Below are 57,671 nucleotides of genomic sequence, written 5' to 3'. Positions count from 1 at the left end.
TCGTTGGCGAAGGCGATGAGCAGCCCGTAAGCCTGTCCCTCGCTGACGGTGTCGTCGCCCTGGTCGGTGCGGACGACGCGGCCGTCCTGCACGTACCGGTCGAGGAACTCTGTCCGGAGCTCCTCCGGGGAGCGCGCCGCGTCGGGCGCGCTGGTCGAGGTCGGGGTGGCGACCGAGCCGCCGTCGGCCGTCGGGTCCTGTCCCCACGGCCGCACCGCGATGAGTGCGACGCCGACGGCGGCGACCACCGCCGCTGCGGCGGTGACGGGTATCCAGGTCCTGCGGGTCATGCTGGCCTGCCTTTCCGTGGATGGTGACGTGGGCACTGGACGGGGGGGCCCACAACGCCGGTTCCGGGCCGACGCGCCAGCGGCGGACCGGCCGTGCCGGTGGGGAGGCCCGGATCACGTGAGCGTGTCGGCGCACGTGATCCGTGCCTCCCGGCCAGGGCGTCAGCGGTACAGCGAGCGGAGCGCTGCGATGGCCGCGTGGACCGCTTCCGTCATCGGGCGGTCGGCGGCCGCGCCGCCGCCACCCGTCTGCACGCCGCCGGTCGGCGTCGCGGCGGTGGCCGCGGCGTCCGTGACCGGCACGACCGTCAGGTCACCCTTGCTGTCGTCGAGGACGAACAGGGTGGAGACCGTGTTGCCCGCCAGGTCGACACTGGCGGTGCCCTGCTGGCCGCTGCCGGAGACGTCGAGCGTCCACTTGCCCGAGTCGACCGTGGCGTACTTCGTGGCGGTGCCGAACTTCGCGCCCTCGGCGATGGCGGTGCCCTCGGAGGTGCTCACGTCGACCTGCTTCGCGGTGGTGGCGGCCTGGACCAGCCGGAGCTTCGCCTTGCCGTCGCCGGGCTGCTGCAGGTCGTCGGTGAACGCCGTCGTCTTGAGGTCGGTGTTCTTGCCGTAGGCGACGACGGTGCTCGCGTCACCCTTGTCGACCTTGACGTCCGTCGAGATCACGGGGGTGGAGTCCGGGGCGTCCGAGGCCCGCATCGACAGTACGTAGGTGCCGACCGGGAGCTCCTGGTACTTGCTGACCTGGCCGTAGGTGACGTCGTCGAGCTCGAAGACCGTCTTGCCGCCGGACAGGCTGGACAGCTCGACGTCGACGCCCTTCGTGTCGGGCGACAGGTGTCCGACGCGGAGCCAGCCCTCGTCGGCCGTGGCGGCGGAGGCGGTCTGGGGTGCGGCGAGTCCGACGGTCGCGGCGACGAGGGTCGCTGCGAGTGCGCCGACGACGACGGTGCGGCGTCGCTGGGTGTGTGCGGTCATGGTCGTGCTCCTTCGGGTCGTGGTGCTGGTCCGGTGCTGTGCGGTGGTGGTGCGTGCCGGGGTCGTGCGGGCCGCCCCGCGAGCGGGCGAAATGCCGGGGTCGGTGCCCGGAGCACCCGGGCATTTCGCCCGCTCGGCGGCCCGCTCGGCGGTGGGGGAAGCAGCCCGGCGGATCACGAGGCGCTCGTCGCGGTCGTGGTCGGGTCCGCCGGGGTGTACGTGACGGTGAGGCGTTCGCCATCGCGCTCGACCGAGGCCGGGCGGAACGTGTCGGGCATGGCGCGCAGGGTGGCGGCCACACGCTCCGCCGAGGCAGCGTCGCTCGTGTGCAGGACCGCGGTGCGGAACGGCTGGCCGGTCTCGCCCGTCAGCGGGGTGAACCGGTCGACTCGGACGTCCTGGTCGGCGAGCACCTGGCCGAGCGCGATCATCGCCCGAGAGTCGACCTGGCCGGCACGGAACTGGGACTTCGTGCCGTCGTCGGCCCGGAGTGCCGGGTTCGACGCCAGCTCGGTGCCCATCGTCTTGCGGACGTCGCTGGCCCGGGTGATCGCGGCCTGCGCAGCCGTCGAGCCCTCGGCGTGGATCCGTCGGACCTCGACCTGCTGGTCGCCGGTACCGAACGTCGCGACGGCCGTCGAGTTCTCGATCGCCTGACGGATGTCGGACGACGAGTTGCCGCCGGTCCGCATCGAATCCGTCGTGATGACGTAGTCCGAGTCCTTCCAGCCGTTCGGCGACTGGCGCTCCACGGCTCCGTCGGTGTCGAGCTTGTAGTACCAGACCACGTTGTTCCGGGCGAAGCCGTCGTCGACGAGGTCGACCCACATGGCGTCGTCGACGAGCAGACGCGAGGACTTTGACACGTTGTCACCGACCCACTGCTCGGCCTGCTGCATCGGCAGGTCCAGGTTGCCCAGGACGAAGCCGCGGAGCTGCGTACCCCAGAGCGGCACGGCCACCACGAGGGCGACGGCGGTGGTGACGGCCCAGGTGATGCCGAGGCCGCGACGGGTGGCACCACTGAGCCGGGTGCGGGTCCGGGTGCGACCGGCGATCGCCAGGACGGCGCGCTCGGCCGTGTAGGCGACCAGCAGCGCGGCGAACGGGATGAGCATGATCACGTACGGCACCGGCAGGTAGCCGTTCGGACGGAACATCATCGCGAGCAGGAAGACGAGCATCGCGGCGATCGGGCGGACCCGACGCAGGAACAGCCCCACGATCGCGGCGACCGAACCGAGCACGATGAACACCGGGTCGAGCGCCCACCACTGCGAAGCGGCGGCGTTCGCCAGGCTGCCCGCGTCGAACAGCGAACCGGAGGCCGAACGGGAGCCGAGCTGGTAGGTGATGCCCTCGAGCAGGCTGACACGCCCGCTGCTCGGCAGGAGCTCACCCTTCACCGCGGCGAGCAGCAGGTACCCGCCGCCGATGACGACGAGGACGGCCCCGGCGACGCTCAGCGTGTACCGGCGGGTGCTCTTGTCGGCGCGACGGACCGCCATCCAGATGAGGAACGGGAGCGCGAGCAGGTACGTCTCCTTGGAGAGCACGGCGATGCCGAGGCACGCTGCGGCGCCGGCGAACCCGGCGAGCTGCTGCCGACGGCTCAGTACGAGGACGAACGCGGCGAGCAGCCACGGCGTCGCGACGTTGTCGATGTAGACCGTGCGGTGGTACTGCAGGGCCAGCGGCGACAGCGCGAACACGAGCCCGGCGGCGGCGGCCGTGATCCGGCCTGTGCCGAGTCGGCGTGCCAGGACGAACAGCAGGATGCTCGAGACGGCGGAGAAGAAGACCATCGCCTCGCGGCCGGCCTCGACGGCGAACGGGTAGCGCGCGAACGCTCCGGTCAGCCCGGTGTACCCGGCGATCTGGACCCAGCCGAGCGGCGGATGGTCGTACCAGTACGTGTAGTGCGTGATCTCGCCGAGGTGCATGATCGCCCAGGCCTGCGCCGTGTACGTGCCCTCGTCGTCGATCCGCTGGGGCGTGCCGGACATGTTCCAGGCCTGCACGACGACGGTGATCGCGACGACCGGCAGCAGCCAGGTCAGGCTCGCGGCGTGCCTGCGGAACCAGGCGCCGATGCGGCTCCGGTCGCCGGCAACGGCACCGCGGATCGGGATGCCGGTGGTGTTGGTGATGCTGGCGGTCATCGGGTCCCTCCTGTGGTCGTGCCGGCGAGCTCACGCTCGGAAGACGAAGACGAAGACGAAGACGAAGACCCGCCCGCGGACCCGGTCAGCTCGGACGCGAAGCCGACGACCTCGGCCGGCTGCTCCGCGTTGCGGTGCTGTCCGGTGTGCTCGGTCTTCTCCCAGCCGTTCTGGCCCTTGGCGTGGCGCACGACGGCACGGACCGCCGCTGCGGCGAGGAAGATCTGGTACGGCACCAGGCCGAGCACGAGCTTCACGTAGTCACGGAAGCGGACCTTCTCCTTGTAGAGGCGGCCGAACTCGTTCAGTCCGACGACCTCCACCGCGAGCAGCATGAGCGTCGGCGCCACCGGGATGAACGACACGAGCGCGATCGCCGTGGGCACCTTCACGAACAGGATCATCAGGACGCTGAGCGGGATGAGCAGACCGGTCGCTGCCTGGATGAACGGCATGGTCAGCATGTAGCGGGCGAAGAAGCGCTGTCGGAACGACGGCAGCTTCTTCCACTCCCCCTTGCCGAGCACCTGCAGGAAGCCCTGGTTCCAGCGCGTCCGCTGCTTGAGCAGCGACGCGAAGGTCGGCGGGGTCTCCTCGCGGGTGACGGCCTCGGGGCTGTAGGCCACGACGACCTTCGCGCCGTCGGCTGACAGCCGGACACCGAGCTCGCAGTCCTCGGCCAGGCAGTGCGCGTCCCAGCCGTTCGACCAGTCGAGGCGCTCCTTCGTCACGAAGACGGTGTTGCCGCCGAGCGGGATGAACTTCGAGCCGGCGTGGAAGTGCAGGCGCGAGCGGAACCAGAAGTAGTACTCCAGCACGTTCCGGAGCGACCACCAGCTGGACTTGAAGTTCATCAGCTGCACGCCGCCCTGGACGACGTCGGCTCCGGTCTCCTGGAACCGCGAGTCCACCAGGGTGAGCAGGTGCGGGTACACCTCGTCCTCGGCGTCGAACACGCCGACGACGTCGCCGGTCGCGTACTGCAACGCCAGGTTCATCGCCTTCGGCTTGTTCTTCGGCAGCGTGTCGTCGACGACCACTCGGATCAGTTCGGGGTGACGGGCCGCGGCGGCACGCACGACGGCGTCCGTCTCCGGGTCGTCCTCGCCCACGATCGCGATGATCTCGAAGTCCGGGTGGTCCTGCTTCGCGAGCATGTCGAGCGTCTGGCCCATGACCTCCTGCTCGTGCCGTCCGGGCACCAACAGGGTGAAGCGGTGCGCGGCCGGGCGCGGGGTCTGACTGAAGCTGGTCGACTTCAGGGCGTCACGGGAGCGCCATGCGTGCAGCATCCACCAGAGCGTCGTCAGCGCGACGATCGTGAGCAGCACGGAGATGGCGATGAGGGCGGAGTACCCGATCCACTCGCCCAGCGACCAGGCGGCCTGCTGGGCGGCCCCGGAGCCCCCGGTCGGGACGTCGGTGGTCCCTCGGTTCGGGACGCTCGACGGAGCGGTCCCTTCGTTCGGCTGGAGCAGCGGCCCTGCGGCCGTGAGCAGCGTGGCTGAGATGGTCATGCGGCGAGCCCCTTCGTGCGACGAGCTTCGGTGGAACGGAAGACGAGGGCCTTGTACGCGGCGAACCGGAAGGCGGTTCCGAGCACGAGGCCGACGCCGTTGCCGGCGACGTTGTCGGCGAGGGTCGAGGTGAACCCGAGGACGTAGTGCGAGACGAACAGGCAGGCTGCGGCGATGGCGAGCCCGATCAGGTTCGTGGCGGCGAAGAGCAGCCCCTCGCGCACGGTCTCGCGGCGGCCGGTCTGGCGCTCGGCGCGGAACGTGATGAAGCGGTTGCCGATCCACGCCACGGCGGTCGACACGACGGCCGACACGATCTTCGCGGCGATGGGACCGTCGGGCATGACGGTGGCGCGCAGCAGGTTGTAGATGCCCAGATCGATGACGAAGCAGACGGCACCGATCGTGCCGAACGACGCGAGTTGCCTCGCGGTGGCGAGCAGGCGAGCGACCGTGCCGGGTCGCACGGTCGGCTCCGCGCCGGTGTCGGGTGACACCAGAACGGGGGTATCAGTTCGGGTCATGCCCCCGATTCGGGGGTAACCGGATCGTGGTTTGGGAGGGGTACAGACTTACCCAGGTCTCTGCCAGTTCCACGACACGTGCTGTTCACATGGGCTACAGACGGCCGGTCTGCGCAGACCGGACCGGTCTGTGCAGGCACACGACAAAACGGACGGGAGGCCCGTGGCGGCGTCGCCACGGGCCTCCCGTCCGATGGTGGGTCGCGTCTCAGGCGGGACGCTGCGCCGGGGACACGGTCTTGGACGCGTCGCGCTCCGGGAGGTCACCCAGCGCCGCGTCGATGGCGGCGAGCGCGTCGGCGTCGAGCGTGACGCCCGCGGCCTTGACGTTGTCCGTGACCTGCTGGGGACGCGAGGCGCCGACGATGGCGCTGGCCACGTTCTCGTTCTGCAGTGTCCACGCGATCGCGAGCTGTGCGAGCGTGAGTCCGGCCTGGTCGGCGACGGGCTGCAGGCGCTGCACGGCTTCGAGGACCTCGTCGCGCATGAACCGCTTGATCATGTCCGCCCCGCCCTTCTCGTCCGTGGCGCGGGACCCCTCGGGCAGCGGCTGACCGGGCTTGTACTTGCCCGTCAACACGCCCTGCGCGATCGGCGACCAGACGATCTGCGACAGGCCGAGCTGCTTCGAGGCGGGGACGACCTCGCCCTCGATGACCCGCCACAGCATCGAGTACTGCGGCTGGTTCGAGATGAGCTGGAAGCCGAGCTCCTTCGCGAGCGCGGCGCCGGCGCGGATCTGCTCGGCGTTCCACTCGCTGACGCCGATGTAGAGGGCCTTGCCCTGGCGGACCACGTCGGCGAAGGCCTGCATGGTCTCTTCGAGCGGGGTCTCGTGGTCGTAGCGGTGGGCCTGGTAGAGGTCGACGTAGTCGGTCTGGAGCCGCTCGAGCGAGCCGTCGATCGACTCCATGATGTGCTTGCGGCTGAGGCCGGTGTCGTTGTGCCCCTTCGGGCCGGTGGGCCAGTAGACCTTCGTGAAGACCTCGAGACCAGCGCGCCGCTCGCCCTTGAGGGCATCGCCGAGGACCTTCTCGGCCGCCGTGTTGGCGTACGCGTCGGCGGTGTCGAACGTGGTGATCCCGGCGTCGAGCGCTGCCCGCACGCACTGGGTGGCGACGTCGTTCTCGACCTGCGAGCCGTGCGTCAGCCAGTTGCCGTACGTGATCTCGGAGATCTTGAGTCCGGAGTTTCCCAGGTACCTGAATTCCATGGTCCCGACGCTACTGGAGGCCCCCGACAACCGAGGGGCCCCGCCAGTGCCTGCCACCCCGGCCTGGCGCGGGGCCGGGCCGGGCGGGCGGGCGGCGGGCGAGCGGCGGGCGTGCGACGGCGGGGCGGCGCGGCGGGCGGCGGGCGGCGGGCGGGCGTGCGACGGGCGGGCGGCGGGCGGGCGTGCGACGGGCGTGGTGCGCTCGGTCGTCTCCGCGAGCGGGCGAAATGCCCGAGTACTCCGGCCGCAGCACCCGGCCAATAGGCCCGCTCGCGTCGTCATCGCCGACGTCGTGGCCGCGGCAGCGCCTCCCAAGCCCGACGTGCTGACGCTGCCGCCGCGGTCCCGACCGCTCAGCCATTCGCGGCGGCCCACTCGGGTGCCCCCCCGTGAGCGGGCGAAATGCCGCGGTCGGCACGTGCACGTCCCCCGGTGTTTCGCCCGCTCGGCTGCAGCGTGATTCCTCCACAGGGGCGCCAGCACCGCGGTCCGTCCACACGGGAGGCACGACTCACCACCGTCGCGCCCGCCCGGCTCCACGATGTGGACATGACCGCCAGACGCCGACTCCCCTTGATCCTGCGGGACGCCTCGTTCCGCGTCCGGGACGCCCTGCATCGAGGGGTGTCGCGCGGCCGGCTCGACGCACGAGACCTCGTTCGCCCGTTCCACGGGATCCGGTCCGCGACTCCGCCACGATCCGTCGAGGAACGTGCCCGAGCACTCGCTCCCCGGCTGCGGACGGATCAGGTGTTCACACACGTCACGGCCGCCGCGATCCTCGGGATCCCACTCCCCCGGCGGTTCGAGGGCACGCCACGGCTCCACGTCACGACGGTCGGGGTCGACCAAGCACTCCGGGTTCGAGGAGCCGTCGGCCATCGCGCCCGAAAGGGCACGATCCGCACGACGCAGAGTCGAGGAGTGCGGTTGAGCACCCCCGCGGACACGTTCGTCGCGCTGAGCACGATGTTGACGCTGGAGGAACTGATCATCGCCGGTGACGCCCTCGTCGGCTGGCTCGGGTGGGCCACGCTCGACGAACTCGCCCGAGCGGTGGGGCGGCGGCGAGGAAAACGAGGGGTCGTGAAGCTCCGTCTCGCGCTCGAGGAGATCCGGCAGGGATCACGCTCGCCCGGCGAGACCCGGACCCGTCTGGCACTCGTGCGCAGCGGGCTTCCGCAGCCGGCCCTGAACCACGACGTGATCGTGGACGACCGGTGGATCGCCTGTGTGGACCTCGCGTACCCCGAGGCCCGGGTGGCGATCGAGTACGAGAGCGATCTCCACCGCACGGATCCGGCAACGTTCAGGAAGGACCTGACTCGTGGCGAGCACCTGAAGCACGAGGACTGGTGGCTGGTCCGAGCCACGGCAGACGATCTCGGGCGCGGACTCGATCGCTTCGTGCAGCGGATCCGTCGACTCCTCGAAGTCGGGTACAACGCGCGACACGACCACCGCTTCGCGACACTTCGGTGAACAATGGTTGACGCTTCAACCAAAAGGGTGCACACTGGCGTAGTATCAGGTTGATGCAGGCGCATGGATCGCGTCGCACCACAGACTCTCGTTCGGAAGAAGGACCACCATGACGCTCACCTCCGCAACCGTTCCCGGCTACCAGACCGGTACCTGGAAGATCGACCCGACCCACTCCGAGGTCACCTTCTCGGTCCGCCACCTCGCCATCAGCAAGGTCAAGGGCAAGTTCGAGACGTTCGACGCCACCGTCGTCACCGCCGAGAACCCGCTCGAGTCGACCATCGAGGCGGCCATCGACGTCGCGTCGATCAACACCGGCCAGGAGCAGCGCGACCAGCACCTCAAGACGAGCGACTTCTTCCTGACCGAAGAGCACCCGCAGCTCACCTTCCGTTCGACGGGCATCGAGGCCAAGGGCGACGACCTGCACATCTCGGGCGACCTGACCCTGCGCGGTGTCACGAAGCCCGTCGTCCTGAAGGCTGAGCTCGGCGGCTTCACCACCGACGGCTACGGTCAGGTCAAGTTCGGCGCCGAGGCGACCACCAAGATCGACCGCACCGAGTTCGGTGTCAACTGGAACGCAGCGCTCGAGGCCGGCGGCTTCACCCTCGGCAACGACGTGACGATCAACCTCGACGTCCAGTTCGTCCTCCAGGCGGCCTGAGTCCCCTCGGACTCGCCATCTGACTGAGGGCACCGAACAGCAGCACCCGAACCCGAGACACACGCCCCGGCTCCCCACGGAGCCGGGGCGTTCGTCGTCCCAGCCACCGTCCGGCCCCGCGGCCCTGCGGCCCTGCGGCCCGAGCACACTGCCCGACAATGTGCGGCGAGCGGGCGAAACACCCGCCCCCGCCGACGCTCGCCCCAGGCATTTCGCCCGCTCGGCCCGGCAGACGCACATCGACAGGCCGATCCGGAGCCGCCGACTCGTCGCTCCACCAGGCGCAAGAGCGCCCCGCTCCCGCGGCGTGAGCGGGCGTGAGCGGGTGGAAACGCAGGGTGGGCGAGCGCGGGACCCCGGCATTTCGCCCGCTCGGCGCCAACCGCGGCAGCCTGCCAGAACGCCGGAACCGCGGCAGCGCGACCGCAGGCCCCTGGGGTGCTCGGCGGCGTAGCGTTGGGCAGCGGGTGCAGGCTCTCCACGCGCTCGGGAATCCGCACCACGAGCAGCGAGTTGTACCGCCGCACACGAACAAGAACACCAGCACGAGCACCAGCACGAACACCGACACGAACGGGAGCACCACCATGGCCACCGACTGGATCGCGATGCAGGCCCTCGCGGCAGCTGAGTTCGGCCGCCGCGTCGCCGCCGTGACGGACTGGGACGCCGCCACCCCCGACTCCGAGTGGACCACCCGCGACCTCGTCGCCCACGTCGTCGACGAACAGCGTTGGATCCCGAAGCTCCTCACGGGGTGCGACTACGCCCAGGCCGAGGCCGACCTCGAGTCGATCGGCGATGACCTGGTGGCCGAGTGGCAGCGCTTCGCCTCCGCCGCGACCGACGCCTGGCGGAGCGCCCCGAAGGACACCCCCGTGCACCTGAGCACCGACGTGGTGCCGGCCGGCCAGTACCTGACCGAGCAGACCAGCGACATCACCATCCACACGTGGGACCTGGCGCGGGCGACGGGTACCGACGAGACCCTGCCGGACGAGCTCGTGCAGGCGGTGTGGGAGTACTTCGAGCCGCAGATCGAGGACCTCGCCGCCACCGGCCTCTACGCCGCCCCGGTCGACGTCACGGACGACGCCCCGCTGCAGGTGCGCCTGCTCGCCGTCACAGGCCGCGATGCGAAGGTGAGCGCATGAGCAACCCAGCACCGGGCGACGCAGCAACCGGCAACGCGGCAAGCACGAACACCACGCGCCTCGGCGCCTCCGGCCTCGAGATCAGCAGCATCGTCCTCGGCATGATGTCCTACGGCGCCCCCGACCGCGGCTCGCACGCGTGGAGCGTCGGCATCGACGAGGCCCGGCCCTTCGTACGACGCGCCTTCGACGCCGGCATCACCACCTTCGACACGGCGAACGTGTACTCCGACGGCTCCAGCGAGGAGATCACCGGCACGCTCCTCAAGGAGCTCGCCCCGCGCGAGGACGTCCAGGTCCTCACGAAGGTCTTCAACCGCATGCGCCCGGGGCGGAACGGCGCCGGGCTCTCCCGCGTCGCGATCATGCACGAGATCGACGCGTCGTTGACCCGCCTCGGCACCGACTACGTCGACCTGTACCAGATCCACCGCTTCGACCCGGTGACCCCGATCGAGGAGACGATGGAGGCCCTGCACGACGTCGTCAAGGCCGGCAAGGCCCGCTACCTCGGTGCGAGCAGCATGTGGACGTGGCAGTTCGCGCAGATGCAGCACGTCGCCGATCTGCACGGTTGGACCCGCTTCGTCAGCATGCAGGACCAGTACAACCTGCTCGAACGCGAGGAAGAGCGCGAGATGCACCCCTTCGCGCACGCGACGGGCGTCGGCGTGATCCCGTGGAGCCCCCTCGCCCGCGGCAAGGTCACGCGGCCGTGGGACGCCGACGGCTCCGGTTCGCGCGCGAGCACCGACGAGTTCGGCAAGACGCTGTACCGCCAGGACGAGGACGCGAACCGCGCGATCGTGGGAGCCGTCGAGTCCGTCGCGAGCGACCGCGGCGTGAGCATGGCGCAGATCGCCCTGGCGTGGGTGGCGGGCAAGCCCGCGGTGAGCGCGCCGATCGTCGGTGCGACGAAGGAGCACCACATCGACGACGCGGTCGCGGCCGCCGCGATCACGCTGACCGACGACGAGGTGACGCGACTCGAGTCCGCGTACACGCCGCGGGTGCCGTCCGGTTTCTGACGCTCCCACGAGCGGACGGGAGGCGCGGGTCGACCCCGCCCCGCGCCTCCCGTCCGCGCTCAGATGCGTCTCCTGCAGGTGACACGCCGTCGTGTCAGCAACACGCCGTCGTGTCCGCAACACGCCGTCGTGTCCGCACGACGCCGTCGTGTCCGCAACACGCCGCCGTGTCCGCACGACGCCGCCGTGTCCGCGCGACGCCGCTCCGGCGTCGAGACGCCGCCGGATTCGGCGGCGTCTCGCCGTGACGACGGCGTCTTCCGTCCCTGACGGGCCGGGTCGGTCAGGCGACGGCGCCGCGCTCGCGCTCGAGGCGTGCGATGCGGACGAGCGCTGCGCGCTCAGTCCCCGTCTGGTTGCCGAGCACACCGCCGATGCCGTCGAGCACGAGACCGGTCGCCCGGCCGACGGGCAGCTCGACGGGGCCGATCGCCGGCGCCCGCAGGCCGAGCATCGACCGGTGGCGGGGATCGAGTGTCGACACCGCGCCCTGGAACAGTGCCTGGTACCCGGGCCGCAGCATCAGCGCGAGCGGCGGGTTCTTGATGAACTTGACGACGTCGCGGGTGCGGGCCGTGACCGCGAGTTCGCCGCGGTCCAGGTAGCCGTCCATCTGGGCGCGGAGTTCCGCCTCGGACTCCGGGGCGTCCTCGACGCGCATGAGCCGGCCGGCGGTCGCCCACTCCCGGACGTAGGCGTCGGCACCGCCGGGGATCGGGCCGCCCCAGCGCTGCGCGGCCCGGAGGAACGCGTCGGTGAAGGCGAGGTGCACCCAGCGGGCCAGGTCGGGGTCGTTCGCCGCGTAGTCGCGCGCGATGCCGTGGCCGTCGACGTACTGGCCGCGCACCCGCTCGTGCAGGCGCAGCACCCACTCACTCGCACCTCGAGCGGTCGCGGTGTCGCCGTGCGAGACCGTGTAGATCCACCGGATGGTGCCGGCGAGCCGTCCGAACGGGTCCTCGCGGTAACGGGAGTGGTCGGCGACGCCGGCGAGGGCACCGGGGTGCAGGGCCTGGACGAGCAGCGCGCGGACACCGGCGACGATCGTCTGCTTGCCGCCGTGCACCGCCCACGTCGCGGAACCGGGGCCGAAGAAGCCGGCATCGGTCCCCTGCTCGAGTTCGTCGATCCACTCCGGCTTGCTCGTCGCCCCACCGGTGAACGTGTCGTTGAGGCGGGAGCGGAAGGCATCGGAGACGGAGGGCATGGCGTCATCGTCCGTCCGCCCCCTGGGAACGCGCTCGGCTTCGTGCACCCCGGTCGTGACGGACGCCTCCCAGCGGGCCCGGGGGTGGCCCGCTAGGTTTGGTCGCGTGAGCATCGACACGCCTCGTCCCTGGCTTGCCTCGTACGCCCCGGGGGTCCCGCACGACATCGAGGAACAACACGGTTCCCTGTTCGACCTGGTCGAGGAATCCGCACGCCGGTTCCCGGGCCGGGTCGCGCTCGAGTTCTTCAAGCGGACCACGAGCTACGCAGACCTGCAGGAGCAGATCCTCCGCGCGGCGAACGGGCTGCGCAAGCTCGGTGTCGGTGCCGGCGACCGCGTGGCCATCGTGCTGCCGAACTGCCCGCAGCACATCGTGGCGTTCTACGCCGTCCTGCGTCTCGGCGGGATCGTGGTCGAGCACAACCCGCTCTACACGCCGCGCGAGCTCCGGCACCAGTTCGAGGACCACGGCGCGAAGGTCGCGATCGCCTGGGACAAGTCCGTCGCGACGCTGCAGGACTTCCCCGCCGACGTGGCGCTCGACGCGATCGTGTCCGTCGACCTGACCCGCGCGATGCCCCGCACCACCCGGATCGCCCTGGCCCTGCCGGTGGCGAAGGCCCGCGAATCGCGCGCGAAGCTCACCACCCCGGTGCGCGGCACGACGAAGTGGGACGACCTCGTCGGCACCCGCAAGCTGTCGAAGCGGCACCCGCGCCCGTCCACGGACGACATCGCCCTGATCCAGTACACCTCGGGCACGACCGGCACGCCGAAGGGCGCCGTGCTCACGCACCGGAACCTGTTGGCGAACGCCGCACAGGCCCGGGCTTGGGTGCCGCAGATCCGACGCGGCGACAACGTCGTGTACGCGGTGCTGCCGATGTTCCACGCCTACGGCCTCACGCTGTGCCTGACCTTCGCGATGAGCATGGCCTCGCGGCTCGTGCTGTTCCCGACGTTCGACCCGGCGCTCGTGCTCACCGCGATCAAGAAGCACCCGCCGACGTTCCTGCCGGCCGTGCCGCCGATCTACGCCCGACTGCAGCACGCAGCCGACTCGGCGAAGGTGTCGCTCGAGGGCATCGAGATCGGCATCTCGGGCGCCATGCCGCTGTCGCAGGACATCGTCGAACCGTGGGAGGCCCGGACCGGCGGGTACCTGGTCGAGGGCTACGGGCTGTCGGAGTGCTCCCCGGTGCTGATGGCCAACCCGGTGTCCCCGGAGCGTCGCCTCGGCTCGATCGGTCTGCCGTTGTCCTCCACCGAGGCCCGTGTGGTCGACCCCGACGACAGCACGAAGGTGCTCGGCGTCGACGAGTCCGGCGAGCTGCAGGTGCGCGGCCCGCAGGTGTTCCGCGGCTACTGGGGCAAGGCCGAGGCCACGGACGAGGTCTTCACGCCCGACGGCTGGTTCCGGACCGGCGACATCGTGGCGATCGGCGCCGACGGGTACGTCCGGATCGTCGACCGCCTCAAGGAGCTCATCATCACGGGTGGCTTCAACGTCTCGCCGTCCGAGGTCGAGGACGCCCTGCTCAAGCACCCCAGCGTCAAGGAGGTCGCGGTCGTCGGCATCACGCAAGCCGGCAACGAGCAGGTCGTCGCCGCGGTCGTGCCGAAGGACCCGTCGTCCTTCGACGCCGCAGCACTCCGGGCGTGGGCGCGCGACCAGCTGGCGGCCTACAAGGTGCCGCGCCGGGTCGTGGTGGTCGAGGACCTGCCGCGCTCGATGATCGGCAAGGTGCTGCGGCGGAAGGTGCGGGACCAGATCCTCGCCGACGACTGACCGACGGCGTGCCCGGGCACGGGCACGGGCACGGGGCAGCCCAGACCCACGTCAGCGCCGGCGTCGCCCCGGGAGCGCCAGCACGGCGAGCCCGACCACCACGAGCGTGATGCCACCCCACCCCGCCGCTCCGAGGTGCTCCCCCACCACCAGGACCGCCAGCACCGCGGCGATCACCGGCTCGAGCAACGACACCAGCGTCGCGACCGAGGCCCCGACCGACCGTAGGCCGACGGCGTACAGCGAGTGGCCGAGCACGGTCGGCACCACGGCCAGGTACAGGAACACCGGCCAGTTGCCCGCGTCGCCGAGGAACGGCGCTCCGGCGACGAACACGAGCACGACGAGCGGCACTGCAGCGAGCCCGAACACGGCGCCGACCAGCCCGCGGCCGTTCGGTAGCCCGGCTGCCACGGCTTCCGCACCCGGGCCGCCCGGCTCCGACACCGTCCCGGCCGCCGCGTGCAGCCCCCGTGCCACCGCCCACGAGTACAGCGCGTAGGTCAGCCCGGCGAGCAGGGCACTGGCGATCCCGAGCGCGAGTGCTCCCCCACCACCGCCGTGCTCCGAGCGCGCCAGCGTCACGACGACCATGCCGGCCACGCTCACCAGGGTGGCGACGACCCACCTGCTCGTGACGGGCCTCCTGTCCGACACCCACTCGACCAGTCCGGCGAACACGGGCGACGACCCGATGGCGATGGTGGTGCCGAGCGAGACACCGGCGTCGGCGAGGGCGGCGTAGAAGGCGACCGCGTAGACCACGAGTGCGGCGGCACCGAGGAGCGCCCAGCCCCGGGTGCGCCGTTCGGCGACGGCTCGGACGGTCCCGCGGCCGGCCACGGCGGCGAGCACCAGGCCGCCGATCCCGAAGGTGACCGCGCCGAACACGAACGCGGGTACCCCCGGGGCGAAGTGCGTCGCGGTGCCCGTGGTCCCCCACACAGCCGCGGCGACCACGACGGCGGCGAGTCCGCCGACCGGGGCCGGTGTGCCGCGGGGGCCCGCGGACACCGTCACGAGACGTGGATGGACGGGCGGCGGTGGACGTCGGGTTCGGCTTCGCGCAGGACCTCGCGCGTCACGGGTGCGACGTCGCCGACACCGGTGAACACGAACCGCAGGGCGTTCCGGATCGGGCTGCCCTCGTTCCACTCGAAGTAGATGCTCGGGACGACGCCCGCGGTGTCACGGATCGCGAGCAGCGTCGAGGCGATGGTGTTCGGCACGTTGCCCGACCGCACCCGGAGCACGCGGTGCCCGTGCACGACGTGCCCCTCGACCAGCAGGTCCTCCTCGAAGTCGGACGAGTCGGCGGGCAGGACCTCGAGGAACATCGTCGGGACCCGTGCCGGGATGCCGGAGTCACGGCGTTCCTCGCGGCCCTTCGCCCGGTACGCCTCGGCGGTGCCGGCACCCGGTTCGTTCGCGATGATGCACACCGAGCTGAACTGGTCGGCATCGGCCTCGACGAACTGCCGGGCTGTGGCGTCCAGCTCGATCGACGACGCCCGCAGTTCGAACGACCGGCGAACGCGCGAGACGAGCGACACCACGACGATGGCGATGATGAAGATCGCGGCGATCCGGACGCCGTCCGGCCGTTCGATGACGTTCGCGACGGTGGTGTAGACGAACACGACGGAGATGATGCCGAACGCGACGGTGCGCTTCTTCTGCTGCTTGCGCCGGGCCGACAGGGTGACGGCGACCGCGGCGCTGGTGATCAGGACGAGCACGCCGGTGGCGTAGGCCCCACCCTGCGCGTCGACGTTGGCCCGGAAGACGATCGTGATCAGGAAGGCGATGAGCGTGAAGATGATGACGAGCGGCCGGGTCGCCCGCGCCCACTGCGGGGCCATGCCGTACCGGGGCAGGAAGCGCGGCACCAGGTTGAGCAGGCCGGCCATCGCGCTCGCACCGGCGAACCACAGGATCGCGACGGTCGAGAAGTCGTAGATCGAGCCGAACACGCCACCGAGGTACTGGTGCGCCAGGAACGCCAGGGCCCGGCCGTTCGCACCGCCGCCCGGCTGGAACTCGTGCTGCGGGATGAGGAACGTCGTCGCGATCGACGAGGTGATGAGGAACGAGCTCATGATCACGGCCGCGACGGTCAGGAGCCGCTTCGTGCCGCGGATCCGTCCCTCGGGTCGGGCACTGGTGTCGTCGGACGCGTCGCCCCGCACCTGCGGCATCACCGCGACGCCGGTCTCGAACCCGGACAGGCCGAGCGCGAGCTTCGGGAACACCACGAGTGCGATGCCGATCATCACGAGCGGGTTGCTGTGCTGCGCGGTCAGCCCGGACCACCAGTCGCTGGCGACCATCGGGTGCTCGAAGACGTGCCAGAGCGCGACCACGACGACGACGGCGTTCAGCGCGAGGAACACCGCGACGAGCCCCACGGCGATGCCGATCGCCTCCTTGAACCCGCGGAGGAACACCAGGCCGAGCAACAGGAGCAGCGCGAGCGTGAGGGGCACCGGGATCTCGGTGAACCAGTGCGGCGTGTACGGGTTCTCGGCGATGTGCGCCGTGGCGTCCGCCGCCGACAGGGTCATCGTGATCATGAAGTCGGTGACGGCGAACCCGAGCAGGACGAGCACCAGGAGCTTGCCGGCCCACCACGGCAGCAGTTTCTCGAGCATCATGATCGAGCCGGCGCCCCGGAAGCTGTCGCTCGCGACCCGGCGGTACACGGGCAGCGCCCCGAAGAGCGTGACGAGCACGAGCACGATGGTCGCGATCGGTGACAGCAGCCCGGCTGCGAGCGCGGCGATCGCCGGCTGGTACCCGAGGGTCGAGAAGTAGTCGACACCGGTCAGGCACATGACCCGCCACCACGAGTGGGTCTTCTCGACCTCGACCTGGTGCGGTCCCTGGTGGGACGCCCCTTGGTGGGCGCCCTGCAGCATCCAGCGACGCAGTCGGGTGCTGCGGTCGAGGGCTGGCTCCGTGGCGTCGCGCTGGGCGGCCCGCTCGGCGTCTGTCGCGGTCACGAGGACTCTGTCGTGGTCACGAGGACGATGCTAAGCGGTCCGGGTGTCGCCCGCGCGCACCCTGGCGGCACCTGTGGACGACTGCTACTTCGCGCTGATGCGTGTGTACTTGTTCACGGCCCAGGGCACGAACACCACGAGCATCACGGCGATCCCGATCAGCACCGTCACGATCGGGTGCTGCATCGTCCAGATGTCCGGCACCGGGGCGGACCCGACGTTGCCGAACAGCTCGCGCGCCGCCTGCACCAGCGACGACACCGGGTTCCACTCGGCGAAGACCCGCAGCACCAGCGGCAGCGTGTCGCTCGGGACGAAGGCGTTCGAGATGAACGTCAGCGGGAACAGGATCATGAACGACGCGTTGTTGATCACCTCCGGCGTCTTCACGCTCATGCCGAGCAGCGCCATCACCCAGCTGAACGCGTAGCTGAACAGCAACAGCAGGGCGATGCCAGCCAGGAACTCGAGCGGCGACGAGTTGACCCGCCACCCGACGGCCAGTCCGGTGAGCATCATGATCGCCATCGAGATCGAGTTGAGCACGAGGTCGGAGTTGGTCCGGCCGACGAGGACCGCTGACGCCGACATCGGCAGCGTGCGGAACCGGTCGATCAGGCCTTCCTTCAGGTCCTGCGCCATCGCGGATCCGGAGAACGTGGCGCCGAACACGACGGTCTGCGCGAAGATGCCCGCCATCAGGAACTGCGTGTAATCGGTGCCCGCGACCGCGATCGCGCCGCCGTAGACCTGGCTGAAGAGCAGGACGAACATGATCGGCTGCAGCACCGCGAACACGAGCATGTCCGGTGACCGCTTGATCTTGATGAGGTTCCGCTTGGTGACGGTCCAGCCGTCCTCGAACCAGATCGCCAGGGGCGAGGTGACGACGACGGGCAGCTGCCGGCCCGGTGCGACGGTCGTGGCGGTCATCGGGCCGCCTCCTTCTGCTTGGTGGTGGCGGCTCCGTCGGTCTCGTCCTCGGTCGCGGCGTGGCCGGTGAGCCGCAGGAACACGTCGTCCAGGGTTGGTCGGCGCATGCCGGCGTCGTGGAGCTCGACACCCGCGTCACCCAGGTCGGCGAGCACCCGCTGCAGGGCGGTGGGCCCGGCCTCGACCGCGATGGCGTGGGTCCGGCCGTCACCGGACACCTCGACGTCACCGACGCCGTAGCGCCGCAGGACGGTCGTCGCGGCGTCGCCGTCGGTCTCGTGCACCAGGGTCACGACGACCCGGTGGCCGCCGACCTGTGCCTTGAGGTGGTCGGCGGTGCCCTCGGCGATGACCCGGCCGTCGTCGATGACCGCGATGTCATCGGCGAGCCGGTCGGCCTCTTCCAGGTACTGGGTGGTGAGCAGGACGGTCGCGCCCTCGGCCACCAGGCTCTCGATGATGCCCCAGAGCGCGAGCCGGCTGCGCGGGTCGAGGCCCGTGGTCGGTTCGTCGAGGAAGAGCACGCGCGGGTTCATCACGAGCGCGCCGGCGAGGTCGATCCGGCGTCGCATGCCGCCGGAGAAGCCCTTCACTGGGCGGTCGCCGGCCTCGGCCAGGTCGAACACCTCGATGAGCTCACGGGCGCGATCACGCGAGGTCTTCCGGCCCAGGTGGTAGAGCCGTCCGATCATCTCGAGGTTCTCGAACCCGGTCAGGTTCTCGTCGACCGCGGCGTACTGCCCGGACACCCCGATGGACCGCCGGGTGGCCTGCGGATCGGCGATCACGTCGATGCCGTCGATCGTGGCCGTCCCCTCGTCCGGGGTGATGAGGGTGGTCAGCACCTTCACGGTCGTGGTCTTGCCCGAGCCGTTCGGGCCGAGCAGCGCCTTCACGGTGCCCTGCGGGACGGACAGGTCGAGTCCGGCCAGCGCGTGCACCGGCCCGGACTTCGACTTGTAGGTCTTGGTCAGCCCGGAGGCTTCGATGATGGCCATGTCGCTCCTTCGTCGGACGCGGTGGGTACCCGGGTCCGGTGGAGCGACGGACGTCACTCAGACGTCGAAGTCACCACCACCGAAGTCGCTGAAGCCACCGCCGAAGTCGGATCCGCTGTCGCCCCAGCCCGCACTCTCGACCCCGCCGCCATCGGACGCGCCACCGTCGGCCGCACCGCCGTCACCGGAATCGCTCCCAGTGTCCTCCGAACCGCCGTCACCCGCAGCGTCTGTACCGCCATCGAACGATCCGGGGTCCGGCAGGAAGGCGCTCATGATCGCCGATCCGATGACGTAGCCGGCCAAGGTGCCGAGGATCGAGGCGCCGATCATGCTGCCGAACGACGGACCGCCGCGCTGGCCACCACCACCGCCGAAGCCGCCGCGACCGCCACCGACGCCACCGAGCGACCGCTCCATGAAGCCGGGCTGGCGGATCTCGGAGCGGGTCGCCGACTGTGCGAGCGAGCGCGGGTCGTCGCCACGAGGGGCCTCGCCGGGAGGCGCCGTGCGGGTGAACTCGTCGTAGACCATGCGGCGCTGCTCGTCGGTCAGCTTCGCGAACGCCTCGGCGTGCACCTCTTCGATGCGCTCCGGCGGGGCCGTGCGGAGCAGGTAGCGGTACCGCTCGACTGCGCGCTCGTCGTCGGTCGTCGCGGCGGGTCCGGAGGACGCGGACCCGGAGGACGCCGGCACCGGCACGGGCTGCTGGTACGACTGCTGGCCGTACTGGTAGCCCTGCTGCTGCGGCCGCTGCGGCTGCCCCCACTGGTTCTGCTGCGCGTCGTACTGCTGCACGCCATCGGTGCGGTCGCGGTCCGGACGTCCGAGCAGGCGGTCGAGGAATCCCATGGTCGATGCTCCTTCGAGGGCACGGTCGATCCGGTCGGACCAGCCGTGGACTGTCACCCTAGGGAGCCACGTCGGCCGCTGACTGAACGCCCGCTCAGAGTCAGCCGAGCGCCGTCGCGCCCGCGCCGACCCCGCCTCGCGCCTCCAGTCCGCACCGTGCGCACCTGCACAACCCGTGCCGGGTTGGCAGCACCGTGCGCGCCCACAGCGCCGCACCCAGCGGACAACGCCGCACCAGATCGCAGACCACGCACCGTGCGCGGCCGCGCCAGCGTCCCGCCGCCACTCACCCCGCGCCGAGCGCCGCCGTCCACACCGCGTGCAGCTCGTCGGCCGCGCCGGGGTGCGCCACGAGGAACGGCTCGCCCACCGGCGGGAAGCCCTCGACCGGACCGGAACGGGTCAGCACGACCCCGCCCGCCTCGTGCACGAGCAACACGGCTGCCCCGTGGTCGACCGGGTTGAACGCCGACACACACCCGCCGATCCCTCGTCCGGCCGCGACCTGCGCGATGGTCAACGTGCCGGATCCCTGCACCCGCAGTGTGCACGACCGGTCGGCCAGGGCGTCGAGGAACGCACCGAACCCGGGCCACGGCCGGTGCCCGTCGAGCTCCGTGCCGACGACGGCACCGGCGAGCGGACGAGGAGTGTCGTCCAACCGGAGCGGACGGTCGCGCAGGGTGGCACCGCGTCCGCGCCGGGCCTCGAGGACCTCGCCCCGCCACGGGTCGGCGACGACCCCGACGAGCGGACGGCCACCGCGGGTCAGGCAGAGCGACATCGAGGTCCAGGGGACGCCGTTCGCCAGGTTCGTGGTGCCGTCGACGGGGTCCAGGTACCAGCGGTGCCGGTCGCCGGGGGCGTCGCCGTACTCCTCGCCGGTGAAGCCGTGCGTCGGGAACGCCATCCGGACGCGGGACCGGACGTGCTGTTCGACCAGACGGTCCACGTCGGTGACGAGGTCCGCGGGGTTCGCCTTCGTGTGCACCTCGCTGACGGGGTGCTCGCGGGTGAACGCGATGACCTCGTGCGCGATGCGGTGCGCCAGGGCCTGGGCGCGCGAGGCGACCTCGGTCTCGGTCGGTTCGCGGTCCCGTTCCGGCCAGCCGTCCCGCTCCGCCGACGACAGCGCGGCACCGATCGCGCCGACGTCGTTCGTGGTGATCGAGTCGACGCCGAGCCGTGCCGCCCACAGGGCCGGTTCGGCTTCGTCGACGGTCCAGACGGAGACCCGCAGCCCGAGCGCGTGTGCGGCATCGATGGTGCGCGGGGTGAGGAACGCGATGTCGAGGTTCAGGGTCGACGGGGTCAGTTCCTCGAGGTCCGCCGGCGTGGGCGGGTCGAGCGACTCCCACGCGAGCCACACGTCGGCGTCAGGCAGCACCGAGCGGACCGCGAGCATCGCTGCCGGCGCCCCGCACCAGGCGACCGTGGTGGACGCGGTGGACCCCGCAACGGTCCGGGCCGCGACGAGCGCGTCGGCCGCGTCCGTCAGGTCCACGAGCAACACCGAGCGGCAGCCGTCGAGCCGTTCGAGCGCGGCGTCGAGTCGCGGGATCCGGTCGAGGCCGTTGCCGAGCCGGGCGACGTCGCACCAGTCGACGTCGGCCACCCGCCGGGCGTCGCCCCACATCCGGCCGAGCGTCTCGTCGTGCAGCAGCACGGCGACCCCGTCGGCCGTGCGACGCACGTCGACCTCGATCGCCTCGGCGCCGAGCGCCTCGGCGACCGCGATGGCGGGCAGGGTGTTCTCGCGCCGGACGCGCGGCGCACCGCGGTGGGCGACGAGACGTGGCGGACGCACGCCGGGCCTCCCGGTCGGGCTGGTGGTGACCACGTGGTCGGCGGGCGCCGACACCGGGGCGCTCATCGGGTGCTCTCGAGCAGCGCACCGTCACGGTAGACCAGCACCTCGCCGAGGCGGACCCCGGTCTCGGTGCCGACCGTCGGGGGCGCTCCGGTGACGAACGCGCGCAGCTCGGCGCCGTCGGCGGCCAGCACCACCTCGGCGAAGTGCCCGCGCATCAGCACGCGGGCGACGGTCGCGCGGAGCGGCGCGTCGGCGGCGAGCACGACCTGCTCGGGACGGATGAGCACCGTGTCCGCCACGGTCGGGCTGACCGATGTGCCGGCCAGGAACCGACCGGTGACGGGGCTCGTCGACCCGATGAACGACGCGACGAACCCGGTGGCGGGGCGGGCGTACAGCTCGGTCGGTGTCGCGATCTGCTCGATGCGGCCGTCGTGCATGACCGCGATCCGGTCGGAGACACTGAGCGCCTCGTCCTGGTCGTGCGTCACGATCACGGTCGTGATCCCGAGGCGCTGCTGGATGCGCCGGATATCGTCGCGGACGCTCACGCGGAGCTTCGCGTCGAGGTTGGACAGCGGTTCGTCGAGGAGCAGCACGTCGGGCTCCTGCACGATCGCCCGGGCCAGGGCGACACGCTGCTGCTCACCGCCCGAGATCGCGGTCGGCTTGGAGCCGGCGTGGTGCGTGAGCCCGACGAGTTCGAGCGCGTCCCGCACCCGCTCGGCGACCCGCTGCTTCGGCACACGCCGGGTCCGCAGCGGGAAGGCCACGTTCTGCGTCACGGTCATGTGCGGCCACAACGCGTAGTTCTGGAACACCATCGCGCTCGGCCGACGCTCCGGGCCGAGCGACGTGACGTCGCGGTCCCCCATCGTCACGACGCCGCCGTCGGCCGGCAGGAACCCCGCCACCATCCGGAGCGTGGTCGTCTTGCCGCACCCGGACGGGCCGAGCAGCGAGACGAGCTCGCCCTTCGCGACGTCGAGGTCGATGCCCGCGACGACGTCGCGTCCGCCGAGCGTCTTGCGCAGTCCGCGGATGGTGAGTCCGCCGGCGCGGGCAGAGTCGGTCGTACTGCCGTCGGCCGGGAGGCCCGTGGTGCGTTCCGCGACGAGGGTTGCGTCCGTCATCTGGTCGCCTTTCGTGCTGGTGGTGGTCATCGGATCTGGAAGCCGTCCGCCAGGCGGCCGCCCATGATGTGCTTCCGGGCGAGCAGCAGCAGGACCACGGACGGGATGCTCAACGCGATCGCGAAGACCGCGGAGACCTGGCGCGGGGAGTTGAGGACGAGTGAGTACATCGCCGTCGGCATGGTCATGTAGGTGGGGGCGCCGACCAGGTAGGTGCCCTGTGCCTCGTCGAACGAGGCGAGGAACGACATCACCATGGCGACGAGGATCCCCGGCCACGCGATCGGGAACGTGACGCGCCAGAAGGTCCGCCAGCGGCTCGCACCGGCGTCGCGTGCTGCTTCCTCGAGGGACCGGGGCACGGCCGAGAACGCGGCGGCGGGCAGCCAGGTCATGAAGACCACGCAGCCGAGCACGTGCACGATGAGGATGCCCGTGACCGTGTTCATGAGGTTCAGCGCGGTGAACATCGCCGACATCGTGACGAAGAGCCCCATCTTCGGGAACGCGTTCGTGGCGAACAACCCGACCAGGACGAGGCGCCGTCCGGGGAACTCGATGCGGCTGATCGCCCACGCGGCCGGCAGGCAGACGACCGCGGCGACGAGGACGGTCAGGGGCGCGAGGACGAGCGAGTTCTGGACGGCGACCGCCAGGCTCCGGTCCTCGAACACGGTCCCCCACCACTGCAGCGTCCAGCCGTCGGGCAGCAGGTTCGGGTACGTCCACGTCGTGGCGAACGCCCGCGCTGCCAGCCAGCCGAGCGGGCCGAGGACGAACACGGCCAGCACGATGGCGGTCGCCCACACGAGGGCGTTCCCGGTGAGTCGCTTGATCACTGCTGCTCCTGCTTCTGACGCTGCTTCTGCAGCTCGCCCGCGTTCGCCCGGACCGTCGAGCGGAGGTAGAACACGCTCGCGGCCGCGGCGAAGGCGAACACGATGAACGCCATCGCTGTCGACTGCTGCGGACGGTTGTAGGCCTGGAAGTACTTCGAGATGTCGACGCCGAGCATCGTCGGGGCGTTCGGACCGGTGAAGTACGGCACCGTGAACGACCCGAGCACCCCGATCACCGTGAACGTCGTCGCGATGACGAGCGGGGTCTTCGCCATCGGCAGGAGCACCTGCCAGACGACGCGCCACGTGCTCGCGCCGGCGTCCTTCGCGGCCTCGACGAGGGCGTCCGGGGTGCCCTGCAGCGCCCCGGCGATCATGAGCACCGCGAACGGCAGGCTCGTCCACACGCTGCCGAACACCACGGCGACCAGGGTGTAGCCCCACACCGGTACGTCCAGTCCGAACTGGGCACCGAGGCTGCGGAGGAAGCCCTGCGCGTCGGTGAAGGTCAGGATCGACCAGCTCGCGATGACGACGGGCACGAACAGTGGGACGACCGCCAGGACGCTGAGGGTCTTGCCGAGGAAACCGCCGCGGAGCCGGAGGATCACGGCCACGGCCACGGCCAGCGCCACGGTCAGGCCGGTCGACAGCGCGGTGACCCCGAGCGTCGCCACGAGGTCGCGCAGGAACGTGGCGTTGCCGAGCAGTGTGGCGTACACGTCGAGGGAGAACCCGCGCACCGTGTCGCCGCCGATGTCCGCGAGCGCCTGGTTCAGGCCGCCGGTGAACCCGAGGCTGAACAGGGCGGCGTTCACGACGGGGACGCCGACGAACAGGACCACGACGAGCACGGGCGCTGCGACGAGGGCGAGGCCCTGCCAGCGCCGGCGGCGGTCGAGCCGCTCCTGGACCGAGCGCCGACCTGCGGCGTCCGCCGTGCCGTGGACGTGCGGCGGGACGGGCGGGAGGCCCCTGGCGGAGTCGCCACGGGCCTCCCGGTCGATCGCCGGGCCGTCCTGGACGGTCTGGGTCACTGCGGGACCTTCGCGTCCCACGCCGCGTTCATGTCGGCGGCGAAGTCGCTCTGGAACCCGAGGCGGAGCTGCGAGGGGTTCGCGTCCGCGAACTGCTCGGCGACCGACGCCGGCAGGCTGTCGAGCGGGATCACCGGGTAGCCGGAGACGGCACTCGCGACGAGCTGCTGCCCCTTGGAGCTCAGGACGAAGTTCGCGAGCTGCTCGGCAGCGGCCTTCTTGGCCTTCGGCTCGGTCTTCGGGATGCCGAGGAAGCTCGCGCTGCCGGTGAACGACGGGTCGGTGATCTGGATCGCCTTGACGGTCTTCGGGATGATGCCGGTCTTCTGCGAGGTGATGAACTGGTCGCTCCACACCGGGGCCATCGCGATCTGCCCGCTGCCGAGCAGTTGCACGACCTGGTCGTTGCCGTTCGGGTAGACGCCCTTCTGGTACGTCGACGGGCCGAGGCCCTTGAGGGTCTGGAAGCCCTTGTCCCACTTCGACTCGAGCGACTTGTCGTACGTCGTCTGCATCGTCTTCTGCTCGTCGGCGGTCAGGTACTTCGCGAGCACCGTGGCCACGAACGAACCGCCGGAGCCGCCGGACGACGGGGAGTTGTACGCGAACTGACCCGGGTTGGCCTCGATCCAGGCGAGCAGGTCATCGAGGGTCTTCGGCGGGTTCGTCACCTTCGTCGAGTCGTAGGCGAGCAGGACGCTCGAGGCGCGGTATGGGATGGCGCTGTCGCCACCCTGCTGCTTCGTGGCCTCGGGGACGTCCTTCAGGTCGGGGATCGCGCTGTCGCTGACCGTGCTGAGCAGCCCGGCCTTGCCCGCGGTGGAGACGAAGCCGGCGTCGACGAGGTCGTACGCGACGGACTTGCCGGCCTTGACCGCGGTGGCGAGGTTCGCCTGGGTCTGCGCGTCGTGCTCACCGTGCAGGTCGATGCTGGTGGTGACGTGGATCTTCGGGTTGGCCTTCTCGAAGGCGGGGATGAGCGACTTGTCCCAGAGGTCCTGGACGTTCGTGTCGCCGCTGATGAACACCGTGAGGTTCGTGGTGCCACCGCTGGTGTCTGCGGCGTTCGAGGCGTTGGCGCTCTGGACGCAGCCGGACAGTGCGACGGTCGCGGCCGCTGCGATGGCGAGGCCGGCGAGGACTCGTGTCTTCACGTGGGTTCTCCCTGTTCCGTGGGGGGGTGCTGGGGATGGGGTGGTGCGGTGGTGCGGTGGTGCGGGCCGTTGTGGGAACGTTCCCGCACTGGGGTCGAGTGTGGCGCTGCCGGGTGAACTCCGGGTGCCGCTGGCGTCGCCGCCGAGTGAACTCCGGGTGCGGGGCGCGGTGGTGGCGCGGCTCGGGCGCTCTGGTGCGAGGTTCCGTACTCCGTGCCTGTCGCGCGGCCCCGCACCGAAGACGGAACCTCGCACCGTTCGCGCCGGCCCTCGCACCGTGCGAGGTCACCGCGACATCGGCACCCGCGCGTTCCGGAGCTTCGCGCGGAAGGCGGCCTCGTCCCAGACGTCCTTCCAGCCGTACCGGATCACACCGCGCACCTCAGGGAACGACCGCAACCGGTCCTCGCGGTGCTTCTCCGCGATGACGACGTCCTCCGCCGACCGCCCTCCGCGCAGTCGCGGATCGCGGTACTTCACCTCACCGTCGAACTCGATCACCACGCCCTGGTCCGGCAGCCAGAAGTCCACGACGATGTCCGGCTCGCCGAACGTGGTGAAGCGTCGTTGCAGCACCGGGGTGGGTGCGCCGTACTCGTCCAGACGGACCCGGACCAGGGACTCCCCGACCGAGTCGGCGGCGGCGTCCGCGAAACCGACGGACCGCACGGCACGGCGCCGGCCCTTCCGCCCCCGCCGCGCGACCCCGTCCAGAACGGCGTCGCGGTCAGCACCGAGGGCGAGGAGTCGGTCGAGGGCGACCACCGCTTCGGTCATCGGCAACGTCATGGCGAGGTCCACAGCGGTCCGGTCGAAGCCCGTCACGGTCAGGTCGTCCGCGCGGAACCGCCACGTCCTCGCCATCGACGGGTCGAAGTCGGCGTGCACGATGAACGTCGCGTTTGTCGTCCGCGCATCACGCCCGGGTCTGATCAGGTGGACTCGCTCCGGCCAACGGCCCACATGCGGCACGCCGATGACCGCCGCCGCCGACAGGTGCGACACCACGAAGCGTGGTCGGATCCGGTCGACGAGTGATCGCACGAGCACGTGGTGCCGCTGCTCGGGGCGGAGGCGCTCGCCCCGCACGGTGCGAGGACCGCGAGATCGAACTGTGGACAGCCGCGTCTGTCCACAGCCGCAAGGGGATGCATCAACAGCTGCGAGAATGAGCGGGTGAACGCACGCACCTGGGGTTGGCTCGCAGCCGTCATCGACGTCGTCCTCATCGTCGTCTTCGCCCTCATCGGACGCTCGTCGCACGGTGAGGCCAACACGGGTCTGGCGCTCTGGACCACCGCGTACCCGTTCCTGGCGGGCTGGGCGATCGGGTACGTCACGAGCGGAGCTTGGGCTCGGCCGCTGCGCTTCTGGCCGACCGGCGTCGTGGTCTGGGTCCTCACGGTCTTCGTCGGTCTGGCGATCCGCGTCGCCACCGGCCAGGGCGATGTCGACGGCAACCCGCTGCCGATCTCGTTCGTCATCGTCGCGACGATCGTGCTCGGGGTGTTCCTGCTCGGGTGGCGCGCGATCGCCCGCGGTGTGCTCCGGTTCACGGCGTCGCGGTCCGGACGGGACGCCGCAGCGTCCGACGCGTGAACGGCAGCAGCGTGAACGGCAGCCGTGTCGACGGCAACCGGGGGTCGCAGCCGACGATCCTCGACGTCGCCGCACGAGCAGGCGTCTCGAAGTCGGCGGTCAGCCGTGTCCTATCGGGCACCGGACGGTTCTCGGACGAGACTCGCGAGCGCGTCGAACGGGCGGCAACCGAGCTCGGCTACGTCGCCAACGCGATGGCCCGCGGGCTGGTCAGCGGTCGGACGAACACGATCGGGATGCTCGTCCGCGACGCGTCGTCCATGGTCTACACGGCACTGCACGCCGTGATGGAGCGCCGCGCTTCGGAGCTCGGCTACCGCGTCGTCACCACCACGGGCGTCGGTCGGGTCGAGGACGAGAAGTCCGCCCTCGCAGCACTCGTCTCGATGCGCGTCGACGGCCTGGTCGTCTGCAGCGGCCTGATGCCGTCCGCCGACATCGCCGAGTTCGCTCCACGCATCGCCACCGTCGTCGCCGGTCGGCCCGAGCTGCACCCGGCGCTCTCGAGCGTCTACTGCGACGAGACCGACGGTGGCGCCGCCATCGCGGACGCGGTCGCCGACGCCGGCCACACCACCGCGGTGGTCCTCACCGTCCCGCTCGACAACGCGATCACACAGCACGCGCGATCGTCGGCGATGGTGGAGCGGCTCCGGGCGCGTGGCGTCCGGGTCATCGACATCGACGCGAGCTTCGTGCGGCCGCCCGACGACCTCGCCGCGGACCTGGTGGACGCCGTGCGCGAGTCGGACGTGACCGCGGTGATGTGCCCGACCGACCGGCTCATGCTCGACGTCTGCGAAGCGCTCGCCCGTCGCGGTGTCGATGTCCCTCGCGACCTCTCCGTCACCGGGTTCGACGGTGTGTACCCGCTGGCGAGCGAGTGGATCGGCTTCACGACGCTCGAGCAACCGATCGAGCGCATCGGCCGCGAGGCGATCGACCTGGTCATCGGCCGCATCGACGACCCCGCGCGCCCGGTCGAGCACCGTTCGTTGCGCGGCACCGTGATCCCCGGCCGCACATTGCTCCGCCGCTGATCGAGCGCGCGCACCTCGCACCGTGCGAGGGGCACGCGAACGGTGCGAGGTTCCGTACTTGGTGCGACACGACGAAGGTCGCACCGAGTACGGAACCTCGCACCAGACGCGCAGCGCCCGCGCACCAGACGCGCATCGCCCGCACCTCAGAACAAGCCTGAGCGCGGCCCCTCGTCGGGGCCGTCGAACCCGCGGAACATGTCGGACACGAGCGCCTCGATCTGCGGCTCGACCAGGCGCTCGCCGGCCTCCGCGATGCGGGGCCGGTGGTCGATGAGCGCCAGGCAGACCGCGGTACCGGTCGACCGGGCGCACTCGTCGGACAGCTCGATCTCGTGCCGGAGCGCCGCCTTCGCCTCGTCCGACAGGGGCTCGCGTGGAGTCTGCTCCCCCGCGCCCGTCCCCGCGAGCTCCCCGAGCGTGAACAGGAACGGCGAACCCGGCGACGGCTCGGGATCGACGTCGAGGCCCTGGAACTCGGGCGACAACCCCTCAGCCGGCTGGTACCCGGCGTGCCGCTTCCGCGCCGCGGCCCGCTCGAGTTCGCGTTGCAGCAGCGGCAGGTTCTTGGCCGTGTAGTCGTCGACGGCGTCCTCGACGATGGTCGAGATCCGGCCGATCAACGCGTGCTGGACGGCGTGCGGGACGTCCTGCCCGAAGCCCGCGGCACTCGCGATCGGGGATCCGGTGCACTTCCGGCAGATGCGGGTGCGCGGCCGGGCGGTGCCGATCTGCCAGCGCGGCAACCAGCGCAGCCACACGTCGACCGCGCTGCGCACGCGTCCGTCGATGCCGTCCATGTCCCAACAGTAGGCCTGGAGGGACGGATCACCCCCGGCGCACGGGGCCGGTTGCGGAATCGGCCGGGTTCTCAGGCCTTCGGTTCCGTCACGAAGTCGATGAGCTCCTCGACACGGCCGAGCAGCTGCGGCTCGAGGTCGGCGAAGGTCCGCACCTGTCCGAGGATCCGCTGCCACGCACGGGCGATGTCGGCCTGCTCGGCGTTCGGCCACCCGAGCGCCTGGCAGATCCCCTTCTTCCACTCGATCGACCGCGGGATCGTCGGCCAGGCCTGCAGTCCGACGCGTGCGGGCTTGACGGACTGCCAGACGTCGACGAACGGGTGCCCGACGACGAGCACGTGCGCGCCCCACTTGCCGCGCATCACGGCGTCGGCGAAGCGGGACTCCTTCGACCCGGGCACCAGGTGGTCGACGAGCACGCCGACACGTCGGTCGCGCGTCGGCTGGAACTCGTCGAGGACGTCGGCCAGGTTGTCGACGCCGGAGAGCTCCTCGACGACGACGCCCTCGACGCGCAGGTCGGTTCCCCAGACCTTCTCGACGAGCTCGGCGTCGTGCTTGCCCTCGACCATGATGCGGGAGAGCAGGGCCACCCGGGCACGCTGCGACTCCACCGCGAACGATCCGGACGCGGTGCGGAGGCGACCGCCGTCGGACGCCTGCCGCACGGCGGGCGCTGCCCCGGGCCTCCAGTCCGTGTGAACGGAACCCAGCGAACCGGGTGAGCCGACAGCGGCCGCAGCAGACCGGCCGACCGGCGCCTGCGGGCGGCCCAGCGTGACGAGCTCGCCCTCGAGCAGGAACTGCCCGGTGAAGGGGAACGATCGGGTGCGGCCCTTCCAGTCCTCGAGCGCGATGTTGCCCGCCTCGAGTCCGACGACGGCACCCGCCCACCCGGAGTCCGGGTCCTCGAGCACCATGTCGCGTTCGAGCGGCACCTGCCGCACCTTCTTCACCCCGCGGGAGCGCCAGTCTCCCGAGAGCACGTCCCCGCCGTACCGGTCGTCGTCCACCCGCACGAGGGTACTGTCGACGTCGGCCCGGACGACGTCGACCGCGCCGACACCCACCATCTCGACGGAAGGCCTCCCGTGCGCGCAGCCATCATCCACGCCCCGAACGACATCCGCGTCGAGGAGCGCGACCGTCCCTCGCTCCTCACCCCGAAGGACGTCGTCGTCAAGGTCGTCGCCGCGTGCGTGTGCGGCTCGGACCTGTGGCCCTACCGCGGCGTCACGAAGACGAAGGAGCCGCACGGGATCGGCCACGAGCTCGTCGGCGAGGTCATCGCCGTCGGTGACGACGTGACCGACCTGCACGAGGGCGACTTCGTCATCTCCCCCTTCACCATGAACGACGGCACCTGCCAGGCCTGCCGCCACGGCATGACCACGGGCTGCGACCACCTGTCCGGCTTCGGCGGGAACGACGCGTACGGCGACCCGGTCGGCGGCGCCCAGGCCGAGTACGTGCGGATCCCGGATGCGTCGGCGACCCTCGTCGCCGTCCCCGGCCCGGTCGACCCGGCGCTCGTGCCGTCGCTGCTCACCTTGTCGGACGTCTTCTCGACCGGGCACCACGCCGCGGTCTCGGCGGCGGTCGGCCCGGGCAAGACCGTCGTCGTGGTCGGCGACGGCGCGGTCGGCCTGTCCGCGGTCCTGGCCTCGAAGCGGCTCGGCGCCGAGCGCATCATCGCCATGAGCCGGCACGCCGACCGCCAGGCGCTGGCGCGCGAGTTCGGCGCGACGGACATCGTGGCGGAACGTGGCGCCGACGGTGTCGCGGCGATCCGCGCGCTGCTCGACGGCGACCTGGCCGACTGCGCGGTGGAGGCCGTCGGCACCGAGGAGAGCATGGACCAGGCGCTGCACTCGGTGCGCCCCGGTGGCAACCTCGGCTTCGTCGGGGTCCCGCACGGCGTGCCGACGATCGGTACCCGCTACCTCTTCGACACGAACATCGCCGTCGCGGGCGGCATGGCGCCGGCGCGGAAGTACATCCCGGAGTTGCTGCCCGACGTGCTGTCCGGCGCGATCGAGCCGGGGCGTGTGTTCGACCTGGAGCTGCCGCTCGACGAGGCCGCCGAGGCCTACCGGGCGATGGACGAGCGCCGGGCGATCAAGGTGCTGCTGCGGCCGTAAGCGCGGCACGCTGGGCCGGGAGGCGCGTGGCGGGGCCACCCCGCGCCTCCCGGCCCGCGATGCGTGCGTCCCGGGCCGCGCTGCTGTGTCCAAGGTGGCTCGCGTTTCGTGCAGCACAACGCGTGTTTCGAATCGGTAAACAAACCTTTCAGTAAAGAAGGTTGTCCGTTACAGTCCTCGACATGACCACACGAGGACGCACCCCCGGCCAACCCGGTCTGCTGCGCGTCCTGAACGACCGCGCGGCGCTCGAGCTGCTGCTCGACGACGGCCCGCTCACCCGCAACGAGCTCGCGCAGCGCACCGGGCTGAGCAAGCCGACCGCCGCCGAGATCATCCGCCGCCTCGAGTCGGCTGCGCTCATCCGACCGGCCGGCACCGACACGCAGTCCGGGCGACGGGGCCCGAGCGCCGCCGTGTACGAAGCGATCACCGACCGTGACCTCGGCGTCGCGGTCGACGTCCAGCTCGTCGACGTCCGGTCGACCGTGGTGGACGCCGCCGGCCGCACCTTCCCCGTCGCCACGCACCGGATGTCCGAGGCCGAGGTGCGCTCGCCCGGTGCCGACATCGTCGCCGCCGCGATCTCCCGCGCGGCCGCCGCCGCCGGTGTCGACCCCGAACTCGTGACCGCCGTCGCGGTGGGGGTCCAGGCGAGCGTCGACCACGCCACGGACACCCTGATCTTCACCGACGGGCTGCCCGGCTGGCCCCGCGAACAGGTCGGCGCGACCCTCTCCGCCGACCTCGGGGTCCACGTCGTCATCGAGAACGACGCGAACCTCGCCGCCATCGCCGAACGCAACATGGGGGCCGGTCGCGCTCCCGGGTCGTTCGCGCTCTTCTGGATGGCAGAGGGCCTCGGCATGGCCCTCGACCTGCACGGCCACCTGCACACCGGGGCCTCCGGTGCGGCTGGTGAGATCGGCTACCTCAGCGTGCCCGCCGACGCACGCTCCATCGACCCGACGGCCACGATCGTCGCGGACCTCATCTCCGAGTCCGCGATCACCGCACTGGCCGCCGAGCACGGGATCACCGCACCGGACGGCACAGCTGCCGACTGGCGCCAGGTGCTCCCGCAACTGCCCGGCCTGCCCGAGCAGCACCCCTTCACCGTCGCCCTCGGCGAGCGCGTCGGGCACAACGTGCTCCCCGCCCTCGCCGTGGCCGATCCCGAGACGGTCGTCCTGCACGGCCCGACCGGGATCGCCGGTGGCCCAGCCCTGGCCGCCGCCGTGACCGCCTGGCTCCGGACACGCTCGCGCTGGTCCACCGCCGTGGTCGCGCCCGGCGTCCCCGACATCCCCGTCCTGCACGGTGCGCGGCACGTCCTCATCGACGTCGTCCGCACCGCGCTCGCGGACCGGCTCGAGCGCATCAGTGACGATGCCCCGGTGCCGGACCCCGTCGAGCGCCCCTGAACGTTCCACCCGCACCACTCGAGGCACCATCACCCAGCCCTGTCACAGGGCTCTTCGCCGCGCCCGGAATCCTCGGCGCGCCGGAGCGAGACCAGAGAGCGAGTACCGCCTTGTCCCTCCCCGAACCGAACGTCCCGCGCCGCCGGGTGTTCCGCCGCATCGCCACCGCCACCGCCGTCGCGGTGGCCGGCGCCCTCGTCGTCGCCGGCTGCAGCTCCGGCAGCAGCGCCGACTCGATCGACAAGAGCGCCCCGAAGGAGCTCAAGGGCACCGTGTCCCTGTGGCACTTCTTCACCGGCCGCGAAGCCGGCGTCGTGAAGAGCGCCGTCGCGGGCTTCGAGAAGGCGAACCCCGGCGTCACGGTCGACATCCACGCCGGACAGGACGACGAGAAGCTGCAGAAGGCGATCTCGTCCGGCCAGAACATCGACGTGGGGCTGTCGTACTCGACCGCCATCGTCGGCAGCTTCTGCTCGTCGGGAGCGTTCCGCGACCTGTCGCCGTACATCGAGCGCGACAAGGTCGACCTGTCCGACATCCCGAAGGCCGTGCAGTCGTACACGCAGTACAAGGGCACGCGCTGCACGCTGCCGGCCCTCGCCGACGTGAGCGCCTTGATGTACAACAAGCCGCTGCTCGAGAAGGCGGGCATCACGACTCCGCCGAAGACCCTCGACGAACTCAAGACCGATGCGCTGAAGCTGACGACGTACAACTCCGACGGATCCATCAAGCAGCTCGGCTTCAACCCGCTCATCGACTTCTACGAGAACTCCCCCGAGCACTGGGCGCCGATGGTCGACGGCTCGTGGCTCGACAAGGACGGCAACAGCGTGATCGGCACCTCCGACGCGTGGAAGAAGCTCATCACCTGGCAGAAGGGCTTCGTCGACGAGATCGGCTACGACAAGCTCAAGGCCTTCACGTCGGGTCTCGGCCAGGAGTTCGCCGCCGACAACGCGTTCCAGACCGGTCAGGTCGCGATGCAGATCGACGGCGAGTACCGCACGGCGTTCATCAAGGACCAGAAGCCGGACCTCGACTACGGCACGGCGCCGACCCCGGTGATGGGCGGCCTCGGCAACTACGGCTCGACGTACATCGCGGGCAACGTGGCGGGCATCGCGAAGGGTTCGAAGCACCCGGAGCTGTCCTGGGCGCTCCTGAAGTACCTGTCGACCAACACCGACGCACAGGTCACGATGGGCAACGGGCTGAAGAACATCCCGACGCTCACATCGGCGCTGCAGTCCCCCGACCTCGAGGTCGACGAGAACTACAAGACCTTCGTCGACGTCGCGGGCAACGAGGACACCATGACCTCGCCGGGCACCGCGGACGGCGCCGCCTACATCGGCACCTTCACGAAGTTCTGGCAGGCGTACCAGCAGAACGGCGGCGACCTCGACGCCAAGCTCAAGAAGCTGGACTCGGACATCGACAACGCCAACCAGCTGGCTGGTCCGTGATGAGCGTCACCACCAAGACGACCGGCCGGGAGGCGCGGCTCGCCCGCGCCGCCCGGCCCACGGGCCCGACGGGGTCCGGTCCGGTGCCCCCGACGACTCCACGACGTCGGCCCCGCTCCGCCGAGTCTCGGCGCCGACTCGTCGCACTGACGATGCTCGCGCCGGCCCTGGCGGGCCTGGTGATCTTCTTCGCCTACCCCTTGGTCGCGTCGATCTTCTACTCGTTCACGCGCTACAACCAGCTGCAGGAGCCCGAGTTCGTCGGGCTGCTGAACTACAGGTTCCTGTTCACGCAGGACCCGCAGATCGGCCCCGCGGTCGTCAACACGGTGTGGTTCGTCGTGATCCTGGTACCGGTCCGGATCGTCTGCGGGCTCCTCGTGGCCGGACTGCTCAGCCGGGCCAAGACGGCCACCGGGTTCTGGCGGACGCTCTTCTACCTGCCCGCCCTGGTGCCGCCGGTCGCGAGCGTCGTGGCGTTCGTGTTCCTGTTCAACCCGGGCACCGGACCGGTCAACCAGATCCTGCGGCTCTTCGGCATCGACGGCCCGCTGTGGTTCAACGACCCGGCGTGGTCGAAGCCCTCGCTCGTGATCCTGGGTGTCTGGGTGATGGGCGACATCATGATCATCTTCCTGGCGTCGCTGCTCGACGTGCCGCGCGACCTGTACGAGGCTGCGTCGCTCGACGGCGCGAACGGCGTCCAGCAGGTGCGGCACATCACCCTGCCCACGATCGCGCCGGTGATCGGGTTCGCCGCAGTGACCGGGGTGATCGCGGCCCTGCAGTACTTCACCGAGGCCGCGGTGGCATCCGGGGTGGCCTCCGGCAAGGCGACGATCGGCGGCGGGACGGCGGCGCAGCTCGGCTACCCCGGCACATCGCTGCTGACCTACACCGAGCTGCTCTACCAGCACGGGTTCGCGAACTTCCAGTTCGGCTACGCGTCCGCGATGGCCGTGGTGCTGTTCGTGATCACCGCCGTGGTGCTCGTCTTCACGATGCGCCGGATCAGTGTGTTCCGGCCGGAGGAGTCCTGATGACCGCTGTGTCCCAGTCCCCGCTCACCCGGGAGCCCCGGGGGTCCGCTCCCCGCACCGGCCGGCCGCGCGGTCGCACGCTCGTGTGGATCGCCGAGCACGCCGCCCTGGTGGCCCTCGGCGTCCTGACCATCGCCCCGATCGTGTTCGTGGTCCTGACCTCGCTGATGTCGAGCAACCAGGCACTGACGGCGTCGATCGTGCCCCGGCCGTTCGACTTCTCGAACTACGCGCGGGTGTTCACCGAGCTGCCACTCACGCAGTGGTTCGGCAACTCGTCGATGTACGCCGTGCTCGCCACCGCGTTCATGCTCGTCAGCTCGGTGCCGGCGGCCTACGCGCTCGCCCAGATCAAGTTCAAGGGCGCGAACCTGATCTTCACGGTGATCATCGTCGCGATGCTCCTGCCCCCGCAGGTCACCGCGGTGCCGGTCTACGTGATGTGGTCGCACCTGCACCTGACCGGCACCCTGTGGCCGCTCATCCTGCCGAACCTGCTCGGGGACGCCTTCAGCATCTTCCTGCTCCGCCAGTTCTTCATGACCATCCCGAAGGAGTACGGCGACGCCGCCCGCATGGACGGCTGCAGCGAGTGGGGCGTGCTCTGGCGCGTGGTCGTGCCGATGGCCCGTCCGGGCATCGCGTCGGCAGCGATCTTCATGTTCTTCCACTCGTGGAACGACTACTACGGCCCACTGCTGTACGCGTCCGAGAACCAAGCGGCGTGGCCGGTGGCGTACGGGCTCGCCACGTTCCGCGGGCAGCACGGCACCGACTGGTCGATGACTATGGCGATGACCGTCGTCGTCATGGTGCCCGTCGTCGTCATCTTCTTCTTCGCACAGAAGGCATTCGTCGAGGGCATCGCGCTCACCGGCGTGAAGGGATAGCAGCTCCAGTGAAACTCACAGTCGTCGGTGGCGGATCCACCTACACCCCCGAACTCGTGGACGGCTTCGCCCGGCTCCGCGACCAGCTCCCCATCGACGAGCTCTGGCTCGTCGACCCCGACCCGGTGCGCCGCGAACTCGTCGGCGGCGTCGCCAGGCGGATGTTCGCGCACGCCGGGCACCCCGGCACGATCCACGTCACCGACGACGTCGTCGCGGGGGTCACCGATGCCGACGCCGTCATGTTCCAGCTCCGCATCGGCGGGCAGGCCGCGCGCCAGCAGGACGAGACCTGGCCGCACGAAGCGTGCTGCATCGGGCAGGAGACCACCGGCCCCGGCGGGTTCGCGAAGGCGCTCCGCACCGTACCCGTGGTGCTGGAGTACGCCGAACTCGTCCGGAAGCACGCCAAGCCGGACGCCTGGATCGTCGACTTCACCAACCCGGTCGGCATCGTCACCCGCGCGCTGCTCGAAGCCGGACACCGCGCGGTCGGCCTGTGCAACGTCGCGATCGGGTTCCAGCGCCGCTTCGCGAAGGAGTTCGGCGTCGCCCCCGACCACGTCCGGCTGGACCACGTCGGCCTGAACCACCTGACGTGGGAGCGCGGCGTGCACGTCACGGGCGCGGACGGCGTCGAGCGCGACGTGCTGCCCGACCTGCTCGCCCCGGACACCGGCGCGCTCGACCGGATGGCCGAGAGCGTCCACATGTCCCGCGACCTGATCCGCCTGCAGCACGCGGTGCCCTCGTACTACCTGCGGTACTTCTACTCGCACGACACCGTGCTGCAGGAGCAGCTGCACGAACCCACCCGTGCCGAGGCCGTCATGGAGACCGAGCGGGCCCTGCTCGCGAAGTACGCCGACGAGTCCGTCGTCACGAAGCCCGCAGAACTCGAGCAGCGCGGCGGTGCGTACTACTCCGAGGCCGCGATCGACGTGCTGTCCTCGATCCTCGGTGATCGCGGTGACGTCCAGGTGCTCAACGTGCGGAACGACGGCACGTTCCCGTTCCTGCCCGACGACCACGTCATCGAGGTGCCGGCGCGCGTCACCCGGCAGGCCATCACGCCGTTGCCGGTCTCACCGCTCGCCCCGGACATGGTCGGCCTGGTGTCGCACGTCGCCGGGTACGAACGGCTCGCGCTCGACGCCGCAGTGCACGGCGGCCGCGACCGCGTGCTCCGTGCGATGTGGGCGCACCCGCTCGTCGGGCAGGTGGACAAGGCGGAGCAGCTCACCGACCTCCTGCTTGCCGCGAACGCGGAACACATCCCGTGGGCGCGATCGGAGCAGGTGACGTGGGCGGGCTGAGCCGGACCGGCGAGGCGGGCCCGGCCCGAGCCTCCCGTCCGCCCGCGCCGGTCCCACCGGACGCGACCGACGTCGTGCTCGCCGTCGACGGCGGCGGGAGCAAGACCGACGTCGTCGCGATCGCGCTCGACGGGTCGATCGTCGGCCACGCGCGCGGTCCGGGGTCGAACCCGCAGACGCGGGGTTGGGACCTCGCCGGCCCGATCCTCGACGACGTCCGTGCGCGGGTGGTGAGCGAGCTGGGCGACCGCCGCATCCGCACCACGCACGTGTACCTGGCCGGGCTCGACCTGCACGACGAGCTCGTCGCAGCGACCGCGGCGCTCGCGCACTGGGCCGAGGACGGCGGCGAACCGCACGTCCTGGACAACGACCTGTTCGCGCTGCTGCGAGCCGGCACCCTGTCCCCCGACGCCGCCGCCGTGGTGTGCGGTACCGGGATCAACGCCCTCGCGGTGCGGGCAGACGGCACGACCGCACGGTTCCCGGCCATCGGCGACGTCTCCGGCGACTGGGGTGGCGGCGCGTGGCTCGGCAACCGGGCGCTCTGGCACGCCGCGCGGGCCGACGACGGTCGCGGTCCGGCGACGGCGCTGGTCGATGCAGTGCCGGCGGCTGTCGGGCTCCGCAGTGTCCGCGAGGTCACCGAGGCCATTCACTTCGGCCGCTTGGACCAGCGCGTGTTCAACCGACTCTGTCCGGTGCTGTTCGACGTCGCCGGAGCGGGTGACCCGGTGGCCCGGAGCGTCGTGGAGCGGCAGGCGGAGGAGATCGTCCTGCTCGCTGCGGTCGCGCTCGAGCGGTTGGGCCTCGGAGGTTCGGCGGCCGAGCCGGTGCCCGTCGTGCTCGGCGGCGGGGTGCTCGCTGCTCGGCACCCGTTGCTCGTGGGCGGTGTCGTCGACGGGCTCGCTGCCCGGGTCCCCGGAGCGGTGCCGACCTGGGTCACCGATCCCCCGGTGCTCGGTGCGGGGCTGGCGGCGCTGGAGTCCGTCGGTGCCGACGACGAGGCGCTCGAGCGGTACCGCGCGGCCGTGCGGTCCCGGGCCTTCGCGAGCACGACCGCGCTGATCCGCTGACGCGCGCGGGCGCGCGCGGGCGCGGGCGGGCGGGCGCGGACAGGCGGTCGTCGCGAGTCTTCGTGCTGAGCGACAGTTCACGCGCTCCCACAGCCGTGAACTGTCGCTCAGCGCGAAAACTGGCCCGCTGGCCCGCTGGCCGGCCGCCCGCCGGCCTACGCCAGCATCCCGAGCGTGTCGACCACGCGGTTCGAGAAGCCCCACTCGTTGTCGTACCAGGCGACGACCTTCACGTGCCGGCCCTCGTCGACGCGGGTCAGCAGCGAGTCGAAGATGCTCGACTCCGGCCGCCCGGTGATGTCCGTCGACACGAGCGGGTCCGCCGTGAACGCCAGGACCCCGGCGAGCGGACCGGACGCTGCGGCGCGGTAGGCATCGTTCACCTCGTCCACGGTCACGTCCCGCGAGACGACGGTGTTCAGCTCGACGATCGACCCGACGGGCACCGGCACGCGGATGGCGTCCCCGGACAGCTTGCCCTCCAGGCGGGGCAACACCAGCCCGATGGCCTTGGCCGCCCCGGTCGTCGTCGGCACGATGTTCACGCCGGCAGCGCGGGCCCGACGCAGGTCGCGGTGCGGCCCGTCCTGCAGGTTCTGCTCCTGCGTGTAGGCGTGCACGGTGGTCATGAAGCCGTGCTCGATCCCGGCCAGGTCGTCGAGCACCGATGCCAGTGGTGCGAGCGCGTTGGTCGTGCACGACGCGTTCGAGATGACGGTGTGGACGGCCGGGTCGAACGTGTCCGAGTTCACGCCGTACGCGATGGTGGCGTCCGCCCCGGTGGCCGGCGCGCTGATCAGGACCCGTCGGGCCCCGGCGGTCAGGTGGCCGGCTGCCGCGTCGCGTGCGGTGAAGCGCCCCGTGGACTCGAGGACGACCTCGACACCGAGCTCGGCCCAGGGCAGGTCCTCGGGCGAGGTCGACGCGAGCACACGGATGCGGCGGCCGTCGATGACGAGCGTGTCGCCGTCGACCTCGACGGCGCCGTCGAACGGCCCGAGGGCGGAGTCGTACCGGAACAGGTGTGCGAGCGTGTCGGGCGCGGTCAGGTCGTTCACGGCGACGACCTCGAGGTCGTCACCGCCTCGAGCGAGCAGGGCGCGGAGCGTGTTGCGGCCGATGCGGCCGAAACCGTTGATGGCGATGCGGGTCATGTGGAGTTCCTCTCGTTCCGCGGTCCATGCTCGTGGGCCGGGAGGCACGACTCCAGTGGCAAGGAAGCCAGCGTTCGAAAGGATCTCGCCATCAGGGCCGCGACGGCGTGGTCAGTCCTGGAACGTCCGTCGGTACTCGGTGGGCGACGTCCCGAGGATCCGCCGGAAGTGCGTCCGCAGGTTCGCGTCGGAACCGAGTCCCGCACGCTCGGCCACCTGGTCGACGCCGAGGTCCGAGCGCTCGAGGAGCTCTCGGGCCAGGTCGACCCGGGCCCGGAGCACCCACTGCATCGGCGTGTACCCGGTGTCCTCGACGAACCGACGCGAGAACGTCCGTGACGACACCGTGGCGTTCCTTGCGAGCGCCTCGAGCGTCAGGGGCTCGGCGAGGTGGCGGAGCGCCCACTCCCGGGTCTCCGCGAACACGTCGCCGAGTGGCTCGGGCACGCTGCGCGGGACGTACTGAGCCTGACCTCCGCTGCGGTACGGCGCGCTGACGAGCCGCCGCGCGACGTGGTTGGACAGCGCGACACCGTGGTCCTGCCGGACGATGTGCAGGCACAGGTCGATCCCGCTCGCCGCTCCGGCGCTGGTCAGCACCGAGCCCCCGTCGACGAACAACACGTCCTCGTCGACGTCCACCTCGGGGTACCGCTCACGGAGCACCCGGGTGTAGTGCCAGTGCGTCGTCGCACGGCGCCCGTCGAGCAGCCCCGCGGCTGCGAGTGCGAACGCCCCCGTGGAGATCGCGGCGATCCGGGCACCGCGCTCGTGGGCCCGCCCGAGTGCCACGACGACGTCGGCCGGCGGCGGCGCGCCCGAGGGTCGACGGTAGCCGGGGACAAAGACCGTCTCGGCCCAGTCCAGCGCCTCCAACCCGTGGTCGACCGCGTAGGCCAGTCCGTCCCCGCCGGCGATCCGTCCGGCCCGCGGCCCGCACACTCGCACCTCGTACGGCATGCTCGGCCGGTTCGAGAACACCTGCGCGGGGATGCCCACGTCGAGCGGCTTCGCGCCGTCGAGCACCAGGACCGCGACGCGGTGCAGCGGTGTCGGAGCCATGCCGACGACGCTATCCGACGACGTCGCCCTCGCGTTCTCCACAGATCTGTCAGCCCCTCCCCCTAGGATCAGTACATCACGTACGCTCCGTACGTGACGTACTCACCGGAGGCCCTCGTGCCGATCGCAGCCGACTACCCCACCTATTCACGCGCCCGCGAGCACTTCAAGGACATGCTCGACGCCACCGCGACCGGCCGTACCGTGACGGTGGCCCGCGACGGCGCGATCTCCGCGATGCTGCCCGTCGACCGGCTCCGCGACTACTTCTTCCGGACGGTCTCCCCGCGCGTCAGTGTCTTCCGCCAAGCCGGCTCGGTCGTCGTTCTCATGGAGGGGCGCCCGTTCGTCGCGCAGGGAACGGACGTCGACGACGCACTCGACGACCTCGCACTGTCCCTGCGGGAGTACGCGGTGGACTGGGAAGACCGTCTCCAGCACGCCCCGAACCACCACGACGCCTGGGCGCTCGTGCAACTCGTCAAGCTGTCCACGGACGCCGAACTGCGCGACTGGCTGGAGCGCGGCGGTGAGTAGCCCGAGGCATCCGGCACCGAACCGCGAGCACCACGACACGTTCTGCACGACCGAGCGCTGGACACTGGTGCGCGGTGCCACCGGGCAGCCCGTCCGACACCACCGCACCTACGAACTCACCCTGTGGGACGCACGCGTCCTGCGCACCCGGATCTCGAAGCCCGTCGACCGGTCGACGTACGGTGCTCGCATGTGGGCGCACGTCCTGCGCCACCAGCTGCAGGTCGATGCACAGGCCTTCTGGCGCTGCGTCGACGACGGCACGGTGCCGGACCGGGGCGCCCCCGCGCACCCGGCGCCCGCGAACGCCCTGCCGCTGTACCTGGTGCGTGCACTCCACGACCTCGGTGTGCCCGAGTCCGAGATCCTCGATCTGGATCCCGCCGGTGCGGCCGTCCTCCACGCCGAGCTCCTGAGCCGGGCCGCCGAGCAGTCCTGACCGTCAGGCGTCGCGGACGGCCAGCACCCGGTGCGGCGACGCCCGTTCGGCCCGCCACCCGCTCGGCAGCGCGTCCCCCAGTTCCGCCGCCGTGAACGACCGGCGGATCGACCGCAAGCCGTCGACCCGCACGAACGTCCCTGCCGACACCAACGGCGACGCCAGCGCGTACGCGCGGTAGGCCGCCGACGACCGACGGATGTCCGAGTGCACGCTCCGGCCCGTCGCCAGCACCTCGGAGTCGGCGAGGAACCCGTTCCGCTCGGCGTCGCCCAGGTGGTGCAGGACGTGGTTCGAGACCACGACGTCGAACCGTTCCCCCGCCGCCACCAGGTCGCCGCTCGACTGCTGCCGGAACGTCACGCCGCGCGGTGCCCGCCGGTTGGCCGCCTCGATCGCCCGCGGGTCCGGGTCGACCCCGACGACCTCGACGTCGAAGCCGTCGCTCGCGGCCCACCGCACGATGGCGCGGGCGAGGTCGCCACCGCCGCACCCGAGGTCGAGCACCCGGCCACGACCGTTCACCGGCAGCGCGGGCACGACGTGGGTCCGCCACGCCGAACGCCACCCGCTCACGAGGGCGTTGACCAGGGCGAAGCGCCGGAAGGTGCGCGCCAGCGCGCGCGGATCGCAATCCGGATCGTCCATGAGTTCGGTCAGGTCGAGCGCGCGGGTCCGCAGGTCGAGGGCCGGGAGGCCCGTGGGGCCTCCGGTGGGACGGCTCACGTGTGCGCCATGGTCAGCCGCGCACTCTCGACGGTGAGCCCGGGGCCGAAGGCGAGCGCCATCACGGCGGTGCCGTTCGGCACTCCGGCGTCGAGGGCCTCGCGGAGCACGAACAGCACGGTCGCGCTCGACATGTTCCCGTGGTTGCGCAGGACGGCCCGGCTCGCGGCGATCGCCGTGTCGGGCAGGTCCAGCGCCTGCTGCGTGCGGTCGAGGATCGCCCGGCCGCCCGGGTGCACGGCCCACACCGGCACGTCGGCGGCGGGTCCGTCCAGCAGCGACGCGACGGCCGCGGCGACGCTGGAGCCGACGAGCTTGGGGACCGCGGTGCTGAGCACCATCTCGAAGCCCTCGTCGCCGATGTTCCACGCCATCTCGCCCGCGCTCTCGGGCACGACCGCCGTGGCGAACGCGTCGAGGCGCAGACCGGGGCCACCAGCGGTGACCACGACGGCGGCCGCACCGTCGCCGAACACGCTGTTCGCGACGATCTGGTCCGGGTCGTCACTCGCACGGACGTGCAGAGTGCAGAGCTCGGCGCAGACGACCAGCACGACGGCGTCCGGGTCCGCCTCGGCGAACGCGGCGGCGATCCGGAGCGCCGGGAACGCCGCGCAGCACCCCATGAAGCCGATGTGGTGGCGGAAGACGGTGCGGCGCAGGCCGAGCTCCGTCACGATGTCCAGGTCCGGGCCGGGTTGCGTGAACCCGGTGCAGGACACCGTGACGACGTGCGTGACGGCGTCCGCATCGACGGTCGCACGGTCCAGCGCATCACGAGCGGCCTCGACGAAGAGCGGCGGCGCGAGTTCGCGGTAGCGGTCGTTGCGGGTCCCGGTCGAGGGCGAGTGCAGCCTGCCAGCGTCGTCGCGGAACGCCCCCGCGGCCCGGTGCCGGTCGAGTTCGTCCAGCACGGTGTGCCGGTGGTCGACCGCCGAGGCGTCGAAGGCTGCGGGGACCAGGCGCTTGCCGAGACGACCGAGCTCGGGCTGTGCGGCGAAGAGGTCCCGCACCGCCGCCTGCTCGAGTGTCGTCTCGGGGACGGCGGTTCCGATGGCGCGGATCGTTGCGGGCACGACCCATCCTGTCACCGGGTCGCTGACGCGTCCCCAGATTCGACGGCCCCGGACGCAACCGGGAACGGACGGGAGGCGCGGTGCCAGCTGGCACCGCGCCTCCCGTCCGTCTGTGCGTGCGCTGCAACCCGCGCTCCGGCCCGACCCGGAACGACACCATCGACGTCGTGCGACGTCGATGGTGTCGCCCGGCCGCGAGCGCAGCGAACCGGCGGTGGCCGTGAGCGCAGCGAACTGGCGGGCGGTGGCCGTAAGCGCAGCGAACTGGCCGAGGCGGTGACGCCCTGAGCGCAGCGATGGCGGCACTCGCCGGGAGACACAACAGAAAATGCCCCCGGACCGAAAGGTCAGGGGGCACTGCATGTTTCTGTGTCCGAAGGGGGACTTGAACCCCCACGCCCTAATACGGGCACTAGCACCTCAAGCTAGCGCGTCTACCAATTCCGCCATCCGGACTGGATGTGTGGCGATTTCCCCGGGTTTCCCCGGCGTCCCTGCCGAGAGAAAACACTAGCACGGGTCTGAACGCCCGATGAACACGGCCGCGCATCCCGGGCGCGTCCACCGGGCGGTGTCCCGCGGCGTCACCGGGCCGGGCGGCGTCGGTGCTGGCCGGTACCGTGAGGGCATGACGAACCCGGAGCCGACCGCGACCGAGCTCGAGGCCACCGCGGCGATCGCCCGCGACCTCATCCGCATCGACACGACGAACTGGGGCGAGGGGAAGTCGCGCGGTGAGACCGAGGCGGCGCACTACGTCGAGGACAAGCTCCGCGGGCTGGGGCTGGAGCCGCAGCTGTTCGAGTCCGAACCGGACCGGGTGAGCGTCGTCGCACGGGTCCCCGGTCGCGACCGCAGCAAGCCGGCCCTCGTGGTGCACGGTCACCTCGACGTCGTGCCGGCCGATCCGGCGAACTGGTCCGTCGACCCGTTCGGTGGCGTCGTCAAGGACGGCTCGCTGTGGGGTCGGGGCGCGGTCGACATGAAGAACATGGACGCGATGATGCTCACGTCGCTGGCGGACGTCATCGAGCAGCAGGGCGCTCCGGAGCGCGATCTGGTGATCGCGTACTTCGCCGACGAGGAAGCCGGGGGTGTCCTCGGGTCGCACCACGTCGTCGAGCACCACCCCGAGGTCTTCGCCGGGGCCAGTGCTGCCATCAGTGAGGTCGGCGGGTACTCGATCATCCTCGGGGACCGCCGCGCCTACCTGCTGCAGACGGGTGAGAAGGCACTGATGTGGATCAAGCTCGTTGCCCGTGGCACCGCGGCGCACGGCTCGCATGTCATCCGCGACAACGCGGTCACGAAGCTGGCCGCCGCGGTCGCACGGATCGGCAGCGAGGAGTGGCCGGTGCGCCTGTCCGCCACCACGGACGCGATGGTCACCGAGGTCGCACGGTTCCTCGGCGTCGACCCCACGGTGAGCGGCCCGGACGAGGTCGCACTCGCCACGGGGTCGGCCTCGCGGTTCATCCACGCGGCCCTGCACACCACGACGAACCCGACGGTCCTGACCGCGGGCTACAAGCACAACGTGATCCCGGACACCGCGGAGGCCCTGGTCGACATCCGCTGCCTGCCCGGCGACGAGGAGTCGGTGCTCGCCCGCGTGCGGGAGCTCGCCGGTGACGAGGTCGAGGTCGTCATGTCCTTCCGCGACATCGGTCTCGAGCAGGACTTCGGCGGGCCGCTCGTCGACGCCGTGCGCGACGTCCTCGGCCGCCACGACCCGGGTGCCCCGGTGCTGCCCTACCTGCTGTCGGGCGGCACCGACAACAAGGCGCTCTCGACGCTCGGCATCGCGGGCTACGGGTTCGTGCCGCTGCAGCTGCCCGCCGGTGTGGACTTCCCGGCGATGTTCCACGGCGTGGACGAGCGGGTGCCGCTCGACTCGCTCGCGTTCGGTCGGCGGGTCCTCGGGGACCTCCTGGCCACGTACTGATATTGTTCGTGGTCGCCTTCGTGGCGGTGTCCTGACCGACTTCCCCGAAAGGCCCGTGCGTGCACATCCTCGAGGCGATCTTCCTCGGCTTCGTCCAGGGGCTCACCGAGTTCCTGCCGGTGTCGTCCAGTGCGCACCTGCGCATCGTCGGCTTGTTCCTGCCCGACGCGAAGGACCCGGGAGCGGCCTTCACGGCCGTGACCCAGCTCGGCACCGAGACCGCGGTGCTCATCTACTTCTGGAAGGACATCACCCGGATCATCGGGCGGTGGTTCCGCTCCGTCGTCCGGCGTGACGTGCCGAAGGGTGACCCGGACGTCCGGCTCGGGTGGCTCGTGATCCTCGGCACCATCCCGATCGGCGTCGCCGGGCTCCTGCTCAAGGACTCCATCGAGACGACGTTCCGGTCGCTGTGGATCGTCGCGATCGTGCTCATCGTCTTCGGTATCGTACTCGGAGTGCTCGACGTCGTCGGCCGCAAGGAACGTCGGATCGAGCAGATGACCTTCGGTGGCGGCATCCTGATCGGCCTCGCGCAGGTGCTCGCGCTCGTCCCGGGAGTGTCCCGCTCCGGGGCGACGGTGTCGATGGGTCTCGCCCTCGGCTACACCCGCCCCGCCGCTGCACGGTTCGCGTTCCTGCTGGCCGTCCCCGCCGTGTTCCTGTCCGGCCTGTACGAGGCCGCGACGAGTCTCGGTGACCACGGAGCGCCCTTCGGACTCGCCGACACGCTCATCGCGACCGTGGTGGCCTTCGTCGTCGGGTTCGTCGTCATCGCGGCGTTCATGAACTACATCAGCAAGCGCAGCTTCATGCCGTTCGTCGTCTACCGCATCGCACTCGGTATCGTTCTCATCGTGTTGTTGTCGCTCGGAGTGATCCAGCCGTGAGGGCCTGGCAGGCCCCATCCGTCCCCGACGTCCCCGGTGCAGCGCCGCGACCCGTGGTGCACGACACCGCGACGGGCAAGCCGGTCGACCCGACCTGGGGCGAGGAGCGCGCGGCGCTCTACGTCTGCGGGATCACCCCGTACGACGCCACGCACATCGGCCATGCGGCCACCTACCTGGCGTTCGACACCCTCGGTCGCGCCTGGCGTGACGCCGGACTGGACGTCGAGTACGCGCAGAACGTCACCGACGTCGACGACCCGCTGCTCGAGCGTGCGACCCGCGACGGTGTCGACTGGCGCGAGCTCGCAGCGTCACAGGTGGACCTGTTCCGCCGCGACATGGAATCGCTCCGGATCCTGCCGCCCGACGACTTCGTCGCCGTCACGGACGAGGTCGACCGCGTCGCCGAGGCCGTCTCGTTCCTGCAGGAGACCGGGTACGCCTACGAGGTACCGACCCCGGACTCTGACGGCGACGACGTCTACTTCGACGTGAACCGCCCCACCGAGGCGTGGGCGCTCGGCGACGAGAGCCGCCTCGACCGCGAGACCATGCTCACGCTCGCTGCCGAGCGTGGCGGCGACCCGGAGCGCCCGGGCAAGCGCGACCCCTTGGACCCGCTGGTCTGGCGTGCGGCCCGAGATGGTGAGCCGAGCTGGGACACCGAGATCGGTCCCGGTCGCCCCGGCTGGCACATCGAGTGCAGCGTCATCGCCGGCGACCGCCTCGGCCTGCCGATCAGCGTGCAGGGCGGGGGCAGCGACCTCGTCTTCCCGCACCACGAGATGAGCGCGGGACACGCTGCGGCGCTCGCGCACCAGCCGCTCGCACACGCGTTCGTGCACACCGGGATGATCGCGTACCAGGGCACCAAGATCTCCAAGTCGCTCGGCAACCTCGTCACCGTGCGGGGGCTGCTCGACGACGGAGCGGACCCCCGGGCGATCCGGCTCGCGCTGCTGTCGCACAAGTACTCCGACGACTGGGAGTGGTTCGACACCGAGCTGACGAGTGCCGTGACGCGCCTCGCGACCTGGGATGCCTGGGCCTCGGGTGCGTCCGCCGGGCACACCGACGACGCGGCCGAGGTCGCGTCGCGGCTCCGTGCGCGGGTCTCCGACGACCTCGACACGCCGGGTGCGGTCGCCGCGGTCGACACGGCGATCGCGGGCGGCACGGCGTGCACGCCCGAGCTCGCCGACCTGGTCGACGCCCTGCTCGGCATCCGCCTGGCCTGAGGCGCGGGGGCGCGGGCACGGGCGCGGCGCGGGGGCACGCCCGGCCGGGTGCGCCGAGGTCGCATGACACGCCGCGCGCGTGCCGCCCGGGTTCCACGGACGGCAGCGTGCGACGTCGAGGTTCCGAAATCTCGGAACCTCGACGGGGCCAGGCGCTCGCGGGCCCCGCGGTCGCGTGACACGCCGCGTGTGTCCCGTCCGGGTTCCGCGAACCAACGCGGGCGCCGGTGAGATGCCGAGATCTCGGAACCTCGGCGGGTGCGGCCGGGCGCGTTGGGCGGGTTGGTCGCGACCAAGAGCCGGACGGGAGGCCCGTGGCGGGCCTAATCCGTGCCTCCCGTCCGCCACTTGGTCACGTCGACACGCCGTGCGTCACTCGCCGAGGTTCCACGGACCGCCGCGTGCGGCGGCGACATGCCGAGATTTCGGAACCTCGGCGGACACGGCCGAGCGAGCCGCGCCGGGCGCGACGTGAGCGTCGCGCCGACAGTCCCCGGCGCCCCGCGCTACTGCTGCGGCGGCTGCGGAGGCCGCCACGGCCCCTCGCCACCAGCTGTCCCGCCGTCCTTACCGTCCTTGTGCTCGCGGCGCCGCAGGTACTGCTCGAACTCCTGCGCGATCGCGTCCCCGGAGGCTTCGGGTGAGTCGACGGTGTCACGCGCCTGCTCGAGCTGCCCGATGTACGAGGCCATGTCCTCGTCGTCGGCGGCGAGGGCGTCGATGCCGTCCTCCCACTCGGTGGCGTCGTCGAGCAGGGTGCCGCGCGGCACGGTCACGTCGGTGAGCTCCTCGATCTTGTCGAGCAGTGACAGCGTGGCCTTCGGCGAGGGCGAGTTGTGCACGTAGTGCGGGACCGAGGCCCAGAGCGACAGCGTGGTGAGGCCGGCCTTGTCCATGGCGTCGGCGAGCACACCGAGGATGCCGGTCGGGCCCTCGTACGACGACTTGTCGACGTCGAACGCGGTCCGGACGCCGGCGTTCTCGCTCGACACGAAGACCGAGATCGGCCGGGTGTGCGGCACGTCGGCGAGCATCGCGCCCACGAAGACGACGGCGTCGATCGAGTACACGTCGGCGAGGTCGATGATCTCGGCGCAGAAGCCCCGCCAGGTGCGGGACGGCTCCGGTCCGACGAGGACGAACACGTCGCGGTCGGTGGGGGAGCCGGTGGCGCCGATGACGGGTCGACCCTCGGCGCCGGGGCCGTGCAGCACGATGCGGGGCCACTGCACGCCGCGGGCCCCGGTGTCGTCGGAACCCATGGTCGGGCGGTTGAACTGGTAGTCGACGTACCGCTCCCCGTCGAGCTCGCGCAGCTCGTCGAGCCCGAGCGAGTCGACGATGCGCCGAGCGAGTCCGCTGGCGGCCTCACCGGCGTCGTTCCAGCCCTCGAAGGCGACGACGAGCAACCGGCCGTCGCTGAAGGGGGAGTGCTGTGGCACGGAGCGGACCTCCTGGTGGTGGAGCGGAGCGGGGCGGGCGCGTCGAGGCGCCCGGCCGGACACGATGCAGGCATCCACTGTAGGCCCCGGCGACGCCCGCGGGCATGCGCGTCCGCGCCCAGCGGAACGGCCGAGCGGCCGGTGCGCGGCCCGCGCCCGCCGCGGCGCACGGCCCCGGTAGACTCGTCGCCCGTGACCGCGCATCCTCCTGTACTCGTCCCGCCCGCAGCCGTGCTGTGGGACATGGACGGCACGATCATCGACACCGAGCCGATCTGGCAGCGCTCCCAGGTCGACCTGACACAGCGCTTCGGTGCCGAGTGGACCCACGAGGACGGCCTGTCCCTGGTCGGCTCGGGCCTCGAGCGCTCCGGCGAGCTCCTCCGCGACAAGGGTGTCGACATGGAGGTCGAGGAGATCATCCAGTGGATGACGGACTACGTGATGGAGCACCTGCGCGACGGTGAACTGCCCTGGCGCCCGGGTGCCCGTGAACTCGTCGAGGAACTCCACGCCCGCGGCATCCCCACGGCGCTCGTGACGATGTCGCGCCGCAAGATGGCACTCGTCGCGGCCGAGGCCCTGGGCGAGCGCGGCTTCCGCGTGGTCGTGGCCGGTGACGACGTCGACCGTCCGAAGCCGTTCCCGGACGCCTACTTGTCCGCCGCCGCCCAGCTCGGCGTCGAGCCGACCGCGTGCGTCGCGATCGAGGACTCCGCCACCGGCGTCGCCTCGGCCGTCGCCTCCGGTGCCGTCACGGTCGCCGTGGAGCACATCGTCCCGCTGTCCGAGATCGCCGGCGGGGACGTGCACCTGACCACCCTGTCGGGTGTCGACGTCGACCGTCTGGTCGAGTTGACGGGGCCGGCGCTGGCCGCGCGCGCTGGACTGACGGGAGGCCCGGTGCCGGACCCGGCGCACGCTGCGGACACCGAGGGAGTCACCCGATGAGCCACACCGACCCGACCGCAGCGCTGCCGCACACCGCTGGTGGCGCCCCGCACACGCCGCCGCGCGGCCCGTTCCGGGCCGGTGACCGCGTCCAGCTGACCGGTCCGAAGGGCAAGCTGACGACGCTGTCCCTCGAGACCGCCGGCGAGTACCACACCCACCGCGGCGTGCTCCGGCACGACGACGTCATCGGCCAGCCCGACGGCTCGGTGATCCGTGCCAGCACCGGCGACGAGTACCTGGCGCTGCGTCCGCTGCTCAACGACTACGTCATGTCGATGCCGCGCGGTGCGGCGATCGTCTACCCGAAGGACGCCGCACAGATCGTCGCCTTCGCCGACGTCTTCCCGGGCGCCCGCGTGGTCGAGGCGGGCGTCGGTTCTGGTGCGCTCTCGCTGTTCCTGCTGCGTGCGATCGGTCCGACCGGCCGGCTGCAGTCGTTCGAGCGCCGCGAGGAGTTCGCGGCGATCGCGAAGGGCAACGTCGGCACGTTCCTGGGCGCCGTCCCGGACAACTGGTCCGTGACCGTCGGCGACCTGGTCGAGGAGCTGCCCGGCGCCGTCGACGAACAGAGCGTCGACCGTGTCGTCCTGGACATGCTCGCGCCGTGGGAGTGCGTCGACGCCGCAGCCGACGCCCTCGTGCCCGGCGGACTCATCGTCTGCTACGTCGCGACCGTCACCCAGCTGTCCCGCACGGCCGAGGCCCTGCGCGACACCGGTCGCTTCACCGACCCGATGCCGAGCGAGACGCTGGTGCGCACCTGGCACGTCGAGGGGCTCGCCGTCCGACCCGACCACCGCATGGTCGGGCACACCGGGTTCCTCATCACGGCGCGTCGCCTGGCCGACGGGACGGTGCTGCCGAACCTGAAGCGCCGCGCTGGCAAGGTCGAGTTCTCCGACGAGGACATCGAGGCCTGGACCCCCGGCGCCGTGGGCGAGCGCGCGACGAGCGACAAGAAGCTCCGCAAGGTCGCACGGCAGTCGGCGGCCCAGGCCCGCAAGGTCGCCGCTGCCGAGGCGGGGTCGGCCTCGGCCGCCGCCGAGGCGTCGCCGGACACCGTCGGAGACGCGTCCGAGCCGACCGACGGCGAACGGTAGGCTGACGGTCGTGCCCGTCCTGCATCGAACGGAAAGAGGGTCCGTGCGCACCATCCCCGCACTCCTGGTCACCATCGGTCTCGCGGCCTCGCTCACGGCGTGCGCCTCGAACGGCGCCGGCACCACCCCCTCGAGCTGCGCCGCACCCGGTGCTGCGTCCGAGGCCGTGACCGCCACCGGCGCGTTCGGCAAGGAGCCGAAGGTGTCGATCCCGAGCGGCCTCACCACCAAGGGCACCCAGGTCTCCGTCCTGAAGCAGGGCGACGGCCGCACGATCGACGACGGCACCCCCGTGCTCATCGAGTACACGCTCGTCGACGGCGCCACCGGCGAGGTCGCGCAGACCAGCGGGTACTCCGGTCAGACGGCCCCGATCACCGCGGGGGCGAGCAACTACGGCGCCCTCGGCAAGTCGCTCGAGTGCGCACAGGTCGGCGACCGGCTCGCCGTCGCGCTGCCGAAGAGCGCGCTCAGCAGTTCCGACACCAGCGCGACCACCGACAGCGGCTCGTCGGGGAAGACCGAGGACGCCGTCATCGCCGTGATCGACGTCAAGCGTGCCTTCGACGCCCGCGCGACCGGCACCCCGCAGCTCGCAGGCGACAAGATGCCCGCCGTCGTGCTCGCACCGTCCGGTGCCCCCGGCATCACGATCCCGTCGTGGAACGCGCCGAAGTCGAACGAGACGCACCTGCTCCGCAAGGGGTCCGGTCGCCTGCTCACCGCGAAGGACACCGCGGTCATCAAGTACACCGCCGTGACCTGGGGCGCGGACCCGTCCGTGGCCGGGTCCAGCTGGACCGACGGCTCGGGTGCGCAGACCGTGCCGCTCACCAAGGGTCAGGTCGACGAGGGCGTCCGCACCGCCATCGTCGGGCACCACGTCGGCGACCAGGTGCTGGCCGTCGTGAACCAGCAGGGCACCGCCTACGCGTACGTCATCGACGTGCTCGGAGCGATGTCGAGCTGACGCTCGCACACCGTCCACCGACCGCGGCGCGGGTGCACTTCGGTGCACCCGCTCTGCCGTAGGATCGCCTCGTGCCAGCGACCCGTGTGCCCCGTGTGCCCGCCGAGGAGCGGCTCTTCAGCCTCGTGCTCGCGCTGCTCTCGACGGAGTCCGGGCTGACCAAGGCGGAGATCCTGACGAACGTGCAGGGCTACCGCCAGCGGTTCACGCCGGGCGGGGACAACGCCTCGCTCGAGCGCCAGTTCGAACGCGACAAGGACGACGTCCGCGAGCTCGGCATCCCGCTCGAGACGATCGAGACGCCCGGTGCCGCCGGCAACAACCAGACGCTGCGGTACCGGATCCCGAAGGGCGAGTACGACCTGCCCGTCGACGTCCGCTTCACCCCGGACGAGTCCGCACTGCTCTCGCTGGCCGCGATGGCCTGGCGTGAAGGTGCCCTGTCGGCCGACTCCCGTCGAGGGCTCCTCAAGGTCCGTTCAGCCGGTTCCGAGGACGACGACGGTGCACTGCAGCTCGGTGTCGACGCGTACGCCCCCCGGCTCCGGGCTCGTGACGCGGCCTTCGAGCCGCTCCGCTCCGCGCTCGACCGTGGCGCCGCCGTCCGCTTCGACTACATCACCCCCGGGCAGCACGAGGCCCGACGACGCGAGGTCGCTCCGCTCGCCCTCGTGCAGCACGGCGGTCGCTGGATGCTCGCGGCCCACGAGTTCGCGACGGACTCGGACAAGAACTACCTGCTGTCGCGGGTCGTCGGCCCCGTCACGCAGTACGAGGTCGGGCAGCACACCGCGCCGGTGGGCGCGGGGGAGCGCACGCTCGCCGAGCTCGAACGGATCTGGTCCGCACGCACCGCACGCATCGCGGTGACCCCGGGGTCCGACGCCGAGCGGCGACTCACGCGCCGCCGCGACACCGAGACCGACGCCGACGGCGCCCTCGTGCTGCACCACGTCGACCCGCAGATCCTCGCCGAGGAACTCGCGGCGTTCGGTCCCGAGGTCCGGGTGCTCGAACCGGACGACCTGCGGCTGCGGGTCGTGGAGCGACTCCGAGCCCTGGTGCGGGACCACAGCGACGGAGAGGAGCCCGCCCGTGGCTGAGACCCAGCCCCTGCAGGCGCAGGACAAGCTCGCGTTCCTGCTCGCCCTGGTGCCGTACCTGATCGACCGCGAGCGCGTCTCGGTGGCCGAGGCCGCACGCCACTTCGGTGTCCCCGAAGCCCGGATCCGCCGTGCCGTGGAGCTCATCGCGGTGTCCGGTGTGCCCGGTGAGACGATGCAGTACCAGCACGGCGACCTGTTCGACATCGCGTGGGACGACTTCGACCAGAACGAGATGATCGTCCTGACGAACCTCGTCGCCATCGACGACTCACCCCGGCTGTCCGCGCGTGAGGCCTCGGCGCTCATCGCCGGGCTGCAGTACCTCTCCGCGCTGCCCGAGGCCGCCGACCGCGACGCCATCCGCGCGCTCATGGCCAAGCTGTCCCGTGGTGCCGGTGGCGCGGCCTCGACCGTGGCCGTGGGGCAGGACCTGCACGACGTCGCCCTCGCCACGATCCGCCGCGCCATGGCGGACGGCCGCGGGCTGTCCTTCGAGTACGCCGGCCCGCGCACCCAGGGCGGCACCCGCCGGGTCGACCCGCTGCGCGTCGAGTCGATCGACACCGATTGGTACCTCCGTGCGTGGGACCTCGACCGGCAGGCGCTCCGGACCTTCCGTCTCGACCGGATGTCCGGCGCACGCGTCGACGACCGTGCGGTGGAGAAGTCCGCCGACCAGGTCGTGATCCCCGACACCCTGTTCCAGCAGTCGGCGGAGGACGTCATCGTCACGGTGGAGCTCGACTCGTCGTCGCTCCCGCTCGTGGCCGACTTCCTCGCCGACACGGCCGACGCCCCCGACGCCGACGCCCGTGTGCGCATCCGGCTCGCGGCGTCCAACGGGTTCGACGGCGTCGTCCGGCTCGTCGCCGGGCTGCCCGGTCGCGCCGTGGTGCTCGACCCGCCCGCGGCACGGAACGCCGTGCGTGACTTCGCCGCCGCCGCCCTCACCGCTGGCTGACCGAGTCGGCTGACCGCCCCTGCATGTGCGTTCGCACGGAGCGCGTCGGAGTGTCGGTCCCCACCCCGTAGGATCGAGCCATGGCTTCGACGACCGCGCGCGGGCGAGCGAGGCGGCAGGGGCGCCGTGACGGCGACGCCGAAGGCCGCATGTCGCTCGGGCAGCACCTCATCGAGCTGCGCAACCGCCTCTTCCGCGCAGTCATCGCCGTCGTCGTCGCCGCGGTCGGTGGGTGGTTCCTCACCCCGTTCGTGCTGGACTCGCTCCGCGCTCCGGTTGCGGAGCTCGCGAAGGTCGGCGGGCACACGGCCGAGCTGAACTTCCCGATGATCACGGGGGCGTTCGACCTCAAGCTGCAGATCGCGATCACGATCGGCATCGTCATCGCCAGCCCGGTCTGGCTCTACCAGATCTGGGCGTTCATCGTGCCCGCCCTGGTGCGGCGTGAGAAGCAGTACGTGTGGGGCTTCCTGGGCACGGCGATCCCGCTGTTCTTCGCCGGGTGCTACTTCGGGTGGTACATCCTGCCGCACGTGGTGGGCATCCTCGGCAGTTTCGTGTCGAGCCAGGACACCTCGATCGTCGACGCCAAGGCGTACTACGACTTCGTCATCAAGCTCATCGTCGCCGTCGGCATCGCGTTCGTGCTGCCGGTCTTCATCGTGCTGCTGAACTTCGTCGGGGTCCTGTCGGCCGCAGCGATCATCAAGTCGTGGCGCGTCGCGATCGTGTGCATCCTAGTGTTCTGCGCGATCGTCACCCCGAGCGCCGACGTCATCTCGATGTTCCTGCTGGCCGTCCCGATGGTGGTGCTCTACATCGCTGCCTGCATCGTGGCCTGGTTCCACGACCGCCGGCTGGCGAAGAAACAGGCCAAACTCGACGAAGAGTACGGCCTGTGAGCGGCGCGGACCTCAGTGCGGCCGAGCGCTTCGCCGCCGCCAAGGTCCGGAACCGCTCCCGCAACCTGGAGCTGTTCCGCGCCGACCTGCGCTTCGACCTCGACCCGTTCCAGTTCGCCGCGTGCGACGCGTTGGACCAGGGCCGCAGCGTGCTCGTCGCCGCCCCGACCGGCGCGGGCAAGACGATCATCGCCGAGTTCGCGATCTGGCTCGCGATGCGGCAGCCGACGGCGAAGGTGTTCTACACGACGCCGATGAAGGCCCTGAGCAACCAGAAGTACGCCGAGCTGGTCGAGGTCTACGGCGAGTCCGAGGTGGGGCTGCTCACCGGTGACACCAACGTGAACCCGCGGGCGCGGGTCGTCGTCATGACGACCGAGGTCCTGCGGAACATGATCTACGCCGACTCCGACCTGCTCGACGACCTCGCCTGGGTCGTCCTCGACGAGGTCCACTACCTCGCCGACCGGTTCCGCGGTGCCGTGTGGGAAGAAGTGATCCTGCACCTGCCGACCGAGGTCCGTCTGGTCTCCCTCAGCGCCACGGTCTCCAACGCGGAGGAGTTCGGCGACTGGCTGCAGGCGGTCCGCGGGGACACCGACGTCATCGTGTCCGAGGACCGCCCGGTCCCGCTCGAGCAGCACGTCCTGGTCGGCTCGAAGATGGTCGACCTGTTCGACTCCAGCGGTGCGGCGGCGACGAACCGCGTCAACCCGGAACTGCTCCGCATGGTCGGCGGTGCCTCGCGCAGCGAACGGCACGGCGGCGGCCACCGTGGCGGACGAGGGCGTGGGGGCTACCACGACCGCCGGGGTCCGCGCACCGAGAAACTGCACCGCGAACGCATCGCGCACATGCTCGACGAGCGGATGCTGCTGCCCGCGATCTTCTTCGTGTTCAGCCGTGCCGGGTGCGACCAGGGAGTCCGGAACGTCCTGCGGTCCGGGCTGTCGCTCACCACGGTGCCGGAGCGCAACGAGATCCGCGAGACCGCCGAGTACCACTGCCGCACGCTGCCGGACGAGGACCTCGCCGTCCTCGGCTACTGGGAGTTCCTCGAAGGACTCGAGCGCGGTGTCGCAGCGCACCACGCCGGCATGCTCCCCGCGTTCAAGGAGGTCGTCGAGAACCTCTTCCAGCGCAAGCTGCTCAAGGTCGTGTTCGCGACCGAGACCCTGGCGCTCGGCGTGAACATGCCGGCCCGCACGGTCGTGCTCGAGAAGCTCGAGAAGTTCAACGGCGAGGCCCGTGTCCCGATCACCCCGGGGGAGTACACGCAGCTGACCGGTCGTGCCGGGCGCCGTGGCATCGACGTCGAGGGGCACTCGGTCATCCAGTGGACCGACGGGCTCGACCCCCAGGCCGTCGCGTCGCTCGCCAGCCGTCGCACGTACCCGCTGAACTCGTCGTTCAAGCCGACGTACAACATGGCCGTCAACCTCATCGACCAGTTCGGTCGGCAGCGCACGCGCGAGGTGCTCGAGACCTCGTTCGCCCAGTTCCAAGCCGACCGTTCGGTCGTGGACCTCGCCCGCAAGGTCCGCTCGCAGCAGGAATCGCTCGAGGGCTACCGCGAGGCGATGCAGTGCCACCTCGGCGACTTCACCGAGTACTCGACGCTCCGCCGCGAGCTGTCCGACCTCGAGCGGACGAACGTCCCCGGCGGGCGTGAGGCATCGCACGGTGCACGTCAGGAACGGCAGGCCGCGATCACGGCGGTCCGTCGCCAGATGCAGCGGCACCCCTGCCACGCCTGCCCTGATCGCGAGGCGCATGCCCGCTGGGCGGAGCGCTGGTGGAAGCTCAAGCGCGTCAACGACAAGCTGCTCCAGCAGATCCGGTCCCGTACCGGCGCCGTCGCGACGACGTTCGACCGGGTGACCGACGTGCTCCTGCAGCTCGGGTACCTGGTCGACGCCGGCAACGGCGAGGCCACCGTCGCCGCGGGCGGCCGTCGTCTGCAGCGCATCTACGGGGACCGCGACCTGCTCGTCGCCGAGTGTCTCGAGGCCGGTGTGTGGAAGGACCTCACTCCGGCGCAGCTCGCGGCGATGGCCGCCACGATCATCTACCAGCCCCGTCGCGACGACGCCCCCGGCACCGAGCACGCGCTGCCGCGTGGCGCCTTCCGCCCGGCGCTCGACGAGACCCTGACCATCTGGTCGCGCCTCGACGACATCGAGCGCGATGCCCGCCTGGCCGGCTCGTTGCCGCCGACCCCGGCGATGGCGGTCGGCATGTTCCGCTGGGCATCCGGCTCGGCTCTCGACGACGTCCTGCGGACGCTCGACCTGCCCGCCGGCGACTTCGTGCGCTGGTCGAAGCAGGTCATCGACCTGCTCGACCAGATCCGGAACGCCGGTGACGACGACCTCGCCCAGACCGCTCGACGCGCGACCGACGCGGTGCGCCGCGGCATCGTCGCCTACGCAGCGGTCTGACGGGAGGCACGGTGCGGGTTCCGGAGACCGGTGTGCGCGGGGTGCCCGCGCGCCTTGGCCGCGGTGCGGTCGCGGACGGCCCGTTCGCCGCGCTGCCGCTGGGCACGGCGCTGCCCCTGGCCGTCATCGGCGGGGTGCTCTTC

Annotated in this window: 52 protein-coding genes and 1 tRNA gene (2 of these 53 only partly in view); 27 read left to right on the top strand and 26 right to left on the bottom strand. The window is 71.2% G+C overall.

Annotated features, from left to right (window positions below; genetic code table 11):
• The 6 genes from ITJ59_RS05990 to ITJ59_RS05965 all read right to left on the bottom strand — a co-directional run.
• Window positions 1-290: the 5' portion of a glycosyl hydrolase family 8 gene (locus tag ITJ59_RS05990; RefSeq protein WP_194650194.1), read on the bottom strand. Its footprint begins 886 nt before the window's first position; only the first 290 of its 1,176 coding nucleotides appear in the window; it begins with the start codon at window positions 288-290; its stop codon lies beyond the left edge, outside the window.
• 162 nt (window positions 291-452) lie between these two features.
• Complete coding sequence (locus ITJ59_RS05985) at window positions 453-1,274, bottom strand: DUF4397 domain-containing protein (protein ID WP_194650193.1); 822 nt, start codon at window positions 1,272-1,274, stop codon at window positions 453-455.
• A 173-nt stretch (window positions 1,275-1,447) separates the two neighbouring features.
• Window positions 1,448-3,436: an ArnT family glycosyltransferase gene (locus ITJ59_RS05980; protein WP_194650192.1), complete on the bottom strand. Its 1,989-nt coding sequence runs from the start codon at window positions 3,434-3,436 to the stop codon at window positions 1,448-1,450.
• The gene (locus ITJ59_RS05975; protein ID WP_194650191.1) at window positions 3,433-4,953 is read right to left on the bottom strand and encodes a glycosyltransferase; all 1,521 of its coding nucleotides are present in this window, start codon (window positions 4,951-4,953) and stop codon (window positions 3,433-3,435) included. The genes ITJ59_RS05980 and ITJ59_RS05975 overlap by 4 nt, the downstream gene beginning before the upstream one ends.
• Window positions 4,950-5,477: a GtrA family protein gene (locus ITJ59_RS05970; RefSeq protein WP_194650190.1), complete on the bottom strand. Its 528-nt coding sequence runs from the start codon at window positions 5,475-5,477 to the stop codon at window positions 4,950-4,952. Before ITJ59_RS05970 ends, ITJ59_RS05975 begins: the two co-directional genes overlap by 4 nt.
• Window positions 5,478-5,685: 208 nt before the next feature.
• Window positions 5,686-6,690, bottom strand: coding sequence for an aldo/keto reductase family protein (locus ITJ59_RS05965; protein WP_194650189.1), 1,005 nt, complete (start codon window positions 6,688-6,690; stop codon window positions 5,686-5,688).
• A gap of 930 nt (window positions 6,691-7,620) precedes the next feature.
• Between ITJ59_RS05965 and ITJ59_RS05960 the strand changes: the two genes are divergently transcribed.
• From ITJ59_RS05960 to ITJ59_RS05945, 4 genes are all read left to right on the top strand, one after another.
• Window positions 7,621-8,172 (top strand): hypothetical protein, encoded by a 552-nt coding sequence (locus ITJ59_RS05960; RefSeq protein WP_194650188.1) that lies wholly within the window; start codon window positions 7,621-7,623, stop codon window positions 8,170-8,172.
• A 109-nt stretch (window positions 8,173-8,281) separates the two neighbouring features.
• On the top strand, window positions 8,282-8,842 hold the full coding sequence (locus tag ITJ59_RS05955; RefSeq protein WP_194650187.1) for a YceI family protein: 561 nt from the start codon (window positions 8,282-8,284) through the stop codon (window positions 8,840-8,842).
• A gap of 467 nt (window positions 8,843-9,309) precedes the next feature.
• Window positions 9,310-9,996: a TIGR03086 family metal-binding protein gene (locus ITJ59_RS05950; RefSeq protein ID WP_323749418.1), complete on the top strand. Its 687-nt coding sequence runs from the start codon at window positions 9,310-9,312 to the stop codon at window positions 9,994-9,996.
• The gene (locus tag ITJ59_RS05945) at window positions 9,993-11,024 is read left to right on the top strand and encodes an aldo/keto reductase (RefSeq protein ID WP_194650186.1); all 1,032 of its coding nucleotides are present in this window, start codon (window positions 9,993-9,995) and stop codon (window positions 11,022-11,024) included. Before ITJ59_RS05950 ends, ITJ59_RS05945 begins: the two co-directional genes overlap by 4 nt.
• A gap of 283 nt (window positions 11,025-11,307) precedes the next feature.
• Here ITJ59_RS05945 and ITJ59_RS05940 read toward each other — a convergent pair whose 3' ends face one another.
• Complete coding sequence (locus tag ITJ59_RS05940; RefSeq protein WP_194650185.1) at window positions 11,308-12,231, bottom strand: oxygenase MpaB family protein; 924 nt, start codon at window positions 12,229-12,231, stop codon at window positions 11,308-11,310.
• A gap of 106 nt (window positions 12,232-12,337) precedes the next feature.
• Here ITJ59_RS05940 and ITJ59_RS05935 point away from each other — a divergent pair, with 106 nt between their 5' ends.
• A complete protein-coding gene (locus ITJ59_RS05935) occupies window positions 12,338-14,023 on the top strand; it encodes a long-chain-fatty-acid--CoA ligase (protein ID WP_194650184.1) in 1,686 nt (561 codons plus the stop codon).
• Between the two features lie 51 nt (window positions 14,024-14,074).
• Here ITJ59_RS05935 and ITJ59_RS19570 read toward each other — a convergent pair whose 3' ends face one another.
• The 11 genes from ITJ59_RS19570 to ITJ59_RS05880 form a co-directional block, all read right to left on the bottom strand.
• On the bottom strand, window positions 14,075-15,043 hold the full coding sequence (locus ITJ59_RS19570) for a DMT family transporter (RefSeq protein WP_194650183.1): 969 nt from the start codon (window positions 15,041-15,043) through the stop codon (window positions 14,075-14,077).
• Window positions 15,040-16,941, bottom strand: a complete 1,902-nt coding sequence (locus tag ITJ59_RS05925; protein WP_228511202.1) for an amino acid transporter — start codon at window positions 16,939-16,941, stop codon at window positions 15,040-15,042. The genes ITJ59_RS19570 and ITJ59_RS05925 overlap by 4 nt, the downstream gene beginning before the upstream one ends.
• 168 nt (window positions 16,942-17,109) lie before the next feature.
• Window positions 17,110-17,958, bottom strand: a complete 849-nt coding sequence (locus ITJ59_RS05920; RefSeq protein ID WP_194650181.1) for an ABC transporter permease — start codon at window positions 17,956-17,958, stop codon at window positions 17,110-17,112.
• Window positions 17,955-18,956, bottom strand: a complete 1,002-nt coding sequence (locus tag ITJ59_RS05915) for an ATP-binding cassette domain-containing protein (protein WP_194650180.1) — start codon at window positions 18,954-18,956, stop codon at window positions 17,955-17,957. Before ITJ59_RS05915 ends, ITJ59_RS05920 begins: the two co-directional genes overlap by 4 nt.
• 57 nt (window positions 18,957-19,013) lie before the next feature.
• Window positions 19,014-19,808 (bottom strand): hypothetical protein, encoded by a 795-nt coding sequence (locus tag ITJ59_RS05910; protein ID WP_194650179.1) that lies wholly within the window; start codon window positions 19,806-19,808, stop codon window positions 19,014-19,016.
• Window positions 19,809-20,094: 286 nt separating this feature from the next.
• Window positions 20,095-21,681, bottom strand: coding sequence for an inositol monophosphatase family protein (locus ITJ59_RS05905; protein ID WP_194650178.1), 1,587 nt, complete (start codon window positions 21,679-21,681; stop codon window positions 20,095-20,097).
• Window positions 21,678-22,754 carry an ABC transporter ATP-binding protein gene (locus ITJ59_RS05900; protein ID WP_228511087.1) on the bottom strand — a complete coding sequence of 359 codons (1,077 nt, stop codon included), beginning with the start codon at window positions 22,752-22,754 and terminating at the stop codon, window positions 21,678-21,680. Before ITJ59_RS05900 ends, ITJ59_RS05905 begins: the two co-directional genes overlap by 4 nt.
• 26 nt (window positions 22,755-22,780) lie before the next feature.
• Window positions 22,781-23,593 carry an ABC transporter permease gene (locus ITJ59_RS05895; RefSeq protein ID WP_194650176.1) on the bottom strand — a complete coding sequence of 271 codons (813 nt, stop codon included), beginning with the start codon at window positions 23,591-23,593 and terminating at the stop codon, window positions 22,781-22,783.
• Window positions 23,590-24,630: an ABC transporter permease gene (locus ITJ59_RS19565; RefSeq protein ID WP_194650175.1), complete on the bottom strand. Its 1,041-nt coding sequence runs from the start codon at window positions 24,628-24,630 to the stop codon at window positions 23,590-23,592. Before ITJ59_RS19565 ends, ITJ59_RS05895 begins: the two co-directional genes overlap by 4 nt.
• Window positions 24,627-25,784, bottom strand: coding sequence for an extracellular solute-binding protein (locus tag ITJ59_RS05885; protein ID WP_194650174.1), 1,158 nt, complete (start codon window positions 25,782-25,784; stop codon window positions 24,627-24,629). Before ITJ59_RS05885 ends, ITJ59_RS19565 begins: the two co-directional genes overlap by 4 nt.
• A 285-nt stretch (window positions 25,785-26,069) precedes the next feature.
• Complete coding sequence (locus ITJ59_RS05880) at window positions 26,070-26,873, bottom strand: hypothetical protein (RefSeq protein WP_194650418.1); 804 nt, start codon at window positions 26,871-26,873, stop codon at window positions 26,070-26,072.
• An 87-nt stretch (window positions 26,874-26,960) separates the two neighbouring features.
• On the opposite strand from ITJ59_RS05880, the gene ITJ59_RS05875 reads away from it, so the two are divergent.
• Both ITJ59_RS05875 and ITJ59_RS05870 read left to right on the top strand, forming a co-directional pair.
• On the top strand, window positions 26,961-27,383 hold the full coding sequence (locus ITJ59_RS05875; protein WP_323749417.1) for a DUF3054 domain-containing protein: 423 nt from the start codon (window positions 26,961-26,963) through the stop codon (window positions 27,381-27,383).
• Window positions 27,380-28,423: a LacI family DNA-binding transcriptional regulator gene (locus tag ITJ59_RS05870; protein ID WP_323749416.1), complete on the top strand. Its 1,044-nt coding sequence runs from the start codon at window positions 27,380-27,382 to the stop codon at window positions 28,421-28,423. The genes ITJ59_RS05875 and ITJ59_RS05870 overlap by 4 nt, the downstream gene beginning before the upstream one ends.
• 146 nt (window positions 28,424-28,569) lie before the next feature.
• Here ITJ59_RS05870 and ITJ59_RS05865 read toward each other — a convergent pair whose 3' ends face one another.
• Complete coding sequence (locus ITJ59_RS05865) at window positions 28,570-29,223, bottom strand: spermidine/putrescine ABC transporter substrate-binding protein (protein WP_194650173.1); 654 nt, start codon at window positions 29,221-29,223, stop codon at window positions 28,570-28,572.
• 71 nt (window positions 29,224-29,294) lie between these two features.
• Window positions 29,295-30,239: a DUF3097 domain-containing protein gene (locus ITJ59_RS05860; protein WP_194650172.1), complete on the bottom strand. Its 945-nt coding sequence runs from the start codon at window positions 30,237-30,239 to the stop codon at window positions 29,295-29,297.
• Between the two features lie 78 nt (window positions 30,240-30,317).
• Between ITJ59_RS05860 and ITJ59_RS05855 the strand changes: the two genes are divergently transcribed.
• The 7 genes from ITJ59_RS05855 to ITJ59_RS05825 all read left to right on the top strand — a co-directional run bounded on the left by ITJ59_RS05855 (window position 30,318) and on the right by ITJ59_RS05825 (window position 38,582).
• Window positions 30,318-31,367, top strand: a complete 1,050-nt coding sequence (locus ITJ59_RS05855; RefSeq protein ID WP_194650171.1) for a zinc-binding dehydrogenase — start codon at window positions 30,318-30,320, stop codon at window positions 31,365-31,367.
• Window positions 31,368-31,549: 182 nt separating this feature from the next.
• The gene (locus ITJ59_RS05850) at window positions 31,550-32,791 is read left to right on the top strand and encodes an ROK family transcriptional regulator (RefSeq protein ID WP_194650170.1); all 1,242 of its coding nucleotides are present in this window, start codon (window positions 31,550-31,552) and stop codon (window positions 32,789-32,791) included.
• Between the two features lie 110 nt (window positions 32,792-32,901).
• On the top strand, window positions 32,902-34,260 hold the full coding sequence (locus ITJ59_RS05845) for an extracellular solute-binding protein (RefSeq protein ID WP_228511083.1): 1,359 nt from the start codon (window positions 32,902-32,904) through the stop codon (window positions 34,258-34,260).
• Entirely contained in the window at window positions 34,260-35,300 is a 1,041-nt protein-coding gene (locus ITJ59_RS05840; protein WP_228511081.1) for a carbohydrate ABC transporter permease, read from the top strand. The genes ITJ59_RS05845 and ITJ59_RS05840 overlap by 1 nt, the downstream gene beginning before the upstream one ends.
• The gene (locus tag ITJ59_RS05835; RefSeq protein WP_194650169.1) at window positions 35,300-36,190 is read left to right on the top strand and encodes a carbohydrate ABC transporter permease; all 891 of its coding nucleotides are present in this window, start codon (window positions 35,300-35,302) and stop codon (window positions 36,188-36,190) included. The genes ITJ59_RS05840 and ITJ59_RS05835 overlap by 1 nt, the downstream gene beginning before the upstream one ends.
• Before the next feature lie 8 nt (window positions 36,191-36,198).
• Window positions 36,199-37,506: a 6-phospho-beta-glucosidase gene (locus ITJ59_RS05830; RefSeq protein WP_194650168.1), complete on the top strand. Its 1,308-nt coding sequence runs from the start codon at window positions 36,199-36,201 to the stop codon at window positions 37,504-37,506.
• A complete protein-coding gene (locus ITJ59_RS05825) occupies window positions 37,494-38,582 on the top strand; it encodes an N-acetylglucosamine kinase (protein ID WP_323749415.1) in 1,089 nt (362 codons plus the stop codon). Before ITJ59_RS05830 ends, ITJ59_RS05825 begins: the two co-directional genes overlap by 13 nt.
• 155 nt (window positions 38,583-38,737) lie before the next feature.
• Here ITJ59_RS05825 and gap read toward each other — a convergent pair whose 3' ends face one another.
• Both gap and ITJ59_RS05815 read right to left on the bottom strand, forming a co-directional pair.
• The gene (gap, locus tag ITJ59_RS05820) at window positions 38,738-39,736 is read right to left on the bottom strand and encodes a type I glyceraldehyde-3-phosphate dehydrogenase (protein WP_194650167.1); all 999 of its coding nucleotides are present in this window, start codon (window positions 39,734-39,736) and stop codon (window positions 38,738-38,740) included.
• Between the two features lie 111 nt (window positions 39,737-39,847).
• Entirely contained in the window at window positions 39,848-40,798 is a 951-nt protein-coding gene (locus tag ITJ59_RS05815; RefSeq protein WP_194650166.1) for a GlxA family transcriptional regulator, read from the bottom strand.
• Between the two features lie 93 nt (window positions 40,799-40,891).
• On the opposite strand from ITJ59_RS05815, the gene ITJ59_RS05810 reads away from it, so the two are divergent.
• Both ITJ59_RS05810 and ITJ59_RS05805 read left to right on the top strand, forming a co-directional pair.
• Window positions 40,892-41,335: a prevent-host-death protein gene (locus tag ITJ59_RS05810; protein WP_194650165.1), complete on the top strand. Its 444-nt coding sequence runs from the start codon at window positions 40,892-40,894 to the stop codon at window positions 41,333-41,335.
• Window positions 41,328-41,774, top strand: a complete 447-nt coding sequence (locus ITJ59_RS05805) for a cytotoxic translational repressor of toxin-antitoxin stability system (RefSeq protein WP_194650164.1) — start codon at window positions 41,328-41,330, stop codon at window positions 41,772-41,774. The genes ITJ59_RS05810 and ITJ59_RS05805 overlap by 8 nt, the downstream gene beginning before the upstream one ends.
• 3 nt (window positions 41,775-41,777) lie before the next feature.
• On the opposite strand, the gene ITJ59_RS05800 is transcribed toward ITJ59_RS05805, so the two are convergent.
• The 3 genes from ITJ59_RS05800 to ITJ59_RS05790 all read right to left on the bottom strand — a co-directional run bounded on the left by ITJ59_RS05800 (window position 41,778) and on the right by ITJ59_RS05790 (window position 44,032).
• Window positions 41,778-42,500, bottom strand: a complete 723-nt coding sequence (locus ITJ59_RS05800) for a methyltransferase domain-containing protein (RefSeq protein WP_194650163.1) — start codon at window positions 42,498-42,500, stop codon at window positions 41,778-41,780.
• A complete protein-coding gene (locus ITJ59_RS05795; protein WP_194650162.1) occupies window positions 42,497-43,576 on the bottom strand; it encodes a type III polyketide synthase in 1,080 nt (359 codons plus the stop codon). The genes ITJ59_RS05800 and ITJ59_RS05795 overlap by 4 nt, the downstream gene beginning before the upstream one ends.
• A 370-nt stretch (window positions 43,577-43,946) precedes the next feature.
• A tRNA-Leu gene (locus ITJ59_RS05790) sits at window positions 43,947-44,032 on the bottom strand.
• 172 nt (window positions 44,033-44,204) lie between these two features.
• On the opposite strand from ITJ59_RS05790, the gene ITJ59_RS05785 reads away from it, so the two are divergent.
• The 3 genes from ITJ59_RS05785 to mshC are packed head-to-tail and all read left to right on the top strand — an operon-like array spanning window position 44,205 to window position 47,652.
• Window positions 44,205-45,521 carry a M20/M25/M40 family metallo-hydrolase gene (locus tag ITJ59_RS05785; RefSeq protein WP_194650161.1) on the top strand — a complete coding sequence of 439 codons (1,317 nt, stop codon included), beginning with the start codon at window positions 44,205-44,207 and terminating at the stop codon, window positions 45,519-45,521.
• A gap of 59 nt (window positions 45,522-45,580) precedes the next feature.
• Window positions 45,581-46,411, top strand: a complete 831-nt coding sequence (locus ITJ59_RS05780) for an undecaprenyl-diphosphate phosphatase (protein ID WP_194650160.1) — start codon at window positions 45,581-45,583, stop codon at window positions 46,409-46,411.
• Window positions 46,408-47,652 (top strand): cysteine--1-D-myo-inosityl 2-amino-2-deoxy-alpha-D-glucopyranoside ligase, encoded by a 1,245-nt coding sequence (mshC, locus tag ITJ59_RS05775; RefSeq protein WP_194650159.1) that lies wholly within the window; start codon window positions 46,408-46,410, stop codon window positions 47,650-47,652. The genes ITJ59_RS05780 and mshC overlap by 4 nt, the downstream gene beginning before the upstream one ends.
• Before the next feature lie 506 nt (window positions 47,653-48,158).
• Here mshC and ITJ59_RS05770 read toward each other — a convergent pair.
• The gene (locus ITJ59_RS05770) at window positions 48,159-49,094 is read right to left on the bottom strand and encodes a proteasome assembly chaperone family protein (protein ID WP_194650158.1); all 936 of its coding nucleotides are present in this window, start codon (window positions 49,092-49,094) and stop codon (window positions 48,159-48,161) included.
• 192 nt (window positions 49,095-49,286) lie between these two features.
• Here ITJ59_RS05770 and ITJ59_RS05765 point away from each other — a divergent pair, with 192 nt between their 5' ends.
• The 8 genes from ITJ59_RS05765 to lnt form a co-directional block, all read left to right on the top strand.
• Window positions 49,287-50,045 carry an HAD family phosphatase gene (locus ITJ59_RS05765; protein ID WP_323749414.1) on the top strand — a complete coding sequence of 253 codons (759 nt, stop codon included), beginning with the start codon at window positions 49,287-49,289 and terminating at the stop codon, window positions 50,043-50,045.
• Window positions 50,042-51,148, top strand: a complete 1,107-nt coding sequence (locus ITJ59_RS05760) for a tRNA (adenine-N1)-methyltransferase (RefSeq protein WP_228511077.1) — start codon at window positions 50,042-50,044, stop codon at window positions 51,146-51,148. Before ITJ59_RS05765 ends, ITJ59_RS05760 begins: the two co-directional genes overlap by 4 nt.
• A 43-nt stretch (window positions 51,149-51,191) precedes the next feature.
• Window positions 51,192-52,118 (top strand): hypothetical protein, encoded by a 927-nt coding sequence (locus ITJ59_RS05755; RefSeq protein WP_194650157.1) that lies wholly within the window; start codon window positions 51,192-51,194, stop codon window positions 52,116-52,118.
• Window positions 52,119-52,189: 71 nt separating this feature from the next.
• Window positions 52,190-53,221 (top strand): helix-turn-helix transcriptional regulator, encoded by a 1,032-nt coding sequence (locus tag ITJ59_RS05750; protein WP_194650156.1) that lies wholly within the window; start codon window positions 52,190-52,192, stop codon window positions 53,219-53,221.
• Window positions 53,214-54,185: a helix-turn-helix transcriptional regulator gene (locus ITJ59_RS05745; protein ID WP_194650155.1), complete on the top strand. Its 972-nt coding sequence runs from the start codon at window positions 53,214-53,216 to the stop codon at window positions 54,183-54,185. Before ITJ59_RS05750 ends, ITJ59_RS05745 begins: the two co-directional genes overlap by 8 nt.
• A 149-nt stretch (window positions 54,186-54,334) precedes the next feature.
• Window positions 54,335-55,087: a twin-arginine translocase subunit TatC gene (gene tatC, locus ITJ59_RS05740; RefSeq protein ID WP_194650392.1), complete on the top strand. Its 753-nt coding sequence runs from the start codon at window positions 54,335-54,337 to the stop codon at window positions 55,085-55,087.
• Complete coding sequence (locus ITJ59_RS05735; protein ID WP_194650154.1) at window positions 55,084-57,528, top strand: DEAD/DEAH box helicase; 2,445 nt, start codon at window positions 55,084-55,086, stop codon at window positions 57,526-57,528. The genes tatC and ITJ59_RS05735 overlap by 4 nt, the downstream gene beginning before the upstream one ends.
• Window positions 57,529-57,539: 11 nt before the next feature.
• Window positions 57,540-57,671 carry the 5' portion of an apolipoprotein N-acyltransferase gene (gene lnt, locus ITJ59_RS05730; RefSeq protein ID WP_323749413.1) on the top strand. 1,461 nt of this gene lie beyond the right edge of the window, so only the first 132 of its 1,593 coding nucleotides appear in the window; its start codon is at window positions 57,540-57,542; its stop codon lies beyond the right edge, outside the window.

This window comes from Curtobacterium sp. VKM Ac-1393 (genome assembly GCF_015350995.1).
In the GTDB taxonomy this organism is placed as follows: Bacteria; Actinomycetota; Actinomycetes; order Actinomycetales; family Microbacteriaceae; genus Curtobacterium.
Note: the sequence above shows the minus strand (reverse complement) of the source record. Positions and strands in the feature narration are given on the sequence as shown.

What these genes read in the sequence shown, in the direction of transcription:
- ITJ59_RS05985 (WP_194650193.1), bottom strand. Translation starts at nt 1,274, where the DNA reads ATGACCGCACACACCCAGCGACGCCGCACCGTCGTCGTCGGCGCACTC.
- ITJ59_RS05980 (WP_194650192.1), bottom strand. Translation starts at nt 3,436, where the DNA reads ATGACCGCCAGCATCACCAACACCACCGGCATCCCGATCCGCGGTGCC.
- ITJ59_RS05975 (WP_194650191.1), bottom strand. Translation starts at nt 4,953, where the DNA reads ATGACCATCTCAGCCACGCTGCTCACGGCCGCAGGGCCGCTGCTCCAG.
- ITJ59_RS05970 (WP_194650190.1), bottom strand. Translation starts at nt 5,477, where the DNA reads ATGACCCGAACTGATACCCCCGTTCTGGTGTCACCCGACACCGGCGCG.
- ITJ59_RS05965 (WP_194650189.1), bottom strand. Translation starts at nt 6,690, where the DNA reads ATGGAATTCAGGTACCTGGGAAACTCCGGACTCAAGATCTCCGAGATC.
- ITJ59_RS05955 (WP_194650187.1), top strand. Translation starts at nt 8,282, where the DNA reads ATGACGCTCACCTCCGCAACCGTTCCCGGCTACCAGACCGGTACCTGG.
- ITJ59_RS05945 (WP_194650186.1), top strand. Translation starts at nt 9,993, where the DNA reads ATGAGCAACCCAGCACCGGGCGACGCAGCAACCGGCAACGCGGCAAGC.
- ITJ59_RS05940 (WP_194650185.1), bottom strand. Translation starts at nt 12,231, where the DNA reads ATGCCCTCCGTCTCCGATGCCTTCCGCTCCCGCCTCAACGACACGTTC.
- ITJ59_RS05925 (WP_228511202.1), bottom strand. Translation starts at nt 16,941, where the DNA reads ATGCTGCAGGGCGCCCACCAAGGGGCGTCCCACCAGGGACCGCACCAG.
- ITJ59_RS05920 (WP_194650181.1), bottom strand. Translation starts at nt 17,958, where the DNA reads ATGACCGCCACGACCGTCGCACCGGGCCGGCAGCTGCCCGTCGTCGTC.
- ITJ59_RS05915 (WP_194650180.1), bottom strand. Translation starts at nt 18,956, where the DNA reads ATGGCCATCATCGAAGCCTCCGGGCTGACCAAGACCTACAAGTCGAAG.
- ITJ59_RS05910 (WP_194650179.1), bottom strand. Translation starts at nt 19,808, where the DNA reads ATGGGATTCCTCGACCGCCTGCTCGGACGTCCGGACCGCGACCGCACC.
- ITJ59_RS05905 (WP_194650178.1), bottom strand. Translation starts at nt 21,681, where the DNA reads ATGAGCGCCCCGGTGTCGGCGCCCGCCGACCACGTGGTCACCACCAGC.
- ITJ59_RS05900 (WP_228511087.1), bottom strand. Translation starts at nt 22,754, where the DNA reads ATGACGGACGCAACCCTCGTCGCGGAACGCACCACGGGCCTCCCGGCC.
- ITJ59_RS05865 (WP_194650173.1), bottom strand. Translation starts at nt 29,223, where the DNA reads ATGGACGGCATCGACGGACGCGTGCGCAGCGCGGTCGACGTGTGGCTG.
- ITJ59_RS05850 (WP_194650170.1), top strand. Translation starts at nt 31,550, where the DNA reads ATGACCACACGAGGACGCACCCCCGGCCAACCCGGTCTGCTGCGCGTC.
- ITJ59_RS05840 (WP_228511081.1), top strand. Translation starts at nt 34,260, where the DNA reads ATGAGCGTCACCACCAAGACGACCGGCCGGGAGGCGCGGCTCGCCCGC.
- ITJ59_RS05835 (WP_194650169.1), top strand. Translation starts at nt 35,300, where the DNA reads ATGACCGCTGTGTCCCAGTCCCCGCTCACCCGGGAGCCCCGGGGGTCC.
- gap (WP_194650167.1), bottom strand. Translation starts at nt 39,736, where the DNA reads ATGACCCGCATCGCCATCAACGGTTTCGGCCGCATCGGCCGCAACACG.
- ITJ59_RS05815 (WP_194650166.1), bottom strand. Translation starts at nt 40,798, where the DNA reads ATGGCTCCGACACCGCTGCACCGCGTCGCGGTCCTGGTGCTCGACGGC.
- ITJ59_RS05785 (WP_194650161.1), top strand. Translation starts at nt 44,205, where the DNA reads ATGACGAACCCGGAGCCGACCGCGACCGAGCTCGAGGCCACCGCGGCG.
- ITJ59_RS05760 (WP_228511077.1), top strand. Translation starts at nt 50,042, where the DNA reads ATGAGCCACACCGACCCGACCGCAGCGCTGCCGCACACCGCTGGTGGC.
- tatC (WP_194650392.1), top strand. Translation starts at nt 54,335, where the DNA reads ATGTCGCTCGGGCAGCACCTCATCGAGCTGCGCAACCGCCTCTTCCGC.